The 57671-nt window shown below is 40.3% G+C and carries 48 protein-coding genes, 1 tRNA gene and 2 pseudogenes (2 of these 51 cut by a window edge); 25 read left to right on the forward strand and 26 right to left on the reverse strand.

Translation table 11 applies throughout. The features are described 5' to 3' along the window. A protein-coding gene (murQ, locus tag ACSQ6I_RS11745; RefSeq protein WP_438890517.1) for an N-acetylmuramic acid 6-phosphate etherase crosses the window boundary here: on the forward strand, positions 1 to 699 show its 3' portion. Its footprint begins 222 nt before the window's first position; the window shows 699 of its 921 coding nt (coding positions 223-921); its start codon lies off the left edge, out of view; it ends in the stop codon at positions 697 to 699. A 358-nt stretch (positions 700 to 1057) separates the two neighbouring features. On the opposite strand, the gene ACSQ6I_RS11750 is transcribed toward murQ, so the two are convergent. Beyond that, a protein-coding gene (locus ACSQ6I_RS11750) for an IS5 family transposase (RefSeq protein ID WP_438890518.1) occupies positions 1058 to 1886 on the reverse strand; the annotation gives its coding sequence in 2 pieces (ribosomal slippage) (positions 1058 to 1780 and positions 1782 to 1886; 828 coding nt in all). 186 nt (positions 1887 to 2072) lie between these two features. After that, positions 2073 to 2145: transfer RNA gene (locus tag ACSQ6I_RS11755), tRNA-Ile, on the reverse strand. Between the two features lie 322 nt (positions 2146 to 2467). Here ACSQ6I_RS11755 and ACSQ6I_RS11760 point away from each other — a divergent pair. Both ACSQ6I_RS11760 and ACSQ6I_RS11765 read left to right on the forward strand, forming a co-directional pair. After that, positions 2468 to 3169, forward strand: coding sequence for a hypothetical protein (locus ACSQ6I_RS11760; protein WP_438890519.1), 702 nt, complete (start codon positions 2468 to 2470; stop codon positions 3167 to 3169). A gap of 54 nt (positions 3170 to 3223) precedes the next feature. Further along, positions 3224 to 4570, forward strand: a complete 1347-nt coding sequence (locus ACSQ6I_RS11765; RefSeq protein WP_438890520.1) for a hemolysin family protein — start codon at positions 3224 to 3226, stop codon at positions 4568 to 4570. 38 nt (positions 4571 to 4608) lie between these two features. Here the strand turns inward: ACSQ6I_RS11765 and queC are convergent, their stop codons facing one another. Then, positions 4609 to 5289, reverse strand: coding sequence for a 7-cyano-7-deazaguanine synthase QueC (queC, locus tag ACSQ6I_RS11770; RefSeq protein ID WP_438890521.1), 681 nt, complete (start codon positions 5287 to 5289; stop codon positions 4609 to 4611). Between the two features lie 608 nt (positions 5290 to 5897). On the opposite strand from queC, the gene ACSQ6I_RS11775 reads away from it, so the two are divergent. The 4 genes from ACSQ6I_RS11775 (at position 5898) to ACSQ6I_RS11790 (ending at position 9595) form a co-directional block, all read left to right on the forward strand. Next, on the forward strand, positions 5898 to 6980 hold the full coding sequence (locus ACSQ6I_RS11775) for a Gfo/Idh/MocA family oxidoreductase (RefSeq protein ID WP_438890522.1): 1083 nt from the start codon (positions 5898 to 5900) through the stop codon (positions 6978 to 6980). 101 nt (positions 6981 to 7081) lie between these two features. Beyond that, positions 7082 to 7705: a DedA family protein gene (locus ACSQ6I_RS11780; RefSeq protein WP_438890686.1), complete on the forward strand. Its 624-nt coding sequence runs from the start codon at positions 7082 to 7084 to the stop codon at positions 7703 to 7705. A 256-nt stretch (positions 7706 to 7961) separates the two neighbouring features. Further along, on the forward strand, positions 7962 to 9098 hold the full coding sequence (locus ACSQ6I_RS11785) for a ParM/StbA family protein (protein WP_438890523.1): 1137 nt from the start codon (positions 7962 to 7964) through the stop codon (positions 9096 to 9098). Between the two features lie 8 nt (positions 9099 to 9106). Continuing rightward, on the forward strand, positions 9107 to 9595 hold the full coding sequence (locus ACSQ6I_RS11790; RefSeq protein WP_438890524.1) for a plasmid segregation centromere-binding protein ParR: 489 nt from the start codon (positions 9107 to 9109) through the stop codon (positions 9593 to 9595). A 511-nt stretch (positions 9596 to 10106) separates the two neighbouring features. Here ACSQ6I_RS11790 and ACSQ6I_RS11795 read toward each other — a convergent pair. The 4 genes from ACSQ6I_RS11795 to ACSQ6I_RS11810 all read right to left on the reverse strand — a co-directional run bounded on the left by ACSQ6I_RS11795 (position 10107) and on the right by ACSQ6I_RS11810 (position 12508). Then, positions 10107 to 10688 (reverse strand): lysostaphin resistance A-like protein, encoded by a 582-nt coding sequence (locus tag ACSQ6I_RS11795; protein ID WP_438890525.1) that lies wholly within the window; start codon positions 10686 to 10688, stop codon positions 10107 to 10109. A gap of 28 nt (positions 10689 to 10716) precedes the next feature. Next, positions 10717 to 11751, reverse strand: coding sequence for a DUF3326 domain-containing protein (locus ACSQ6I_RS11800; protein ID WP_438890526.1), 1035 nt, complete (start codon positions 11749 to 11751; stop codon positions 10717 to 10719). 46 nt (positions 11752 to 11797) lie between these two features. After that, the gene (locus ACSQ6I_RS11805) at positions 11798 to 11980 is read right to left on the reverse strand and encodes a hypothetical protein (RefSeq protein WP_438890527.1); all 183 of its coding nucleotides are present in this window, start codon (positions 11978 to 11980) and stop codon (positions 11798 to 11800) included. 210 nt (positions 11981 to 12190) lie between these two features. Beyond that, a complete protein-coding gene (locus tag ACSQ6I_RS11810; RefSeq protein WP_438890528.1) occupies positions 12191 to 12508 on the reverse strand; it encodes a 2Fe-2S iron-sulfur cluster-binding protein in 318 nt (105 codons plus the stop codon). Positions 12509 to 12966: 458 nt separating this feature from the next. Here ACSQ6I_RS11810 and ACSQ6I_RS11815 point away from each other — a divergent pair, with 458 nt between their 5' ends. Further along, on the forward strand, positions 12967 to 13863 hold the full coding sequence (locus ACSQ6I_RS11815; protein ID WP_438890529.1) for a bestrophin family protein: 897 nt from the start codon (positions 12967 to 12969) through the stop codon (positions 13861 to 13863). A 104-nt stretch (positions 13864 to 13967) separates the two neighbouring features. Here ACSQ6I_RS11815 and ACSQ6I_RS11820 read toward each other — a convergent pair whose 3' ends face one another. Together ACSQ6I_RS11820 and ACSQ6I_RS11825 are read right to left on the reverse strand one after the other, a co-directional pair. Next, positions 13968 to 15773, reverse strand: coding sequence for a diguanylate cyclase domain-containing protein (locus tag ACSQ6I_RS11820; RefSeq protein ID WP_438890530.1), 1806 nt, complete (start codon positions 15771 to 15773; stop codon positions 13968 to 13970). 199 nt (positions 15774 to 15972) lie between these two features. Then, positions 15973 to 16821, reverse strand: a complete 849-nt coding sequence (locus ACSQ6I_RS11825) for a M28 family peptidase (protein WP_438890531.1) — start codon at positions 16819 to 16821, stop codon at positions 15973 to 15975. Positions 16822 to 17073: 252 nt separating this feature from the next. Between ACSQ6I_RS11825 and dnaK the strand changes: the two genes are divergently transcribed. Then, positions 17074 to 19152: a molecular chaperone DnaK gene (gene dnaK, locus ACSQ6I_RS11830; protein WP_438890532.1), complete on the forward strand. Its 2079-nt coding sequence runs from the start codon at positions 17074 to 17076 to the stop codon at positions 19150 to 19152. Between the two features lie 326 nt (positions 19153 to 19478). Beyond that, a complete protein-coding gene (locus ACSQ6I_RS11835; protein WP_438890533.1) occupies positions 19479 to 20477 on the forward strand; it encodes a DnaJ C-terminal domain-containing protein in 999 nt (332 codons plus the stop codon). A gap of 220 nt (positions 20478 to 20697) precedes the next feature. On the opposite strand, the gene ACSQ6I_RS11840 is transcribed toward ACSQ6I_RS11835, so the two are convergent. The 4 genes and pseudogenes from ACSQ6I_RS11840 to ACSQ6I_RS11855 all read right to left on the reverse strand — a co-directional run. After that, positions 20698 to 21753 (reverse strand): ABC transporter ATP-binding protein, encoded by a 1056-nt coding sequence (locus tag ACSQ6I_RS11840; protein ID WP_438890534.1) that lies wholly within the window; start codon positions 21751 to 21753, stop codon positions 20698 to 20700. A gap of 167 nt (positions 21754 to 21920) precedes the next feature. Then, positions 21921 to 23537: an ABC transporter permease gene (locus ACSQ6I_RS11845; protein WP_438890535.1), complete on the reverse strand. Its 1617-nt coding sequence runs from the start codon at positions 23535 to 23537 to the stop codon at positions 21921 to 21923. Between the two features lie 3 nt (positions 23538 to 23540). Continuing rightward, a complete protein-coding gene (locus ACSQ6I_RS11850; RefSeq protein WP_438890536.1) occupies positions 23541 to 24551 on the reverse strand; it encodes an iron ABC transporter substrate-binding protein in 1011 nt (336 codons plus the stop codon). A gap of 821 nt (positions 24552 to 25372) precedes the next feature. Next, a pseudogene (locus ACSQ6I_RS11855) lies at positions 25373 to 25676 on the reverse strand (transposase); the annotation flags it as partial. A gap of 159 nt (positions 25677 to 25835) precedes the next feature. On the opposite strand from ACSQ6I_RS11855, the gene hemC reads away from it, so the two are divergent. Together hemC and glgA are read left to right on the forward strand one after the other, a co-directional pair. After that, a complete protein-coding gene (gene hemC / locus ACSQ6I_RS11860) occupies positions 25836 to 26804 on the forward strand; it encodes a hydroxymethylbilane synthase (RefSeq protein WP_438890537.1) in 969 nt (322 codons plus the stop codon). A gap of 117 nt (positions 26805 to 26921) precedes the next feature. Further along, the gene (glgA, locus tag ACSQ6I_RS11865; RefSeq protein ID WP_438890538.1) at positions 26922 to 28358 is read left to right on the forward strand and encodes a glycogen synthase GlgA; all 1437 of its coding nucleotides are present in this window, start codon (positions 26922 to 26924) and stop codon (positions 28356 to 28358) included. 167 nt (positions 28359 to 28525) lie between these two features. Here glgA and ACSQ6I_RS11870 read toward each other — a convergent pair whose 3' ends face one another. Beyond that, positions 28526 to 29299 (reverse strand): hypothetical protein, encoded by a 774-nt coding sequence (locus ACSQ6I_RS11870; RefSeq protein ID WP_438890539.1) that lies wholly within the window; start codon positions 29297 to 29299, stop codon positions 28526 to 28528. Positions 29300 to 30399: 1100 nt separating this feature from the next. On the opposite strand from ACSQ6I_RS11870, the gene ACSQ6I_RS11875 reads away from it, so the two are divergent. Further along, positions 30400 to 33879, forward strand: a complete 3480-nt coding sequence (locus ACSQ6I_RS11875) for a DUF4114 domain-containing protein (protein WP_438890540.1) — start codon at positions 30400 to 30402, stop codon at positions 33877 to 33879. A 177-nt stretch (positions 33880 to 34056) separates the two neighbouring features. Here ACSQ6I_RS11875 and ACSQ6I_RS11880 read toward each other — a convergent pair whose 3' ends face one another. Further along, the gene (locus ACSQ6I_RS11880) at positions 34057 to 35976 is read right to left on the reverse strand and encodes a lipoxygenase family protein (protein WP_438890541.1); all 1920 of its coding nucleotides are present in this window, start codon (positions 35974 to 35976) and stop codon (positions 34057 to 34059) included. A 56-nt stretch (positions 35977 to 36032) separates the two neighbouring features. Here ACSQ6I_RS11880 and ACSQ6I_RS11885 point away from each other — a divergent pair, with 56 nt between their 5' ends. Continuing rightward, the gene (locus ACSQ6I_RS11885) at positions 36033 to 36872 is read left to right on the forward strand and encodes an FAD-binding domain-containing protein (protein ID WP_438890542.1); all 840 of its coding nucleotides are present in this window, start codon (positions 36033 to 36035) and stop codon (positions 36870 to 36872) included. A gap of 219 nt (positions 36873 to 37091) precedes the next feature. On the opposite strand, the gene hemE is transcribed toward ACSQ6I_RS11885, so the two are convergent. From hemE to ACSQ6I_RS11920, 7 genes and pseudogenes are all read right to left on the reverse strand, one after another. Then, the gene (gene hemE, locus ACSQ6I_RS11890) at positions 37092 to 38144 is read right to left on the reverse strand and encodes a uroporphyrinogen decarboxylase (protein WP_438890543.1); all 1053 of its coding nucleotides are present in this window, start codon (positions 38142 to 38144) and stop codon (positions 37092 to 37094) included. Positions 38145 to 38211: 67 nt separating this feature from the next. Next, positions 38212 to 38367: a hypothetical protein gene (locus ACSQ6I_RS11895; RefSeq protein WP_438890544.1), complete on the reverse strand. Its 156-nt coding sequence runs from the start codon at positions 38365 to 38367 to the stop codon at positions 38212 to 38214. Between the two features lie 143 nt (positions 38368 to 38510). Continuing rightward, positions 38511 to 38879 carry a type II toxin-antitoxin system VapC family toxin gene (locus ACSQ6I_RS11900; RefSeq protein WP_438890545.1) on the reverse strand — a complete coding sequence of 123 codons (369 nt, stop codon included), beginning with the start codon at positions 38877 to 38879 and terminating at the stop codon, positions 38511 to 38513. A gap of 314 nt (positions 38880 to 39193) precedes the next feature. Continuing rightward, positions 39194 to 39655 (reverse strand): hypothetical protein, encoded by a 462-nt coding sequence (locus ACSQ6I_RS11905; RefSeq protein WP_438890546.1) that lies wholly within the window; start codon positions 39653 to 39655, stop codon positions 39194 to 39196. A 185-nt stretch (positions 39656 to 39840) separates the two neighbouring features. Further along, a pseudogene (locus ACSQ6I_RS11910) lies at positions 39841 to 40215 on the reverse strand (DUF5615 family PIN-like protein). Continuing rightward, on the reverse strand, positions 40212 to 40445 hold the full coding sequence (locus tag ACSQ6I_RS11915) for a DUF433 domain-containing protein (protein WP_438890547.1): 234 nt from the start codon (positions 40443 to 40445) through the stop codon (positions 40212 to 40214). The pseudogene ACSQ6I_RS11910 and the gene ACSQ6I_RS11915 overlap by 4 nt, the downstream one beginning before the upstream one ends. 77 nt (positions 40446 to 40522) lie before the next feature. Further along, positions 40523 to 40840 carry an RNA-binding protein gene (locus ACSQ6I_RS11920; RefSeq protein ID WP_438890548.1) on the reverse strand — a complete coding sequence of 106 codons (318 nt, stop codon included), beginning with the start codon at positions 40838 to 40840 and terminating at the stop codon, positions 40523 to 40525. 233 nt (positions 40841 to 41073) lie between these two features. On the opposite strand from ACSQ6I_RS11920, the gene ACSQ6I_RS11925 reads away from it, so the two are divergent. The 5 genes from ACSQ6I_RS11925 (at position 41074) to ACSQ6I_RS11945 (ending at position 47435) form a co-directional block, all read left to right on the forward strand. Then, positions 41074 to 42660 carry a B12-binding domain-containing radical SAM protein gene (locus tag ACSQ6I_RS11925; RefSeq protein ID WP_438890549.1) on the forward strand — a complete coding sequence of 529 codons (1587 nt, stop codon included), beginning with the start codon at positions 41074 to 41076 and terminating at the stop codon, positions 42658 to 42660. 159 nt (positions 42661 to 42819) lie between these two features. Continuing rightward, a complete protein-coding gene (locus tag ACSQ6I_RS11930; protein ID WP_438890550.1) occupies positions 42820 to 44139 on the forward strand; it encodes a DUF3326 domain-containing protein in 1320 nt (439 codons plus the stop codon). A 475-nt stretch (positions 44140 to 44614) separates the two neighbouring features. After that, complete coding sequence (locus tag ACSQ6I_RS11935; protein WP_438890551.1) at positions 44615 to 45964, forward strand: aminotransferase class I/II-fold pyridoxal phosphate-dependent enzyme; 1350 nt, start codon at positions 44615 to 44617, stop codon at positions 45962 to 45964. A gap of 25 nt (positions 45965 to 45989) precedes the next feature. After that, positions 45990 to 46508: an SET domain-containing protein-lysine N-methyltransferase gene (locus ACSQ6I_RS11940; protein ID WP_438890552.1), complete on the forward strand. Its 519-nt coding sequence runs from the start codon at positions 45990 to 45992 to the stop codon at positions 46506 to 46508. Between the two features lie 165 nt (positions 46509 to 46673). Further along, positions 46674 to 47435 carry a hypothetical protein gene (locus tag ACSQ6I_RS11945; RefSeq protein ID WP_438890553.1) on the forward strand — a complete coding sequence of 254 codons (762 nt, stop codon included), beginning with the start codon at positions 46674 to 46676 and terminating at the stop codon, positions 47433 to 47435. On the opposite strand, the gene ACSQ6I_RS11950 is transcribed toward ACSQ6I_RS11945, so the two are convergent. From ACSQ6I_RS11950 to ACSQ6I_RS11960, 3 genes are all read right to left on the reverse strand, one after another. Beyond that, entirely contained in the window at positions 47432 to 48856 is a 1425-nt protein-coding gene (locus ACSQ6I_RS11950) for an MATE family efflux transporter (protein WP_438890554.1), read from the reverse strand. The two genes, ACSQ6I_RS11945 and ACSQ6I_RS11950, sit on opposite strands and share 4 nt — an antisense overlap. Before the next feature lie 666 nt (positions 48857 to 49522). Continuing rightward, a complete protein-coding gene (locus ACSQ6I_RS11955) occupies positions 49523 to 50749 on the reverse strand; it encodes a molybdopterin molybdotransferase MoeA (RefSeq protein ID WP_438890555.1) in 1227 nt (408 codons plus the stop codon). 38 nt (positions 50750 to 50787) lie between these two features. Then, complete coding sequence (locus ACSQ6I_RS11960) at positions 50788 to 51027, reverse strand: hypothetical protein (protein ID WP_438890556.1); 240 nt, start codon at positions 51025 to 51027, stop codon at positions 50788 to 50790. Positions 51028 to 51222: 195 nt separating this feature from the next. Here ACSQ6I_RS11960 and ACSQ6I_RS11965 point away from each other — a divergent pair, with 195 nt between their 5' ends. The 5 genes from ACSQ6I_RS11965 to radC all read left to right on the forward strand — a co-directional run bounded on the left by ACSQ6I_RS11965 (position 51223) and on the right by radC (position 55547). After that, on the forward strand, positions 51223 to 51780 hold the full coding sequence (locus ACSQ6I_RS11965) for an RDD family protein (RefSeq protein WP_438890557.1): 558 nt from the start codon (positions 51223 to 51225) through the stop codon (positions 51778 to 51780). A gap of 43 nt (positions 51781 to 51823) precedes the next feature. Continuing rightward, positions 51824 to 52018 carry a 50S ribosomal protein L33 gene (gene rpmG / locus ACSQ6I_RS11970; protein ID WP_015217160.1) on the forward strand — a complete coding sequence of 65 codons (195 nt, stop codon included), beginning with the start codon at positions 51824 to 51826 and terminating at the stop codon, positions 52016 to 52018. 2 nt (positions 52019 to 52020) lie between these two features. Next, a complete protein-coding gene (gene rpsR, locus ACSQ6I_RS11975) occupies positions 52021 to 52236 on the forward strand; it encodes a 30S ribosomal protein S18 (protein ID WP_015217159.1) in 216 nt (71 codons plus the stop codon). Positions 52237 to 52556: 320 nt separating this feature from the next. Next, positions 52557 to 54614: a ribonuclease catalytic domain-containing protein gene (locus ACSQ6I_RS11980; protein WP_438890558.1), complete on the forward strand. Its 2058-nt coding sequence runs from the start codon at positions 52557 to 52559 to the stop codon at positions 54612 to 54614. Positions 54615 to 54815: 201 nt separating this feature from the next. Further along, positions 54816 to 55547 carry a RadC family protein gene (radC, locus tag ACSQ6I_RS11985; protein WP_438890559.1) on the forward strand — a complete coding sequence of 244 codons (732 nt, stop codon included), beginning with the start codon at positions 54816 to 54818 and terminating at the stop codon, positions 55545 to 55547. Positions 55548 to 55885: 338 nt separating this feature from the next. Here radC and ACSQ6I_RS11990 read toward each other — a convergent pair whose 3' ends face one another. Beyond that, positions 55886 to 56074: a hypothetical protein gene (locus ACSQ6I_RS11990; RefSeq protein WP_438890560.1), complete on the reverse strand. Its 189-nt coding sequence runs from the start codon at positions 56072 to 56074 to the stop codon at positions 55886 to 55888. Positions 56075 to 56330: 256 nt separating this feature from the next. On the opposite strand from ACSQ6I_RS11990, the gene ACSQ6I_RS11995 reads away from it, so the two are divergent. Further along, positions 56331 to 57671 carry the 5' portion of an endonuclease MutS2 gene (locus ACSQ6I_RS11995; RefSeq protein ID WP_438890561.1) on the forward strand. 1101 nt of this gene lie beyond the right edge of the window, so only the first 1341 of its 2442 coding nucleotides appear in the window; it begins with the start codon at positions 56331 to 56333; the stop codon falls past the right edge of the window.

Here is a 57671-nt window from a genome sequence, read left to right on the forward strand (position 1 = left end):
GGTACTAGTGGGCGATTAGGGGTGTTGGATGCGGCTGAGTGTCCACCTACTTTCTGCACACCTCCAGAGTTGGTACAGGGCATTATTGCTGGTGGTGCTGGGGCGCTATTGCGTAGTTCTGAGGGTTTAGAAGACCTGGCTGAAGACGGAGAAAGTGCGATCGCACAACGTCAAATTACTCAACTCGATGTAGTCGTCGGTATCACCGCTGGGGGAACGACTCCCTATGTTCAAGGTGCTTTAAAAGCTGCTCGTCAACGGGGGGCTATGACTGTTTTTATTGCCTGTGTTCCTGCTGAACAAGTTTATTTTGATGCTGATATTGACATTCGCTTGTTAACAGGCCCAGAAATCTTAGCCGGTTCAACTCGTTTGAAAGCTGGGACTGCTACTAAACTGGCTTTAAATATGCTTTCTACCGGGGTGATGGTGAAATTGGGTAAAGTATATGGCAATCGCATGGTTGATGTTGCGGTTACAAATCAAAAATTACGCGATCGCGCTTTAAGAATTTTACAAGACCTCACCGGTTTAAGTCGAGAAGCAGCAGGTTTTTTACTAGAACGCAGTGGCACAAAAGTTAAACTTGCTTTATTAATGCAGTGGACTGGTTTAGATAAAATTGCCGGTGAACAACTTTTAGCTGCACATCAGGGTAATTTGCGTGCTGCTGTGGATAGTTATAAGAAAAAGAACTAGAGATACATCAGGGTTAGCGCATCTCAAATCCTATTGACAAGGGAATTTAGTTGATATAAGTAATTGGACAAAATTAATTACACAAAAATCTGGTCTGAAATCATTTACTGGCAAAGAATTGGTAAATAACCAATATGTAATTAATTCTGTCGTGGTACTTATGAGAGGATGTTCAAGTTACACAACTCAATGTAAGTTAATATATAACCCATTTAGCCGTTGTATCTAAGTAATGTCAACAGGATTTAAGAAGAAGTGCAAAACCAGAACATCTGTTACACCCAGTCTAGACAAGTAGACCTCTTGCAGAAAAGTTTTGTGGTAAGTTAAAGGGTTAAACAAATGGTCAAAAAGTTAACTAGCATGGCTGAATGTCATAGTTATAAATGCCCGCAATTAAGTGACAATGCAATTCAAAACGTTTTCTGCGATTGCGGTATCGCTGGCTAAAAATCCGAAAGATTTTGAATCGGCGGTTAACGTGTTCAACAGCAACTCGGCGGCGTGCTAAATCACGATTAAACTGTTTATCTTCCTGAGTCAATTTACCGTTTCTTGGTTTCTTTCTTGGTAAATGGCTATTGGCATGAAATTTAGCAATTCCTTGGTAGCCACTATCTTCTAGACTCTCAGTATCGGGATGAAAACGGACTTTGCTGTGAATAAATAGCTTGAAATCATGTCTACGACCTGAACCATTCACAACACAAATGATTTGTAACGTTTCCAGGTCAATTACAAATTGAGACTTGAGTGTATGTCGTTTTTGTTTACCGCTAAAAAAACGTTTCTGACCATATTTAGGACGTTCTATCGGACTTTCAGTCACATCCATTGCTACTGTTTTTGGTTTTTGTGTTGGTGTCAATAATGACTTTTTTCCTCCCAGGCGAAACCTCCCGGAAGTGACTAAAACATTTTCTACCCAATGAACAGTACGACAAATCGTTGATTCTGACACTTGCCAATCGCTGGCAATATGGAAATAAGTTCGATATTCACGCCAGTAAGTTAAACAAACCAATGCCTGGTCTTCCAAACACAGCTTTTTAGAACAACAAGAGTATTTTTCTTTGACTTGCAGCATCTCGCAATACATTGACTATTTCATCAAATGTGCGTCGTTGTACCCCAACCAGACGTTTAAATTCTCGATTGGACAGTCGCTTTGTTTGTTCGTATTCCATTGGCGGGGCAAATTCAGGTCAAAACGCCTCATTCTAGCATAAAATAATTTTGCAAGAGGTCTATTATATGGCTTTGAGAGAAGTCTAAGTAAATCGCCAATTTTGGATATTGCAAATAAATATTTACACAGGTTTTAGCAATGCTAAACCCCTAATAATAAACTTATTTAATTTATGAGTTTTCAATGCGCCCTGCTGGAATCGAACCAGCCTGAGGACGAATTATGAGTTCGTTGCCTCCCCAATCGGCCAAGGGCGCTCGTTGTGTTAGATTTTAGTTTTGTCTACTTAAGCTTTAATGCTAACTCTTTGTTATTATTTGAGCTTGAGTCAATTATTTTTGACTTTTAGACAAATGCACGTCTATTAGTATAGCATGATTTTACAAACTTTGCAAAATGTTTAAAATTTTCTCAGGTTCTAGGGTATGAACATAAAACATTACTCTAATCACAAAGTTATAAAAAATGGCGATTTTAAACTTTTTACGAGAATAATGATGAAGTTACTCTCAAAGATTTAGCTTCAACGCTTTAACACTTGTAAATAAATTATATTTCTTCTGGAATAGCTTGTCAGAGATGAAAATAAATTCCACTGTAGTTTTGACGTTGATTTTGTTAACCCTAATGTTGGGTGCAGGTTCTGTGAGTGCATTTTTGGGGTTTACTATGGGAAGTTCTGCTCTTAAAGGTGTGACTACACCAGATGGTCGTCCCGCAACTAAATTTGCCAGCAGTAAGACCAATAATGCTCAACAGGTGGGAATAAGCCTTTTAAAAGAGGATGAGATTCTTAAAGGTGTTCAATCACGGATTCAGGGGAATACGAGTGCGAGCAAAGCAAAAAAGCTAGATGAAGATGAAGATGAGACAAAAACCAAGAAGCCTGAAGTCCAGGAAACGCCCCAAGAAGTGACCGAAGAAAAACTGCAACCAGGATTTCCAGTTGTTGCTGAAAGTGAGGGTGTCACGTTGTCTGTTCAATCGGCTCGCTACTCTGGTGGTGATTTATTACTAAAAGTAAAAATGCAGAACCAGGGTGCTGATTCTGTAAGGTTCCTGTATAGTTTTTTAGATGTCACTGATGATAAAGGCAGAACACTAAGCGCTATTACAGAAGGATTGCCCGCAGAATTGCCTACTAAGGGTCCAACATTTACAGGTACAATTAGCATTCCCACAGCTTTACTGGATGATGTGAGCAAAATCTCGCTGGCACTGACAGATTATCCTGCTCAAAAACTAAAATTACAAGTGTCAGATATTCCTGTAGAAAAATAGAAATGCTATTGTTAGCGTTTTAGTATCGGCGTAAGTTTTACACGAGCTTTAACCGTGAGTGGTTTTCCTCAGTTAATTTGGACAGATGTAGGGTTGAGGTTGTTGTCAGTGCTACTGCTGATAGCGATTAATGCTTTTTTTGTCATGGCGGAATTTTCGATGGTGACTGTACGGCGCACACGTATTCACCAATTAGTTCAGGCTGGGGATATTCCAGCGATCGCTGTCGAAATGCTACAACGTAGTATTGACAGGCTTTTATCTACGGCTCAGGTAGGTATTACCCTCTCTAGTTTGGCGCTAGGTTGGATTGGAGAAAGCACGATTGTTGTACTGATGGAGATATGGTTAAAATCCTGGCCTTTACCCATCAATTTGAGTAACTTCCTGGCTCATTCTTTATCAGTTCCAATTACCTTCTTTTTAATTGCCTATTTGCAAATTGTTTTCGGGGAATTATTTCCCAAATCGGTGGCTATGCTGTATTCAGAAAGGCTGGCCAGGTTTTTGGGGTCTTCAGTCAAAGCGATAGTACGTTTTTTCAGCCCTGTAATTTGGATTCTCAACCAATCAACCCGCTATCTGTTGCGATTATTCGGCATTCAATATACAGGACAAAGCTGGAGACCACCAGTTACTCCTGAAGAATTGCAATTAATTATATCAACAGAACGAGAATCAACTGGTTTAGAGCTATCAGAGCGAGAATTGCTCAATAATGTTTTTGAGTTTGGGGAAATCACAGCTGAAGATGTGATGATTCCCCGTACCAATCTTATAGCCTTAGCAGAAGACGCAACTTTTCACACCCTACTTCAGGAAATGATATCTAGTGGTCATTGCCGCTTTCCCATTATTGGCGAATCTCTAGATGACATTCGCGGTATTGTTTATTTTCAAGATTTAGCAAAACCATTAGCGACTGGAAAGCTGGCTTTAGATACACAAATTCTACCTTGGATGCGATCGCCCCGCTTTGTCCCAGAACAAACTTTGTTGAGCGAACTACTGCCCATGATGCAGCAAGAAAAACCAGCTATGGTAATTGTTGTCAATGAGTTTGGCGGTACTGTAGGACTGGTGACAATTCAAGATGTCATTGCAGAAATTATTGGTAATGCAGGTGAACCGGAAAGTAACGATTACCTGTTAGTTCAAATGTCAGATCCGCAGACATTTTTAGTGCAAGCCCAGATCAATCTAGAAGAACTTAACGAAGTATTACATCTCAATTTACCCTTAACACGAGAATATCAGACCTTGGGCGGCTTTCTGCTCTATCAACTGCAAAAAATCCCAGATAAAGGCGAAACCCTCTTTTATGAAAATCTTGAATTCACCATCATGTCAGTTATCGGACCACGCCTCAACCAAATTCAAATCCGACTTTTAGCGGTTTAATACTCAATACTCAATACTCGGTACTCAATACTCGGTACTCAATACTTTGCATAGGGAACTAAATCTTTTAATCCCAATTCAGCGAAGGCTGCTAAACGCAAACGGCAGGAGTCACAGACACCACAAGCAACATCACCACCAGCATAGCAAGACCAAGTTAGCTCCCAAGGAACTCCCAACTGGTTGCCTAGTTGGATAATTTCGGTTTTTTTCAAGTTAATTAATGGTGCCACAATATTAATTGGTTGTCCTTCGAGTCCTTGTTTGGTTCCCAAGCGGAAGACTTCTTGCATAGCTTGGATATAATCAGGACGGCAATCAGGATAACCAGAGTAATCTAAAGCATTCACGCCAATATATACCCGTTGCGCGGCGATCGCTTCAGCATAGGCCAAAGCAAAGCTTAAAAAGATGGTATTACGGGCAGGGACGTAGGTTACAGGGATATTTTGTGACATCTCATCTAGAGAACGTTCCTCAGGGAGAGCGATCGCATGATCCGTTAGCGCCGAACCACCCCATTGCCTTAAATCAAAATTTACCACCTGATGTTTTACAACCCCAACCGCTTCAGCAATCAGTAAAGCTGACTCTAGCTCTCGTTGGTGTCGTTGCTGGTAATCAAAGGAAATAGCATAACATTCACAACCATCAGCCCTTGCTTGGTAGAGAACTGTAGAAGAATCTAATCCCCCAGACAACAAAATTACAGCTTTCATCTCAGTTCACAATTTAAGTTTACCCATTGTTTGTTAAATTACATCCAAACCAGATGCCACCAATCAACGAACTCAGAACTCAGGACTCAGAACTTAGAAAATCACTAACACCAATTTCTTCCAAAAGGTGAGACAATCAACAAAATGCAACAAACCTAAAAAAATAAATATGAAAAAAAATTAATTTCCCTTAGTCTGACGCAACAACCTTGCTGAAGATTATACTTGCAGCGTTAGTTATTTAATTGTTTGTAATTTGACTAGCAATACGCGTGATTAATTTGCTACGGATAAAATTAAGTACTTATTCCAGTAATTGATTGCCTAACCGTCACCTGTGAATTTTTACTTAGGTCTGACGGAGCTTGTAAAGTCAACAAAACAACACATAGTTTTTTGAGTCTATTCTATAAAGAATGGCGCAATTAATAACTATCTATCCAAAAGGTAGCCAAATAGTGGGAACCGATCACAAACTTTGAAATTCTTCATAAATAGAACCACTATGTTACCATCTGGATGGTTTTAGACGGATCGCACCTGGCGCTTAAGTATAAAGGCCAACGACCGTAGCGTCTTTAAATTTGGTGGTTGAGGAGAAAATAATAGTGCAAAATAGCATGTCAGTGGCAGAACCAAATCTATATTCACAGCGCAACCAGCCACGAGCAATCCGCATAGGCGTGATTGGAGTGGGTAACATGGGACAACATCACACCCGCGTACTGAGTTCAATGAAAGATGTTGAACTGATAGGCGTTTCCGATATTAATGTTGAGCGAGGCTTAGAAACCGCCAGCAAATACAAAGTCCGTTTTTTTGAAGATTACTGCGATTTGCTACCCCATATAGATGCAGTTTGTATTGCTGTACCCACTCGCTTACATTATGCTGTTGGCATCAACTGCCTGTTAGCTGGAATTCATGTTTTGATTGAGAAACCAATCGCTGCAAGTATTTCTGAAGCAGAATCTCTCGTCAACGCTGCTGCTGAATCTCAATGTATTTTGCAAGTAGGTCACATTGAGCGTTTCAATCCAGCATTTAGGGAACTCAGCCAAGTCTTGAAAACTGAGGAAGTACTAGCGTTAGAAGCTCACCGGATGAGTCCTTATTCAGCTAGAGCAAATGATGTGTCAGTAGTACTGGATTTAATGATTCATGACATTGACCTGCTTTTAGAATTAGCTGGTTCTCCCGTGGTGAAATTAACAGCCAATGGTACTCGCTCTTTAGATTCTGGTTATTTAGATTATGTGACTGCTACCTTGGGTTTTGCTAATGGTGTCGTCGCTACTCTGACAGCTAGTAAAGTTACTCACCGCAAAATTCGCCGCATTGTCGCCCATTGCAAAAACTCATTTACCGAAGCAGATTTCCTCAAGAACGAAATTTTGATTCATCGCCAAACTAATATCAACCCTCTCACCGACCATCGGCAAGTACTTTACAAGCAAGATGGTTTAATAGAAAAAGTCTATACCAGTAACGTTCAACCTCTAAGCGCAGAGTTAGAACATTTTGTCAACTGTGTGCATGGCGGTAATCAGCCTTCAGTGGGTGGTGAACAAGCTCTCAAAGCTTTAAGATTAGCCAGTTTAATCGAGCAGATGGCTTTAGAAGAACGGGTTTGGAACCCATTAGACTGGCAATCTGAATCAAGAGTACAATCATTAACCCCAACTGCCTAGAAAATGGGAGAGCAGGTGATAGGGTGCGGGGAATAACTGCCCCATCACCTATCACCTATCGCCTATTTTACCCATTACCTAATACTGATTACCCATTCTCTATGCTCGAATGGATCACTAACACGATCAACTCCCTCGGATATTTGGGAATTGCTTTCCTAATGTTCCTAGAGAACCTTTTTCCCCCCATACCTTCTGAATTGATTATGCCACTGGCAGGATTTACAGCCAGTCCCTATCAACCAGGAGGAGCAAAACTAAATATATTAGGCGTATTTTTATCAGGACTTTTGGGTTCTGTACTTGGCGCACTGATCTGGTACTATCCAGGTAAGTTTTTGGGAGAACGACGCTTGAAAACTTTAGCTAACAAGTACGGTAAATGGCTGGCTATATCTAGCGAAGATATTGATAAGGCTAAAAGCTGGTTCAACAAACAAGGTAATAAAGCAGTATTAATAGGTCGTCTTGTGCCGGGAATCCGTACCTTAATTTCCGTTCCCGCAGGTATGAGCAATATGCCTTTGCCTTCCTTCTTATTTTACACAACTCTTGGTAGTGCTGCCTGGGTAGGCTTGCTCACATATTCAGGATATTTTTTAGGTAGTCAATATGAACTTGTAGACAAGTACCTCGCGCCTGTATCTAAAATTGTTTTAGGGGGTCTGGTGCTGGTATTCTTCGTTTGGATATTCAAGCGCCAGGGCAAAAGTACTAGAAGATAAACCTGTGTAAGTATTGGGGTGAAAGTAGAAGTTAAAAATGTGCAAATTTCTCTTACACTATAATGCCAAAATAATGCTAAATTCGCATTGGCGTTCGCGTAGCGTAACCTAGGAAAGCCCACCGCAGGTATCACGTACAATTATTTTGACGTATTTCTAGCTACACTTGACCCAAGTAGGAATTTTTTCCGACTTCGCCTTTTTGTAAGATGGGCATGATAATTTTTTACAGTTAAGTAACCACATAGGAGCTTCCATGACAGACCAACCTCCCGTAGCTAACCCGATGAATGCCGCTGCTATACCAATGAATAGAGTAGCTGCAACCCCTATAAATAATACTAATAAGCCAATCAGTATTTCGGGGAAAAACATTCTCAGTGTTGATTTAGGTAGAACCTCTACCAAAACTTGTGTGAGCCGCGAACCAGAAAATGTGGCTTTTATCCCTGCCAATGTCAAGCAGATGTCAATAGAACAAATACGAGGTGGGGTATTTGAGTCTAAAGCAACAGATCCTTTGATGGATTTATGGCTGGAATATCAAGGTAATGGATATGCTGTTGGTCAAATAGCAGCAGACTTTGGAGCCAATTTAGGAGTTGGCCAATCTAAGGTCGAGGATGCAATGGCTAAAGTTCTGGCTGCTGCTGGTTACTTTAAGCTTAAAGACGATATTTCTGTGATTGTTGGTTTGCCTTTCCTTTCTCTAGAGCAATTTGAACGGGAAAAAGCTCAATTAACAAGTTTGATTAGCGGACCCCATATCATGAATTTTCGTGGGGAAACTGTTCAGCTGAACGTCACTAAAGTTTGGGTGATGCCAGAAGGCTATGGTAGCCTGCTGTGGTCTGAAGGGCAACCAAATAAAGGAACTTCGATTCCTGATTTGACAAAGGTATCAGTGGGGATAGTTGATATTGGACATCAAACTATTGACTTGCTAATGGTGGATAACTTCCGCTTTGCTAGAGGTGCTTCTAAGAGTGAAGACTTCGGAATGAGCAAGTTCTATGAAATGGTGGCTAAAGAAATAGAAGGGGCTGATAGTCAATCCCTAGCGCTGATTTCTGCTGTTAACAAACCAAAGGGCGATCGCTTTTACCGTCCCAAAGGTGCCAGCAAACCTACCAATTTAGACGATTTTCTCCCTAACCTTACAGAGCAGTTCTCACGGGAAATTTGCTCTCGCGTATTAGCCTGGTTGCCAGAACGAGTAACTGATGTGATTATCACAGGTGGTGGTGGTGAGTTCTTCTGGGAAGATGTACAACGTCTGCTCAAAGAAGCCAAAATTAGCGCCCATTTAGCTGCACCCTCCCGCCAAGCTAATGCTTTAGGGCAGTTTATTTATGGAGAAGCACAGTTATCTGCTGTTCGCGCTGCTAGGTAATAAAACTGATGTTCCAATGGTCAAAAAAGGTAGTTAAATCGGTAACATTCAATCCAGAAATTGCTGATGAGAGCTTGTTAGCACAGGTGGAAAGTTACTTGGAGGCACAGCCCGAAAAGACTTTCAGCGACCTCTGCAAAGAAGCACTATGGCAAGCTTTATGTGTACCGGAATCTGTACGACCTGCTCCGAATACAGCAGCACTGCCGATGGAACAACAAATCGGTGAGTTGCAACGTCAATTAGCTGGCCTTGAGGAACGTTTTTTTGCTAAGGAGTCCAATCGTTTGGAGGCGATGGAAAGCCAGATATTACAACTTACTCAACAAGTTGCACAACTGGCTATTATCCTTAGTCAAGGAGCATCTACTCAACCTCCAACTTCATCAGTACCAACGGTAGAAGTAGTTAACAATTCTGCTTCTACTCCCGATACCGCTCCGCAAGAGATTGACCCTGTGATTAGTCGCTTGAGCCAATATCTTGACGATTTCTAAGAAAAAAGCAAGTTTATAAGCGTTTTACAAACTAGATCGGGAAGTGTGAGCAGTTTATTGGTTAAATCCAGAACCTGAAAACAAGTTCTGGGTTTAATTTTTTTGTTAGTACTTAGGGTTTGCTGATAGCGTAGCGTATAACTCCTACGTCGTCACGCAAGCTATAGCCATATAAATCAAAACCTTAATTGACACTCCCCGGTCTAAGTTTTCGAGCATATTTTTGTCTTGCTTTTCGTCTTTGGTTTTTACCTTTCTCTATATTGCTCAACAGAGAGAATAGTTAAGTAATTGGACAAAAATATTTACAGTCATTGCGAGCGAAGCGAAGCAATCCCAGCCCCTGCGATTGCGTCATTCCACTTCGTTCCATTCGCAATGACATTGTGTAATTAATTCTGTCCAGGTACTTAAAATGACTGAGGCGTAAACGCTTCAACTGGCTGTCCTCCCTTGCCTAAAGGACGGTTAAGTGTAAAAACTTAACTTCAAGGTTTTTCAGCCTTTTTTCTTATAAATTACGCATTTTCCACATATAGCTAGATAGCAAATTTGTCAGTATATGCGCCACAATTGGTACTAACAAATTACCGCTGAATAGGGCGCTATACCCCAAAATAATCCCGATAATCGTTGCCCAAATCACATAAGGCCATTGTTCGGAACCACTTAGGTGTAAAACTCCAAAACAAAGACTGGAGACGATGACGGCTACATGATTAGCGCCTAAAGCTGGTAGCATGACACCGCGAAATAATAATTCTTCACTTAAACCTGGTAATAACCCTAGCCAGATCAAATCTGGTAAAGCTAAAGGCTTGAGTACGAGTTTCAGGTAATAATCTGCACTTTTACGGTAGGGAGGAGAAAAGCGATAAGCTAAACTACTTAAAACAGTTATAATTAAACTTAACCCTATTCCCAAAAATAAATCTCTTGGATGCCAGTACAACTTAAATAGGGGAATGTTGCCAAAGCGCAACCACAGCTTGGCGACTATCCACAAAATAATGGCAGTCGCGCCCATAGCTACAAGTACTTGGGTACGTGTGAGGTAGGAAATTTCTGGCTCTTGGTTTTTTTGTTCAACCACAGGTATTTAGGTAATTGGTAATGGGTTTCTAATAACTGATAGCAGATGGATTGATACCAGCTTTGTGAGCGACTAATACACCTACTGCCTCTAAATATGAGTTTACCCTGATAGATTTGATTCCCAAGATTGAGGCAGGAACTTGGATCAAAGTTTTATTTTCTGCAATGGTAATTATTTGGCATTGTTTTTGGCTTAAGCTCAGTAGAGCGCTGCCACCGCAAGCATTCGCAGGTACTATAACAGCATCAACTTGATCTGCCCAAATATCTGCTGGTAAAGAATTAATAACTTCTCTTTTGACGATAAATTGGGGAGCGCTACTTAAACCGACAAGGACGCAAGGTAGAAAGGTATAACCTAATTCTTCAGCAGCGGAACGGGGGGATAAATTGGGGTCTGGAGAGGCTGGTGCAAGGGCGGGAGCATGGGCGCAGGGAATTTGAAAGGTGCGGACTAATAAATGGCTAATTACTGCTTCTGCGCCGGCTAGAGGGTCTACACCATGACCATGTCGATAGTTTTGGGCTGCTTCTTCATCTATGTTATCGGGAAAACGGGCAACAACTGCGATCGCATCTGCTCGTTCTTTTTTAATCAATATCTCCGCTGCCCGCAGTAAGCTGTCTGGGTTGCCAATTGTTCCCCAGCTTGCACCAGAAGCAGAAGTACGTAATTCTACATTTAATGGTGCATCTGTAATTACATGATTTGTAATAGTTAACCCCAAGGTGGCTCTAGCTGCATCTGCGGCTTGCAAGTGTCTCAGCATTAATTCAGGTTCAATGCCTTGGTCTAAAAGTAAACCTACTCTGTTACGGTGAACAGGACGCAAACCCCATTCCCCAGCAGCAAATTTATCTAGTCCATAACCTTCAACATAGAAAGCGTTGGGAATATTCCAGTATAAACTAGCGCCATTCATGACATTGGGATGAGTTATCAAGCGATCGCACACCTGTGATATAACTTTAGCTACTGGTAATGCGTCACCAGCATAGCCGCCAATCGCTGCCCCAATGCCTGTGGGTATAATTAAAATTGCTGTATATGGACGTTGCATAATTATTAGATCAGGCGATTATAAATCGCCACAATCATCTAACTTATTACTTATTACTACCTGTAGTCACAACAGCTTCCACAGTAGCTTTTTGCTGTTCTTCATTTACAGAAGTAATAGCCCAACGTAAGGGTTCACCTTGTTTTTTCAATTCGGCTTCAATGACTTGTTGCAATTCTGTAGGAGTTTCTTGGAGGTCGATTTCGGCAGTAATAAAATGGGTAGTCATGATGGGAAAACCTATGTATTTGTTATTTCTAGAATAGAGCTATTTTTTGCTAACTTGGTAATCAGTGATTGCGGAAAAGAAAAAGCTATGACTCATTATCCATTATCAACTACCCAGTTTACTAGTACACAATGGGGTAAATCAACCATTAAAAATTACTGAAAAGCTTGTTTAATTTGCTTTTTTAATTTTTAATTCTGCCCTGCCGTACTAGTCTTTACCAAATTGCTTTTGATAAACTATATCTTCTTTTTCTGTCTCAATTTTTAAATCAGAAAGAGGTTTAGCCACACAAAGCAGTGCATAACCTTGTTTTTGCAATTCTAGACTCACACCCATCCCGTCAGCTTGATCTACACTTCCTTGCGTAATCAAAGCAGCGCAAGTTGTGCAAACCCCTGCACCACAAGAAGTCGGCAAGTCCAAACCAGTAGCTGAAGCTGCCGATAGGATAGTTTCATTTTCAGGAACTTGCAAAGTATGTATTTTGCCTTGGTGGTTAATTTCTACGGTGTAGGTTTTGGACATATATAACAGCAGAGTGTGCAAACGGACAAATAGCTTATCATATCTGATAATATAGATGCACGGCTAACTTTTGCAATGCCAACAAAAGAATTATTTGCAAATAATATGGCAATCAGGCACTGTACAAATTGATTTACAGGCGCATATGGTAAAAAATCAAGCTCGTGAAGGCTTAATTTTTAGGCATTATGAATATATCCTTGATCAAGCTAATAATTACTTAAACTCATAGATACTAAACTTATCATAAGTAAATATACCTTGAAATTGAACTATTGTAATACTCGATTTAGAATTTAGCGCTCAAACTTGCACTAATGTAGTTTGTTATATATATTATTTTCATGATATATACTAGTCATGCTTAAATTTTTATACGTCAAATAAGGTTAATATCTATACTTAGATAGTTTAAATTGTAGATTTACCAAACATCTGAATTTATTGAGGAAAACTACATGGCAAACAAAAGATTGCAATGGTTTAAAATTGCTTTACAGATTAAAGGTTCTGTAATTACATCAGTTTATCTACGAGTTATTGGGTGCGGGATATTTGGTGTTTCAGTATCGGTACTTCACTATTTTAAAGTACCAGTTTCTCAACCTATTTTAGGGAGTGTAGTTCCCAGCATTGTTTTAGGTTTATTACTAGTTTTTCGTACAAATACAGCTTATGAAAGGTTTTGGGAAGGCAGAAAACTCTGGGGTTCTATAGTCAATACAGTCCGAAATTTAGCACGGCAAATTTGGGTATCTGTTGATGAAATTTCGGTAGAAGATAAAGATCATAAAATTGACACTTTAAATTTATTAGTAGCTTTTGCCGTATCGACTAAATTGCATTTACGAAGCGAACCTATAGATAATGAACTAGAAGAATTAATGCCAACATCTCGATATATCAAGCTGAAACTAATGAATAATCCTCCTCTAGAAATAGCTTTCTGGATTAGCGATTACTTACAACAGCAATATAACCGAAATTGCTTAAATAGCTACCAATTAAACTCTCTGCAACAACTATTAAATATCTTAGTTGATAATTTAGGTTCTTGTGAACGCATTTTAAAAACGCCAATTCCCCTAGCCTATGCTATTCATCTCAAGCAATTATTATTAATATATTGCCTGTTATTACCATTTCAAATAGTAGAGAGTCTTGGTTGGTGGACAGGGTTTATTTCTGCTTTAGTTAGTTTTACTTTATTGGGTATTGAAGCCATAGGGTTAGAAATAGAAAATCCCTTTGGTTATGATGCCAATGATTTACCTTTGGATAATATTTGTACGACAATGAAACGTAACATTTATGATTTAACGAGTTTAAAACCTAGTACAGCATGGCAAAAATAACTATCCAATGAGAAAAGTTAAAAATCTCATCAATCAAGCTTTATTCCCTTTTGTCTCCTGACTGTACACAAACGATAGATTAAAATAGATTAAAAATAAATTTTTCAACTGGCGATAAATTTACCCACAGCAGGAGTTGCTCGATTTCGTCCCTCTCTTTTTGCTGTATAAAGTGCCTCATCTGCATAAGCAATTAAACTCTCTGGAGTGGTTTCTACATTAGGAATCATACTAGCTACACCTAAACTTAAAGTAACATAATTGCTCACTTCTGACTTAGGATGAGTGATAGCCAGGGAAGCGATCGCATTTTTGATAGCCTCTGCAATTATCAACCCCCCTTCTATGTTAGTATTGGGCAAAATTGCTGCAAACTCCTCACCACCATAACGCGCAACTAAGTCTATAGATCGTTGTGGAATTAGAGCAATGGCTTGTGCCACTTGGATCAAACATTCATCTCCCCCTTGATGTCCATAGTAGTCGTTATAGCGTTTAAAATAGTCAATATCAATAAAAATCAAAGTCATAAATTGTTGTTCTCGCAGGTGTCGTTGCCACTCTATAGCCAGATATTCATCAAAGCGACGACGATTGGCAATTTTAGTTAAAGAATCTATATTACTCAATTGTTCTAAACTAGAATTAGCTTTTTCTAAAGACTGATTGATATCAGCCAATTTTTTAGCTTGAATTTTAGTACTTTCTAATAGTTCTGAGTGTTGTAAAGCTACACTAAATTGAGTCGCTAACTGTTTGATAAATTGAACTTCTACATCTGTCCAAGAGCGTGCTGCACTACATTGATGAACACATAAAAGTCCCCAGAGTTCATCTCCTTTAGTCAGAGGGAATATAATTTGAGCTTTGATTTGAAATTGTTCTAGTATTTGCAAATGACATTCTTCTAATTCAATTTCATAAATATTGGGGACAACTCGATAACGTCCTTGTTGATAAAGTATGGCATAGTTATTACTAAAACAATGATCTTCGATTTTTACAGCAATTGCAGAATCGTACATAGGTAAAACATTTTCAGAAATAAATTCTCCAGAATAGTAGTTAGATTCTGGATCAAATTTAAAAATACCAACACGATCTACTTGCAGGACTTTACGAATTTCACGCACTGTTGTTTTGAATAAAACTTCCATATCTAGCGATTCACGTATTTTGACAACTAAATCAAATAAAATTTGTTGTCTTTGATTAGCTTGATTTAATTCGATAATTTTTTGCTCCATTGCTATCAACATTTCTGCTTGCTGAACAGCAAAACCTAGTTGTGAAGCAACTTGAGCTAAAAACTGAATATCTGATTTTTTCCAATTATAATATTGAGAATGCTGATATGCTGATAGTACTCCCCACAATTGTTGACGAACAAAAATTGGTGCAGTAGCATAGTCTCGAATCTGAAACTGCTCTAAAATTTCTATATGACATTGGGATAAATTCGCTGTGTATATATCGGCGACATAAATAGTTTCATTATTACGATATCTGCCACCTTGATGTTGTTGAAGATAGGAATCATTCCAAACAGTATTTTCCCCTATCATTTGAATAGTATCAATCCCTGGTTCAACAAACTCAAAATCATTCACAAATTCTCCACCCCAATCTTCATGAAAGCGATAAACTGCAATCCTTTCTACTCCAAGTAATTTACAGGTTTCTTTGGTAGTGGTTCTAAAAATTGATTCTATATCTAAAGATGCACGAATTTTATTGATGACTCTATATAGTGCTTTCTCTTTTTCTTCTTTTTTTTGTATTTCTAACTTCTGTTGTTGAAGTTGTGCTTGTAATTGCCTAATAGTAGGTAAGTTGAAAATAATACAAACTAAATCAATGAATTTTGTAGCAATGAGTTGTAAAATAGATTTGAATTTATCAGAGAGCATGAGATTTATGTTATTTAAATTAACTATGGTAAGGTAAGTGATAATGAATAAAAGTGGTTATTAAATGCATATAAAAAGGAATAAAGAAGAAATAGATAGATAATCTTATCCTGAAAAGAGAGTATTAATCCCATTTAATGCTTGAAATTCCCGACTTTTTGCAAGAGTCGGATATTCTTATTTGAGATATTAAAAAACTTTACAACCGCCTAATACCCATTTCTAAACCCTCACATACACCAGTGAGAAAATCTAAATCTAGACTAGCAATAATATCACTTGGTTTGTGATAATTTGGATTTCGCATAAATGCAGTATCTGTCACCATCATTGCTGGATAACCCTGATCCCAAAAAGGGGCATGATCACTAAGTCGAGTTTGAGGAACCATTAAACCGCGATTCGGTGCTGGTAGCCATTGACTAGGGACACCCGTTTGGCGAATACTGCGACTTAAATTCATTAAATCCGCCAAAGTCCGCCAATTACCAATTAACCCAATAAAATCACCACGATTGGGGTAAATCAGTCCTAAAGGAGATGGGTAGCTTTGGGAACCAGGGGTAGAATCTCGATACCCTAACATTTCCAAAGACATCATCAAGCGTAAACTTTGCCCTTGTTCGCGCAACAAAGCTGCATAATCAGCACTTCCCAGTAATCCATATTCTTCCATATCAAAAGCCACTAGCCGCAACGGATATTTAATAGGTTCAGCGGCAAAATTTCTAGCAAATTCTAATAAAACAGCCACACCTGTAGCGTTATCATCAGCAGCTACTGTACCAGGTACACCATCATAGTGAGCGCCGATTAAAATGGGTGGTAAATCTAACTTTTGCTTTTTTGCTGAAGCGGGTAAATTTAAAATCAAGTTTTTGCAGCTTTTAGTCCCTACTTGAAAGGTGTGGATTTCCACACTTCCCCATTGGGCAAATTGTTGGCGAATGTATTCTTGAACAAAAAAATGTCCCGCAGTTGCCATATAGGGATCGCGTTCTCGTGCTATCTCTTGTAAATGATTTTCTAATCGCTGTTTTAATGTCAAATTAAAGATTGGTGATTGGTGGTTAGTAAAATTCTGACCTATTTTCTGTTCCCTATTCCTGATTCCCTGTTGCCCCACTGCAAATGCTATCCTAGTGCAAGCAAGTAGCGCCTCCAGCTAAAATTTTTCCAATTCTTGATTTAATGGTGATAATTATACCATTGGGCGGTTTTCATCATTGAGCGCCAAGCAAGAGGAAGTCTCGCCTAATCATAATAAATGTATAAGAAACGCTTAGGAGAAGAGTAACGCATGGGCAAGGTAGTCGGCATCGACTTGGGTACAACCAACTCAGTAGTCGCCGTGATGGAGGGTGGCAAGCCGGTGGTGATTGCCAATGCAGAAGGAATGCGAACAACCCCCTCAGTCGTTGGCTTCAGCAAAGAAGGGGAAAGGGTAGTTGGGCAGATGGCAAGACGGCAAACCGTTCTGAATCCTCAAAATACCTTTTTTGCAGTTAAACGCTTTATTGGGCGGAAATATGGTGAACTTAACCCAGATTCCAAGCGTGTGCCATACACTATCCGCAAAGATGAAATGGGCAATATTAAAGTTGCTTGTCCTCGGTTAAATAAGGAATTTGCCCCAGAGGAAATTTCAGCTATGGTGCTGAAGAAATTGGCAGATGATGCTAGTCGCTATTTGGGAGAGGCTGTGACTGGGGCTGTAATTACTGTTCCTGCTTATTTTAATGATTCCCAACGCCAAGCTACCCGTGACGCGGGCAGAATAGCTGGTTTAGATGTGCTGCGAATTCTCAATGAACCAACTGCGGCATCTTTGGCTTACGGATTAGATCGGGGAGAAACGGAAACCATCTTAGTTTTTGATTTGGGTGGTGGTACGTTTGATGTGTCGATTTTGGAAGTAGGTGATGGCATATTTGAAGTTAAAGCCACTAGTGGAGATACCCAATTAGGTGGTAATGATTTTGATAGAAAAATAGTTGATTGGTTGGCAGAGCAATTTTTAGAAGTAGAAGGTGTAGACTTAAGACGCGATCGCCAAGCTTTGCAAAGATTAATGGAAGCAGCAGAAAAAGCGAAAATAGAACTTTCTGCCGTCAGCGTCACCGATATTAACTTACCCTTCATCACTGCCACAGAAGATGGCCCCAAGCATTTAGAAACTCGACTGACGCGATCGCAATTTGAAGAACTGTGTGGCGACTTAATCACCAGAGTGCGAACCCCTGTTAAACGGGCGCTAAAAGATGCCGGACTTTCATCTAGAGATATTGAAGAAGTTGTACTAGTGGGCGGTTCCACAAGGATACCGATGGTAAAACAGCTAGTTCGGGATTTAATTGGCATCGAACCTAACGAAAACGTCAACCCTGATGAAGTTGTGGCCGTTGGTGCTGCTATTCAAGCAGGTATTCTCGCAGGTGAACTCAAAGATGTGTTGCTGTTAGATGTCACACCCCTATCTTTGGGATTAGAAACCATTGGCGGCGTGATGAAAAAACTGATTCCCCGCAACACAACTATACCAGTACGACGCTCTGACATTTTTTCCACCTCTGAAAATAACCAAAACAGTGTAGAAATCCACGCTGTCCAAGGTGAAAGAGAAATGGCAACAGATAATAAGTCTTTAGGACGGTTTAAGCTGTATGGCATCCCACCAGCCCCCAGAGGCATACCCCAAGTTCAAGTATCATTTGATATTGATGCCAACGGTATTTTACAGGTAACTGCTTTAGATCGGACTACGGGCAGAGAGCAAAGTATCACAATTCAAGGCGCTTCTACTTTAAGTGAGTCAGAAGTGAATCGGATGATTCAAGATGCCGAAAAATACGCCGACATCGACCGGGAAAGGAAAGAACGGGTAGAAAAACGCACTCGTTCCGAGGCATTGATTTTGCAAGCAGAACGGCAATTGAGGGAAGTAGCCTTAGAAATGGGGATGCAATTTGCCCGTAACCGTCGCCAACGCATTGACAATATTTGCCGAGAATTGCGTGAAAGTTTAAAAGATAATGACGATCGCGGTATTGACCAAGCCTACGCTGACCTGCAAGATGCTCTGTATGAGCTAAATAGGGAAGTGCGAGAGTATTATGCTGATGATGAAGATGAAGACTTGTTTGGCGCTATCCGTGACATTTTCACCGGCGATAAAGAAAAAGAACGAGAACGGGATTATCCCAGAGATACCTATCGAGAACGTGATTCTTACAGCCGGGACTATGGCAGAGATAATACCAAAGACTATGGCAAAGACTATGGTCGAGAAAATCGTTCTTCGTCCTATGATAGTCCTCCCCCACGCAGAAGCCGTCCCAGCTATCAGGATAATTGGGATGATGACGATGATTGGCTCTAAGGTAATTTTAGATTTTGGACTTTAAATTTTAGATAGGGGATTAACTGTATGAAGTCTAAAATCTAAGTTCCAATATTTGCTCCCGTCAGTGATAAGTAGAAGCACAACTGACAACTGACAACTAACCACTGACCGAAAAATTTTAGATTTTGGATTTTAGATTTTGGATTGGGAATTTTCGGTACAAGCCCTGCCCCTTCAAGGCGGAATTAATCCAAAATAGCCAATCTAAAATCCTCAAACTACACACTTTAGGGTGGAGTCAATCCAAAATCCAAAATCGTAAATCCAAAATTGATTGACATCTAAATTTAAATAACTGAACTATGCAAAATTTGCAGAATTTTCGGGATTATTACGAGATTTTGGGAGTAACGAAAGAAGCCTCTAGCGAAGAAATAAAAAAAGTTTATCGCAGGTTAGCAAGGCAATATCACCCTGATCTTAATCCAGGTAACAAGGAAGCAGAAGAAAAATTTAAGACTATTGGTGAGGCTTATGAAATCCTTTCCGACCCCAGTAGGCGATCGCAATACGACCAGTTTAGCCGCTACTGGAAACAAAAAGGCTTTGCTGGTGCTAAACAACAAACACAAAAACCCAAAGCTTGGGGAGATAATCGTGCCAACGGTCGCAGTAATCAGGAAGTAGACCCCAGCGAGTTTCCTGATTTTGAAAGTTTTATTAATACGGTAATTGGTGTCAGCAGTCGCCAAGATAATAAAAATACGGCAGCTGATACCACTCCTAGCGACCCGTTTCGGACTCCCAGAACCAAAGTTTCATATACAGTTAACACCCCACCCCGCACCACCCGCAGGGATATAGAAGCTCGATTAACCTTACCCCTAGAAAAGGCTTATCAAGGTGGTAACGAACGCATTCGTTTAGAAGATGGGCGATCGCTAGAAGTAACTATGCCTCCAGGTATGGTAACAGGTCAAACCATCCGTCTGCGAACTCAAGGCATTGGCGGCGGCGATTTATACTTAAAAATTACCGTAGACCCCCATCCATTATTTAAACTAGAAGGTTCTAACATTTTCTGTCAAGTTCCTGTAACTCCCAGTGAAGCAGTCTTAGGAGGACAAGTAGAAGCACCAACCCTAGACGGGCCAGTAAAAATGACCATTCCCCCCGCTGTGAGATCAGGTCAAAGATTTCGGTTAGCTAATAAAGGCTATCCTGGTGATAACGGTAAACGCGGCGATCAATTAGTAGAAGTTCAAATCGTCACACCCAAAAATATTACAGATGAAGAAAGACAGCTTTACGAAAAATTGCGGGAAATTGAAACCTTTAAACCCCGTGCTGATTTAATTTAATTGTCTGATAGCGTAGCGTGGCGTAGCCATATCAGGATGTCCAGGATTTAAGGATTAACAGGATGAAAAAGAGGATTTGACAATTAATAGATATCTCCAGAAATTACAGCAGTTTTCATGTAATTAGACCACCTCTTAATTCCTCTTTGCGCCTCTGCGTCTCTGCGTGCAATAAAAAAAATGTGGTTAATTTGCCCGAATACCTGAAAATATCTGTACTTTAGCCACCCTTATTTGATGCAGGAAAAATGTGTACACCATTACCTGTTGTAGATAACTCTACCTTCGTACCTACAGGTATAGCTTTACTCGCCATGAGTCGCGCATGAATCTCTTTTCCCGAAAGAGTTTTTAAACAGTATTGATATTCCCGTCCTAAAAAGCGGCGGGTAGTAATAATAACAGGTGCATCCGTAGCTGGTTTTAAAAGCAAGTCTTCTTGGCGGATCATAATTTCGCCAGTATCACAGTTAAAATCAGTTGGGATGCTAAAACTACCAACTTCGGTTTCCCAGACATTACCTTGACGACGAGCAGGAATGAAGTTAGCTTGAGTGACAAATTCGGCCACAAACCGGGATGATGGATGGGTATAAATTTCTTCTGGTGTGCCTAGTTGTTCTAAATTTCCTTGCTGCATAACTCCAACCACATCAGATATAGCTAGTGCTTCTTCTTGATCATGGGTGACAAAAATAGCTGAAGTCCCTGCGGCTTTGAGAATATCTCGAATTTCTTCCCGCAATCTTAATCTAACTTGAATATCCAGATTACTTAATGGTTCATCTAATAGCATAATCTGGGGTTTTGGTGCTAAAGCCCTAGCTAAAGCTACTCGTTGCTGTTGTCCCCCAGAAAGTTCGTAGGGGTAGCGTTTTTCTAAACCTTGGAGTCTAACTAATTCTATAACTTCAGCGACGCGCTTTTGTTTTTGCTCTTTACTAAATTGTTTTAAGCCAAAGGCGACATTTTCTAAAATATTAAGATGGGGAAATAGGGCATAGTCTTGAAAGACAACGCCGATATCACGCTGTTCGGGTGGTATGTTGATTGCATTATTACTAACTACCTGTCCAGCGATTTCAATTGTTCCTACTTGCAGACGTTCAAAGCCAGCAATTAATCGCAACAGTGTAGTTTTACCACAACCAGATGGGCCAAGTAATGCCAGTATGTCTCCTTGTTGCAATGTTAAAGATACATTATTTACTGCCGGAAAAACACTTTGAGCAAATTGCTTAGTGACATTCTGTAAATTAAGAATTGCTTGTTGCATGGCTAAATTATATCAATTCAAGAAATAGGGAACAGGGAACTGGAAGTATTCCGTGTAAGGGCGAAGCATTCGGAAAATAAACTTGGGAAAAACCGATAAATTATCGCCCGAATGCTTCGCCCCTACTACTTCCGGGGTATCAATCCAAAATCTAAAATCGCATGACATTAAAACTTGGTTTGGATTTCTGGTTTAATATTAATTTTCTCTTTTTTAATATTTTCTTGAGATAACACTAATAAAGTTGCACCTGTAGAAACTAATAACATAGCTAATGAACCAGCAGCGGCATCAGCAAAGTCCACATTTTCTGTAGCTTGCCAAATTTGCACGGCTAAGGTATTGAAACCGATGGGTGCTAATAACATAGTCGCGGGTAGTTCTTTAATAGCTGTCAAAAACACCAACACTGCACCACTTAATATCCCCGGTTGCACTAGAGGTAAGGTGACATCTTTTAAACTTTGCCAAGCTGTTCTCCCTAGACTTCGGGCTGATTCTTCTAGTTGGGGATTGACTTGTAAAAGGGAGGTGCGGACTGTTCCTACTGTTTGCGGTAAAAATAACACTAAATAGGCAAACACTAGCATTGGTAGGGTTTGGTATAAAAATGGTAGATAGTTAGCCCCAAAAAATACTAGAGATAAGGCGACTACAATTCCCGGTACACCAAATCCTAAGTAAGAACAGCGTTCAATCATGGCTGTAATTTTACTGGGGAAGCGAACTGATAAAATTGCCACTGGTAGGGCAAAGATGATGATAGCTAAAGCTGCTAGTGCCGCAGCCAAAATTGAATTAAGGGCAGATGGTAGTAAGTTAGGAAAGTTGTAGCCGCTGTTAAATCCCCTCATTAACCAAAATAAGGTGATACCTACTGGTAACACTACACCTAAGCTAGTAATGAGTAGACAAAAGGCAAAGGCCGGCCATTTCCAAATGCCTAATTTGCTAATTTTGGGTGGACGTAGGGAAGCTGAACCACGACTATAATAAGCTGCGCGCGATCGCACTCGATACTCTAACCATAAAATTAACAGTACCAATATCACCAACATTAATGATAAAGCCGCTGCTGAATTCCGGTTAAAACTAGCTTTGTATTGCAGAAAAATTACCCGTGTAAAGGTATCAAACCGCATCAAAGAAGGTGTCCCAAAGTCCCGCAAAGCATACAAAGCTACCAATAACCCCCCGGCAATCATTGATGGTTTCAATTGGGGTAAAACCACCTTAAAGAAGGTTTCTCGATTGCTATAACCCAAACTCTGGGCAGCTTCTTCTAAGGAAGGATCTATCCCTTGCAGTCCAGAACGGACGCTTAATAGCAGATATGGAAAGGTAAATAGAGTAATGGCTAAAACTGTTCCCGGAAAACCATAGATAGAAGGTAATTCTTCCACCCCTAAAGGTGCTAATAACAACTGCAAAAAGCTACCCTTGGGTGCTAAAGTTGCAATCAAGGCAAAACTACCTACATAGCTGGGAACTGCCAGGGGTAATGTTGTCGCTATTAGCCAAAACCTCCTGCCGGGTAAGTCTGTTCGCACGGTTAAAAATGCTAACGGCACGGCAATCAGTGTAGAAAATACAGTCACTGTTGCTGCCATTGCCGCACTATTAAAGAATACGGAGATATTGCGCGGACGAGATATCAATTTCCATAACTCATCCCCACCAATACCTATAGTGCGGATGACTAAGTAAACTAACGGTAGAGCAATGGATATTGCCACTACTCCAGCCGCTAATGTGAGAAATAATGGAGGACGAACCGATTTCAATTTCTACAAAACTCCTGCGTCTTGTAATAATTCTAATGTTCCTGGCAAATCATTCAAGTTTGTCAGGTTGAGATTTGGTCGATTAATCTGGCTGAGTGGTACTTGGTTGGCTGGGCCTGCTACTCCTTTAACCAAGGGATATTCGTTAGTTTCTTTGGCAAAGTATGTTTGTGAACTCGGTTTGAGCAAGTAGCCAATAAATCTTTCTGCTTCGGCTTTTTGCTTGGTGGAGTTCATAATTGCCACTCCGGCGATGTTAATCATCGATCCTGCGTCTTTTTTGGTGTAGTGAGTAGCTACAGGAACATTAGGGTTAGTTTTTTTGAAGTTAGCTAGGTAATAGTTGTTTACTAAACCGATTTGAGTTTCACCGCGTCCTAGTGCTTCGACAATTGCTGTGTTGTTGCGGTAATCTTTGACTCCGTTGGCTTTCATTGCTTTAAGCCATTGCAGAGTTTTTGGCTCTCCCTCTAGTACGCGCATCGCTGTCACAAATGACTGAAATGAGCCATTAGTTGGGGCCCACGCTACTTTACCACGCCATTGTGGTTTGGTTAAGTCCGAAATGGAATTTGGCAGTTGGTTCTTTTTGACTAGCTTGGTGTTGTAGTTAAGGACACGAGCGCGTCCAGAAATACCCATCCAATGTCCTTTGGGAGAGCGAGAGCCAGCATCTACTTGATTCAACAAGTTAGAGGAAATAGGCAGTGTGCGCTTTTGTCTTTCTAGTGTACCTAAAGCACCTGCGTCTTGAGCAAAGAATATATCTGCACGGCTATTTTTGCCTTCTTCCAAAAGTGCGATCGCTAATTCGGCTGTATCACCATAACGCACTTGAATATTCAAGTTTAAATCTTTTTTCGCTTGTTCGAGCAATGGCTTAATCAGTTTTTCCCCTCTCCCAGAATAGATAGTTAGGGTTTTTGTCTGCGCGTTTACACCCAGTCCTATTCCCGAACTGAGCATAAAAGCTAAAGCTCCAACTGAAGCTTTGATTAAAGTTGAATTTTTCAATGCTCTAGCCTCCAATACATTTAACAGGAAGTTTTAGTAATAATTTCACAGTCTCAAGTAATACCACGAGTTAGTGTAGTAAATCAATAAGAATTCTCAAAAATTTTATATTTTATTTCATCCTAAATGAAAAAATATCCTGTTAGAACCATCAACTTATCTCTGAAAAATCCATAAAATTGTGAATTAAAGCACTAAATATCAGGTTAATATCGTTTTAGAGTCACGCCATAATTTTTTTGTGTGTTGAGAAACTATACTAACTAAGTTCCAATAAATACTTGATAATACTTTTCATTAAATTAACGATATAGCTCAAATGCAATAGCTAACAAATGAAAAATATTATCATATAGTCCTTGGTGTGGGGTATCAAAATGTTTTCAAACAAAATTTCCTTATGGATGTTGGCAGCTACAACCCTGACATCCCAAGCTTTTTATGCACAATTGGCAACCGCTTCTGAGCAACCTTAATACCCACATTCCGCAGATATTGAAGCAGATTAAATAATTATGAATTGTAAAAATACAAAGCCTGAAATGGTTATCTGGTAATCATTTCAGGCTATTTTTTTGTAAAATAATAAGCGTCAAAGCTTCTACAGCCGTTGAACCCTCGTAATTTGGCTAAGGTATTGTACTAAAAACGGGTTAAAAGTGTCATTCTGATAGCGCAGCGTGGCGTTAGCCATACGAAGTGAAGAATCTCCGAGATACTTCTCTACGAGACGCTCCGCGAACGCTGCACTACGTTACGCTCAGTATGACATAAGTCCAGATTTTACCCTTTTGCAGTATAAAAACTAGTTGACAAGCATCTATCAAGCTGAAACCCCTACTGATTCTGGTCTGACTACACTTGTTCATTACGTCCAAGCGTCTTTCATTCACTTTTGTTGCCGACCAAGATGCTTCTGTCAAAAAGTGATGAAGGGAGGTGGTAAGTTACACCTACAGCGTTTTCTGCCATCTGAAACAGGTTTTTTCGCTCGCTTTCTCCTAATAACCCCCCTAAATATTGTCTAAACTCCCTTTTTTGTGCTTTATGATTAAATAAATCATCAAACCTTTGACACCATTTTTCAAAGCATGGGGGCATGGCTGTGGGTGTTGTCTCTTTCATGAGGTTAGTTTGATGTGAAAGCTATGCTATCTCTGCATTATAACCTCTTTTGCTCTCTTTTTTTGCCTAAGTCCCGTTAGCCCGATCCAATCCAGTGCGTCACTCCCTGCGGTAGTCTAGATAGATGTGAATTTATCGCCTGGTTTGACATATAGTTTTATGACTTCAGTTTCTAGTCCTCCCCGCACTATTCGTATTGGTTCACGTAAAAGCCAACTTGCTCTGGTCCAAACACACTGGGTAAGAGAGCAACTTCAGAAAAGCTTTCCTGATATCACTTTTGAAGTCCATACCATGTCTACTCAAGGTGACAAAATCCTGGATGTAGCATTAGCCAAAATTGGTGATAAAGGTTTATTTACCAAAGAACTGGAATTGGGAATGATCAATCAGGAGATTGATTTTGCAGTTCATTCCCTTAAGGATCTGCCAACGAAGTTACCAGAAGGGTTAACATTGGCAACAATTACCGAACGTGAAAATCCAGCAGATGCGCTGGTACTGCATGAAAAATATAAAGGACAGACAATCGACACTTTACCTAAAGGTGCGGTAATTGGGACATCTTCCTTGCGACGGCTGGCACAGTTACGCAATAAATTTCCCCATTTTACATTTAAAGATGTGCGGGGAAACTTAATTACACGCATGGAGAAACTGGATAAAGGTGATTATGATGCTTTGATTTTAGCGGTAGCTGGGTTAGAAAGATTGGGAATGAGCGATCGCATTCACCAAGTTTTACCCCCAGAAATTTCTCTCCATGCCGTCGGACAAGGCGCTCTGGGCATAGAATGTCGTGCAGATGACAGCGAAGTCATTTCCATCCTCAAAGCCATTGAACACCCCCAAACACGCGATCGCTGTCTAGCTGAACGAGCCTTTCTCCGTTCCTTAGAAGGTGGTTGTCAAGTACCCATTGGTGTAAATACAGAAATAGTTGATGGTAATTTAACGCTAACAGGTATTGTTGCCAGCGTTGATGGTCAAAAACTGGTACAAGATACTGTTACTGGACTAGCCAAAGATGCGGAAAAGCTAGGTACAGAACTAGCAAATATTTTACGCCAACAAGGCGCTACGGAAATTTTAGAAACAATCTTCACCGAAATTCAACGCGGATCATAAGTGGACTAGAGACTGGGAAGATGAGGGAGATGGTGAAGATAATAATGTATTAATTTACTTCTGACTCCTGACTCCTGACTCCTGACTCCTGCCTTTTACCAATTACCAATAAATACCATGCGGATTTTATTTGTTGCAGCTGAAGCTGCTCCCATTGCCAAAGTAGGCGGAATGGGTGATGTTGTGGGTGCATTACCGAAAGTCTTAAGAGAAATGGGGCATGATGTGCGAATATTCTTGCCTTACTATGGCTTTCTTCCAGACAAAATGGAGATTCCGAAAGAACCTGTATGGACTGGAAATGCCATGTTCCAGGACTTTTCCGTTTATGAAAGCGTTCTGCCTGGAACTGATGTCCCATTGTATTTATTTCAACATTCTTCCTTCAATACCCGCCGTATTTATGGCGGAGAAGATGAAGATTGGCGGTTTACCTTTTTCTCCAATGGTGCAGCGGAATTCTGCTGGAATTACTGGAAGCCAGAAATCGTTCACTGTCACGATTGGCATACAGGAATGTTACCAGTTTGGTTGAACCAATCCCCAGATATCACCACTGTATTTACCATTCATAACCTAGCTTATCAAGGTCCGTGGCGTTGGTATTTAGAGAAAATTACTTGGTGTCCCTGGTATATGCAAGGACATAACACCATGGCCGCAGCAGTTCAGTTTGCCAATAAGGTAAACACAGTTTCTCCCACCTATGCAGATCAAATCAAGACCCCTGCTTACGGTGAACAAATCGAGGGTTTGCTGTCTTTTATTAGTGGGAAACTATCAGGGATTATCAACGGCATAGATACAGAAGTTTATAATCCTGCCAATGATAAATACATCACCCAAACTTTCACCACCGATACCTTAGACAAACGCAAAGCCAACAAAATTTCTTTGCAAGAAGAAGTAGGGTTAGAAGTCAATTCTAATGCCTTTCTCATTGGCATGGTGACAAGGTTAGTGGAACAAAAGGGTCTGGATTTAGTCATGCAAATTCTAGACCGCTTCATGGCTTATACAGATGCTCAATTTGTTTTGCTGGGAACAGGCGATCGCTATTATGAAACCCAAATGTGGCAATTAGCATCTCGCTATCCCGGACGCATGGCAACTTACTTACTCTATAACGATGCTCTTTCTCGTCGCATTTACGCTGGTACTGATGCTTTCCTCATGCCTAGCCGTTTTGAACCCTGCGGTATTAGCCAAATGATGGCTTTGCGTTACGGTTCTGTCCCCATTGTCCGTCGCACAGGTGGATTAGTTGACACCGTATCACATTACGACCCAGTCAATGAAGCCGGTACTGGCTACTGCTTCGATCGCTATGAACCATTAGACCTGTTCACCTGCATGATTCGCGCTTGGGAAGGTTTCCGTTTCAAACCCCAATGGCAAGAATTACAAAAACGCGGTATGAGTCAAAACTTCAGTTGGTATGAATCTGCCAAGCAGTACGATAAGCTGTACAAATCAATGTACGGTTTGCCAGAAGAAGAACCCACACCAGAAGAACCAAAGTTAATTTTAACCGAGTCTAATGGTAAGACCTGATTAGTAATATAGAGCGAATAACGGGGGCTTCCCATCCCCTGTTATATGTTTTTCAAGATAAGCAATAAAAGATGAAATTTTTAACTTGTCTGCCTCGGTAATTATTCAATCTCCTGACTTCTGACTCCTGACTCCTAAATTCTTACTTGTGATCATTTAATTTATATTCACGCTGATTTAAAAAATCTAATAATTTCACGGACATGATCAAGAAATTGCCCATCAGTGGAAAGTTGTGCGATCGCATTTCTGGCTTCTCTAGACAGACGCTCATGTTCAGATTGGTTTGTAGCGCGTACTTCCTCTAAACTAGCAACAATCCGCGCTAATTCTCGGCGTGTTTCTTCCGAAAACCGTTGATTATTTGCTACTAAAGAATAAGGCTGTTCTGGGTTAAGTTGCTCCTCTAAAGATTGCACTTTTTGCTCTATTTCATAAAAACGGTTACGCAGTTCCACAATATCTTCCCGTGGATAGGTAAATGCTTGACGAATCATTCTCAACCGAGCATATAAATACTCGTAGGCGCTGATAGCTGGACGCAATAAAGTTAATAATAAAGCTGCACCAGAACTAATATATCCAACGGTACTAATACCTGTAACAGCCAGGATATACAAAGCAAAGGCTGAAACTAAGTGTAACCCAATAGCAATCAAGAGCGATCGCTTGGCTAAAACTTTTACATACTTAACTTGTTTCTCATCTACGGAAATGTTTTTTTCTATAGATTCTGCTGCTTCAGCTAAAACTTCTTTAGCCTGAAAATGGACATTCCACGGAACTGTCACAATTACCAATAACCACCAAAAACTCGCCCCACCAATTACCCAATCGAGAAAGCTACCAGCAGATACATGAAACCACTGCAAAACACCAAAAGCCAGTAATACTGTGACAATAATTCCCACAATCGAACTTATAAAAAAGTTGAAATACATCTTTTTATGTCTCCAATAAAACTCCTACTTCTATCTTGACTACAAGTTAACGGATATACCGAGAATGTTGTGATGGTTTTTCTACTAGCACATCATAATTAAAATAAATCAAATGTCAAAAAATATCATCTTTTTTTTGCCACAATCTTGACAAACATACCCTATATGTGGGAATCAACAACTATAGTCATTAAAAGCAAACTCAGCGTTTTAAGTATTCTTTGTCTAAACTTTATGGAAACTTGACAATTAATAGTACAGGATATAGGATATGTTTATCTTGGGCGTTTAATGAAAACCTTATCCATCAATAGAAAATTAAACCCCTAAAAGATAAGTAAAAACTTCAGCATCTTGGTAGGTTCGTTTTAGTAGGGTCGTTCGGGTGTCATCGGAAAAACCCCAGGTCTAGATAGACATGGATTTTCATAGTGTGCGATCGCAAAGCTGACCTTTGGCGTTCGCGTAGCGTCTCGTTAGAGTAGCCTCTTGTAGAGAAGGTATCGCAAAGCTGACCGTCAAAGTAGCATACTTTAGGTATAGTTATCGCTAACAGCTACTGCTGCCAGCAGATCGTAGTTTGGGTAATTGAATTAAAATCTAGGTTTTATTTTGCATAGAGTTTAACCCGGATTTCCCTCATACCCATTGCTATAAATATTAAGCTCTGACTGCTTTACCACGGTACAGAGAGCAAGCTTAACGCAGATTAACAGTGGGATTAACTCCTATTCCTGACTGCTTGCTATCCATAGCAACTTTGACTACTTCACCGAAGTAGTGCTGAGTAACGAGTGCTGAGTAAAAAAGTCTAATTAATTGTACGCTGCTCAACGCCCAGCTACCGCTTTAAGTGTAGCTATGTAGGGCTGACAGCACAAGAGGTTTAAAACCCCTACATTCAAGTAAGGAATTTCCTCATGCAGATTAATCGCAGAGTGAACTCCTTCCTATCCTCTACTCCAATTCATATCAACTCTGGCTACTCAACTACAGCACAGAGAAATTTTTTCACGCAGATTAACAGCAAAGACGAGCCGATTACAAAGCAGTAACGGCAATTTATCAAAACTTGAAAAAGCCAAAAATACTACAGAATTATGACTGAAAAAGTAGATATCTCCACACTTAATGGCACAAACGGTTTTATCATCATCAATGGCGACACAAACGATGACAACTTAGGCTACTCAGTTAGCAATGCGGGAGATATTAACGGTGACGGTGTTGATGACATAATTATCGGCGCTCCCCAAGCCGACCCTCAAGCAAAAGGTAATGCTGGAGCCAGCTACGTAGTATTTGGCAGCAAAAACGGCTTTGCTCCTACCATTGACATCTCCACCCTAAATGGGATCAACGGTTTTACTATCCTCGGTGCTACTGAAAGTGAGGCAGCAGGTCGTTCTGTTAGTGCAGCAGGAGATGTGAATGGCGACGGCATCGACGACATAATTATCGGCGCTCCCTTTGCTGACACCAATAACAACAATAACATTGGCAGCAGCTATGTAGTATTTGGCAAAAATAGTTTCAGTTCCAATTCCACCATTGACCTCTCCAACCTTGGTAACAACGGCTTAGTCATCAACGGTCTGAATGCAGAAGACGAATTAGGCTACTCAGTCAGCAGTGCCGGAGATATCAACAATGACGGCATTGACGATCTAATTATCGGCGCTCCCAATGCCTATACCACCTCCAACGGCAAGCCTGGACAGACTTACATAGTATTTGGTGCGAGTAACTTTGATTCCAGTTTCGACCTCAACACCCTTAATGGCAGCAACGGTTTTGTCATCAACGGACAGAGCATAGAAGACTACTCAGGCTTATCCGTCAGCAGTGCTGGAGACATCAACAACGACGGCATTGATGACCTAATTATCGGCGCTCCCCAAGCTATTCCCAATGGTACAAATTCCGGGCAAGCTTACATAGTATTTGGCAAAAATGGCAGCTTTGATGCCAGTTTCGACCTCAACAGCCTTGATGGCAGCAACGGCTTTATTATCAATGGCCAAGAAGGTGACAAATTAGGCTTCTCCGTCAGCAGCGCTGGAGATATTAACAACGACGGCATTGATGACCTAATTATCGGCGCACATGATGCCGACCCCAATAGCATCACAAATGCTGGTCAAAGCTATGTAGTATTTGGCAAAAATGGTAACTTTGATCCCATCTTTGACCTCTCCACCCTCAATGGTACTAACGGTTTTAGCATCAACGGCATTACCGAATTTGACAACTCAGGCTGGTCTGTCAGTGGTGTGGGAGATATAAGCGGAGATGGCATCGACGATTTAATTGTTAGCGCCAACAATGCAGATCCCAATGGTGAAAGTTCTGGTCAAAGCTATGTAGTATTTGGCAAAAATGGCAGCTTTGCTTCTGCCATCAACCTTACCGATATTGATGGTACTAACGGCTTTATCATCGACGGCATTGCCGAATTTGACAACTTAGGTAATTCAGTTAGTGGTGCAGGAGATGTAAATGGTGACGGCATCGCTGACCTAATTCTCAGCGCCCCCTTTGCCTCCTCCCAATCTGGGGAAGGCTACATAATTTTTGGCATCAATAGCGCCCCTACAGATTTGCTCTTAAGCAACAATAGTATTAATGAAAATGTTGCCTCTGAAACCGTAATTGGTACATTTACTACCACTGATCCCAACATCAAAGTTCAAACTTTCTCCTATAGCCTAGTTGCTGGAGATGGAGATGCTGATAATGATGCTTTTAGCATTGATGGTGAAAGTCTGAAAATCAACCAATCTCCAGACTTTGAAAGCAAGGTAATTTACAACATCCGCGTCAAAACAACAGACCAAGGTGGACTCTCCTATGAGAAGGAGTTGACTATCAATGTTAATGACCTTGACGACGCAGGGAATAATACAGCACCCACAGATTTAGCATTAACTGCAATCACTATTGATGAAAATGTTGCCTCTGAAACAGTAATTGGCACATTTATCACCACTGACTCAGATTCAGGTGATACCTTCACATACAGCTTAGTTGATGATGATAACTATCCTGACAATAGTGTTTTCAGTATTGATGGTGAAAGTCTGACAATCAACCAATCTCCAGATTTTGAAACCAAGTCAAGTTATCTAATTAAAGTTAAAACTACAGACCAAGATGGACTTTCCTATGAGAAAGAATTGACTATCAATGTTAATGACATCAATGAAACAGGTACAAATGTAGCGCCTACAGATTTAGCATTAACTGCAATCACTATTGATGAAAATGTTGCCTCTGAAACAGTAATTGGCACATTTATTACCACTGACTCAGATGCAGGTGATACTTTTACATACAGCTTAGTTGATGATGATAACTATCCTGATAATAGTGTTTTCAGTATTGATGGTGAAAGTCTGAAAATCAACCAATCTCCAGATTTTGAGACCAAGTCAAGTTATCTAATCCGAGTTAAAACTACAGATCAAGATGGACTTTTCTATGAGAAAGAATTAACTATCAATGTTAATGACATCAATGAAGAACCTACAAATGGTGGTTCCTCAACTACTAAGTTAGTCAAAATTAGTGATGATGTCTTTCAAATCCAAACCAACAATAGTAAAGCCACACTTGAAGTTACACTCACCGGACTTAGTTCTAGCCTTGTCAATGAATTAGGTGCATTTACTGTTGATGATGCAGCTGGCACAATTAATGGTATTGCCCCTGGAGAAGCTGGATATGCTGAGGCAGCATTGGCGAACAGTAAGGTAATTTTCTCGGCTATTTCCAAAAATCCTCAGCAGTTTGATACAAATAATATCAATAAGTTATTAGGATTTGATCCCAATGATAACTTAAGATTTTATGTGGTCAAAAATGGCTCGACTGATTCCGTAAAAGCTGGAATCACGTCTATTTCCAACATAATTTTTCCTAGTTCTTCAACTCTCCAAAGTACAGACTTAGGTAATAATAATTTCTCTCTCGCTTGGGAAGATGGTTCTGGTAATCCTCAAGGATTCGAGGATTTGGTTGTCAAGATTAAGGCTACAGATAATCCTTTACCTCTGGGTACAGGTTTGCAAGACCGTTCACAGGGAGAAAACATTGATTTACGAGATGTTCCTGGTTTGGTGAATGCTGAGTTTACAGTCTATCGAGAAGCAGCCTTCGATAACTATGTTGGTTTCTATAAAGTGACTGATGAAAATGGTGGAATTGATATTAATGGTGATGGTACTGCTGATATCTTACCTGGGCAAGCTGGCTATACTCAAGCAGCGGTTAATCAACATTTAAGTAATCTTGGTTTGAGTGTTAGTAATGGACAAACAGCAAATTTTAGTGGCACTTTAGAAGGTGGTGCTATCTATGTGCCATTTCTAATTGTAAATAGTAGACCTGATGCTGTTCTTGATAACAATTCAAATAATGATCCAGCCGTTTACTTTACTTTCTTAGGTGCTAATTCAGATCAAACAGATCATGTCCGTCTTTTAGGTGATAACACCTTTGGCTTTGAAGATTTAGTGAATGGTGGTGATGAAGATTTTAACGATATCGTTGTCAAATTTGAGTTACAAGCGATCGCATAGAAATCTTTGAGGATGTTTGAAAAGTCTACGGTTGTGTCGAGATTTCCCCTTTAAAAAGGGAATAAGCTTCTCAAAGCCCTCCTGACCATTAAGGGCGGGAAAACCCCGCCCCTACAGGCTTTGCATTGAAAACTGTACTTCACTAATCTGACAACTGCTACAGGTGTTTTGATTTACTCAAATATTGATACTATTGGGAATGCGAGAAGGCAAAAGATAGGAATATTCAATGCCGTTTTCTGTTAAACGCTGCTGATTTCGGGCTTTGATTTTGGCTTCAATCTCTAATAAGTCATTTTGAAATTGAGCGAGTATTTGTCTATCAATTTTATCTGCAAATTGAATTAAATCAGAACTTCCCAAATTACCCCAAAAAATTCCGCATTGAGTGGAAGTTAACCGCATCTGCTGTAAATCTTTATCTGTTGAGGGTAAAAATTCCTCTAAACTGGTTGGTGTATCTGGTCGGTTGTAGTTTGCAAAGGGTGCATTGGGGACGTAGCCAAAGTAATCGAATTGGCTAAAGTTTATGGCTGCGTGTTGGGGGCCACAGGTAAAGATGGTGATAGTGGCTATGTCGATTAGTTGTTGCAAACTACCAATTTTTGTAAACCCAGGTACACGGGGATATGAAGGTAATTCTTGGGGTTCTATTCCTGATTCTGTGACTAATTCTTTGGGGAACCATGCAGGTGCTTGGGGAAAGTCTGATTTGGGACGGGTGTTTAAAGGTGCGCTTAATTCATCAGCCCAAGCTTGTAAATAGGGGTCTTGTTGTACTGCTTTGTCGTCTGGGTAGTAACGCTGTAAATAACGAGTGGTATATTTAGCGATCGCTTCCCATAATAACAAAGCATCGTCTCGGTAAGGAAAATCTGGTAATAACTTCGGCTCAATTCCCCGCACTTCGATGTCATTCAACAGGGAATAATACCAAAAAGACTTCTCTCGATAAGCCTGATTCATCAATTTAGAAGATGCTTCCAGGGTGGGAGCCATTAAATTCTCAATTGCTGATCCTGCTGCTAAAAGTACGTTATTAACCCGATTATTAATGGCAATTAAAAACTGAAAATGGGGAGATAATAATTGATAAACTGGGTGATTACTTGGTAACTGTCTGGGGGTAGCAATGGCTAATGCTTCCATTGCCAAATGAGTATAACTTAAATGAGCAATCAATTCATGATGGGTAGCATCCGCAGTTTGAAAGTATAATTTTGCTTTCATCCAATCATCCGCTGCTTCTCCAGTAATTCCTGGAGTTACAACTCTGCCTTTTTGCACTTCAATTAATATAGGTTCTAAACCTTTATCTGTACGGTGAAATAAAGCTGTTGGACTACCCACATATTTACCAGGTTGTAAATCTGTAACTTTCAAGTTTCTCAGCAGTGGATAGTCAGCGATAAATAGACGGTTTTCACTGGCAGACTTAATTAAATCTATTGTCCCATTATTCGCTAATTTATAAGGTTGAGTAGCCAAAGCTTGGAGAAAACCTTGGTCATTTGTTTGCACTCGTCGTAGCACTGTGGGGTTTGCACCAGCTACCCTTTGACGAACAAATTCGCGATCGCTCAAACCGCCATCTCGCTCATGAATCATACTCACGATAGGAGGCTTAACACCATAGTTTGCTAAAGCTTGAAAAAATAGCTTTCTTTGTTCTGCATTTCTTTTGAGTGGAGGTAGATTTTTATCTACCGCTTCGACTGCTTTATTGGCAGCTAAAAGCCTTTCTATTAACTTTTTTCTTTCCCGGATATAACTATTATTAAATTGTTCATTGGGCGGTAAATCAAAATTAAACCATCCTGATTGAAAAACTTTACAGTCCACCAACAAAGTTGAGATATTTACCCAACTTTCATCTAAATCTGCAATTTTATTTTCTAGCTGGGTCAACAATAAAGTCCAAGGTTGTGAAAGTTTTCCTTGTTCTAAAAGATTTTGATACAATTTAGTTAAAATGTAGCGTATAGCGCCATCTTCCCCAACATAGGGAAATAACCGTGCATATCCTTTTTGTTCTAACCCATTGGGGTGATAGCGATAGTAGCCTTTTTGTTCGGCTAAAGATGTATATTTTGTCATAATTTACTCCTAAAGGAATCATTGGTTACTAAAATTAAGTCTAAATCAATAAAACTATGTTGCGTGATTTTACTAATCGAGAAGAATTAATAGCTTACCTCCGCGAACAATTCCCCACAGCCACAGAACGAGATGATCACGTTAGTATTACTGTAGGAGGAAGGAAAGCAGCCGAACAAGTATTACATAAAGTTAATCCAGATGCTTACGGAAAAACACGTAATTTTCTAACAGGCGATGTCACTAAACTATCACCTTACATTCGTTATGGCGTTTTGAGTTTGCGAGAAATTCGAGATTATATCCTTGATAAGGTCCAGAATTTAGATGAAGCGACTAAATTAATTACCGAGTTAGGTTGGCGTGACTATTGGCAAAGGTTATATGTAAAGCTGGGGGATGGTATTTGGCAGAATCAAGAAGAATACAAAACTGGATACAAACTAGCAAACTACGCAGCAGAATTACCTCTAGACATCACGGAAGGTACAACAGGACTAGTTTGTATTGATAGCTTTAGCCGAGAATTGCGAGAAACTGGCTATCTGCACAACCATATCCGAATGTGGTTAGCAGCTTATGTTGTCCATTGGCGACATATTCAATGGCAAGCAGGCGCAAAATGGTTTTTGCAACACTTGCTTGATGGCGACCCAGCCAGTAATAATATGTCATGGCAGTGGGTAGCGAGTACCTTTAGCCACAAACCTTATTTTTTCAACCGCGAAAATTTAGAACGTTATACAAAAAGCGTTTATTGTCGTCAATGTCCACTGTATGGAAGTTGTGATTTTGAAGGTAGTTATGAAGAATTAGAACAGCGACTTTTTCCTGATGGAGAGTTTAGTAAAAAGCCGAATAGTCAAAGTTGGCAGAAAGGAAAAAAGCGAGGTTGAAGTGCTGTGTTAATTAATTAGGGAACACCAGAAAATAAATTATCCAATCTTGTGGGATGGGCATCCTGCCCGTCCTTGATAATTTGCGGGCAAGACTTCGACAGGTCTTACAGTGAGCTTGTCGAACTGCTCAGTCCGAGGATGCCCGCAGCACAAGAAATTTTTGTACATTTTTTTATTTGGAAGTCCCTTAGGTGGGCAAATGCCCACCCAAAAGAATTACACCAAAGCATTCAGGTTTTTTGCAGTTTCAAAGAAGAAAGCGACGTTTTCTTCTGGTGTGGCTGGTAGTACACCATGACCAAGATTGAGGATGTGTCCCCAGTTCCCGGCTTTGCGAACGGTGTCTAGAATGCGATCGCGGATGAACTCTTTTGAACCAAATAACACACCAGGATCAAGGTTTCCTTGAACTTTGACGTGTTTACCTAATCTAGCCCGTGCATCTGCCATATCCACAGCCCAATCGACAGTGACGATATCCGCCCCCGATTGTGCCATGCGTTCGAGAATACCTGCGCTACCACTAACTAACAAAATTAAGGGTGTATCCGGGTGAGTTGCTTTGACTTTCTCGAACACCATTTTTTGATAAGGTAGGGCAAAGGTGTCATAATCTTGGGGGCTGAGTTGTCCTGCCCAAGAATCGAACATTTGCACAACTTGAGCGCCGCAGTCAATTTGGTAGCGGACATAGATTGCGATCGCATCAGCCAATTTTTCCAAAAACTGATGTAGCATCGTTGGGTCGCTAAATGCCATGTTTTTAATGATGGAATAGGTTTTAGAACCTTTGCCTTCCACCACATAAGCGGCTAATGTCCAAGGTGCGCCCACAAAGCCTAACACCGTTGATTGATTGCCTACTTCCTGCCGTAATGCCTGCAAAATCGTTTTGATAAATGGCAGGGATATTTCTGGTTCTAGAGGACGCAGTTGATCAACTTGTTGTTGAGTGCGAATGGGCGAGTGAATAATTGGGCCTTTACCTTCCGCAATATCCATTTCAATCCCCATTCCTGGGAGGGGAGTGACAATATCGGAAAATAAAATAACTCCATCGGGTTGGAAAGCTCTCCAAGGTTGGAGGGAAACTTCAATCGCTACTTCTGGAATTTCTGAGCGATCGCGGAATGAAGGATATTTTTCTCGCAAATCCCGATATGCTTTCATATAGCGCCCCGCTTGTCGCATCATCCATACGGGGGGACGATCTACTACTTCACCACGTGCAGCCCGGAGGAGGAGAGGAGCCGTTGAGGAAACACCCATTTAACACTTCATCCTAAGTCACTTTTTTATGTCACTGTTTAGCTTATCATTCTCAGAATACCCTTGATCAGTATGGGTCAAAAGCAGCGCCCACAGCTTTACCTAACTTAATATACTCAGCCAGAAGTTTAATAATCAGCCAGAAGTTTAATAAACTGACTATGGAAATGCGATCGCTCTCAGGGAAGTAAATATGCTGGGTTAATGAGGTGTAAGTTTGCAAGAGATGCGATCGTACTGCGCCACGTTTGTATTGAAATTTGAAAAAGATTTAATTCGCCAATTTTTAAGGGAAGAATGATTATTGGTATGTGCGATCGCATCCCTCATCGCAGGCATCGCTCTCATTTTATTTAGTTTAACTACTTACCAATGCTCCAATACCAACCCATCCACATAGTCAAAATCCGTATCATCTGTAACTAATATCCACCCTTTTTCCAAGCACTGAGCAGCAATCCAAATATCATTCATTGGAATTGGTCTGCCTTTCCGCTGTAGCATTAAACGAGTTCGAGCATAGATAGAAGTTGTTTCTCTTCCCAAGGGTACAACGGTACAAGTTGAAATAAACTCTAGATAACGCGATGAATTTTCCGCACCAAACAACAATTCTCCTGCTACCACTAAAGGTAAAATAATTTCTGGCAACGCTAACACTCTTTCAATAATTACTGCGTCACCATTTAAGAAACGAACTGCAACAGAAGTATCTAAAGCAATTTCACCACTCATTTTTATCCACCTGCCGACATTCCGCAATTGATTGTTTTATCTCTGCGGCTTCTGCATCGCTTAAAATTCCTGCAAATTTGGCTCAGGGATGATCTTTGCGTGTAGCTTTCACACGATGCAAAAAATCTAGCAACATTTGCACAATATCATCAGGAGTTTCTTCGAGTTCTTGGATTAATTGCTCACGGTTGGTCATACATCTAAACCTCCAAAGGATAATAAATGGAAATCTCACTCCTCTAGTTTAACTCATGCGATCGCACTGCCATTCCAATAAAGTGAAGGTGAGTTACTTTGTTAACGCACCTTGTAATTTAACTTTGTTTCTTTCGTTGCGATCTATACCAATTGTGAGCTTTATTAACTTGCCCTGCCCAGAATTTTAAGACAGTATCTTCTTTTGTGTCGGGTAGTACATTTAGCCACTCCATCCAATCGAAAAAAATCTTACTTGGCTTATACTCAGCACGATTTACTACCAGTGAGTTTGCCATAAAGCCATGCTCACAATAACTGCGACATGAAATTTGTCCCAAAAAATCACCAATAATATGTCTATCTAATCCTGTCCATCCAGAGATATTCATGTAATGGATATCTCCTTCACCAACGCTAGGTAAATGAAATTCTATACCTTTGACCAAATCAGAATATGTTATCAGGCTTAAATTTTTGCCTGCTACTGCGATTCGTTTTTCTAGTTCTGCGTATGCAATAGGATCTTGTGGAGCGTAAGTCCATTGCCATGCCGCCATTTTTTCAGCAATTTCATCCATCTTTTACCTCCCTTTTGCTTACTATTTTCTTTAGTAGTAAAAGTGTCATATTTCCTTTAATTATACCATACTACTTAGATAGTATCTATAAATTTTCTCAATATATCAATATTCAAGCATCACACGGAATTTTGCAGCATATCTACCTAAATCTCTACGCAATTACAAGTATTATCTTCAAATTGTCAACGAATTGGCAGCTTACGAATACGTACAGAATTATCATCAATTGTCAGGGCTGAACCTTGAGTAAGTTCTTCCTCTAACTGAGGTAAAACTTCCAACAATCTTTGTGTAATCACATCAGGTTTTGCAGAAGATAACCGCAATGTAACCAAACTTGGTTGGTTATACTTGCCAACAGCTATCAACATAGAAAAATCTAAATCTTGGGTAATTACAATTCAACCTTCAACCCTTGCAAGTTCCAAAATATCTATATCAGGAGCAGTGTTAGAAAGCAAATCTGTACAACGCAAAATGTCATAACCCTTCAATTTTAGTGCTGCAACTGTTAGAGGGGAAATATGCACATCAGCAATAAAGCGAAGGTGATTCATGCTGAAGGAATACCTACAATTTTATCTGAAACTGTCCAAGCAGCGTAGTTAAGCGCCTGTCGGATATCTTCAGCCTCTAATTCTGGATAAGCTGCTAAAACCTCCTGAACCGAAAGGTTACTAGCCAGCAATTTCAGGACAAAGCTCACAGTGATACGCATTCCCCGAATTGTTGGTTGTCCGAGGCAAACGTTAGGATTAACAGTAATGCGATCTAATTGAGCCAGCACTGTGGGACTCCTGAACTATAAAAATTCTTTACCTATTCTCACATACAGCAGACAAATTTAGAAAAAGTCAATTAGTTCTAACCAGCTAAAGCAGGAATTTTCAAAGGTACAAGTGCTTTATGCAGTACACTGGGTTTAGAACTTAAATATACTTCCCGACAATCACTATCATTGTATCCAACCACAACCGCGCCTATAGTTGTACCAATTTCAGGATACATTTCTGAACTCATCCCCCCTTCATCTAAAAAATCTGGAATTTTGATTAATCCCTTAACTAAAGACTCATCAATATTGACAAAAACGCCAAAGGGTGTATGAAATTCTACTTTTCCCAGAACAAACTGACCTGGCTGATACTTAGATTTAATATTTTCCCAACTTGTACTATCCATAAAAAATTATCTTAACCCAAGTTGCTAATGATCTAGTCGAGGCTGGTAATAGGTAATTACTGATACGTAATTATTGATGAAATTCCATCTTCATCCTGTAAATCCTTAAATCCTTGTCATCCTGATTCTGACAGTTGCCCCATTCTCACATACAGCAGGCAACTTATAAAAAAGTCAATTAGTCTTAATTTTGGTTACAGTTAGATCACAAATAAATCGTGAGGGGTGATACTATGCGCGTTTTGCTAGTTTATCCAATATTTCCCAAAACCTTTTGGTCTTATGAGAAAATTCTAGCGTTAGTTGATCGCAAGGTACTGTTACCACCTTTGGGTTTAGTGACAGTAGCGGCGATTTTGCCCCAAGAATGGGAATTTAAACTTGTAGATCGTAACATCCGCGCCGCCACAGAAGAAGAATGGGCATGGGCAGATATTGTGATTTTCTCGGCCATGATTGTTCAAAAACAAGATTTACTGGATCAAATTCGGGAAGCAAAACAGCGTGGTAAGCTGGTGGCGCTAGGTGGCCCCTATCCCACATCTACACCCCATGAAGTCGAAGCAGCAGGGGCAGATTTCCTGATTCTCGATGAAGGGGAACTCACCTTACCCATGTTTGTGGAAGCAGTGCAGAAAGGTGAAAAATCTGGAGTTTTCCGGGCTACAGAAAAACCTGATGTCACTGGTACACCTATTCCCCGGTTTGATTTATTAGAATTTAATGCCTATGATATGATGTCTGTGCAGTTTTCGCGGGGTTGTCCCTTTCAGTGCGAATTTTGCGACATTATCGTACTTTATGGACGCAAACCACGTACCAAAGCACCCGCACAACTTTTAGCAGAGTTAGATTATCTCTATGAGTTGGGTTGGAGACGCGGTGTGTTCATGGTAGATGATAACTTTATTGGCAACAAACGCAATGTGAAATTGTTGCTGAAAGAGTTAAAAGTCTGGATGGAAGAACATCAATATCCTTTCAATTTTGATACAGAAGCTTCTATCGACTTGGCACAAGACCAAGAAATGATGGAGTTGATGGTTGATTGTGGATTTAAAGCTGTATTTTTGGGTATTGAAACCCCAGATGAAGATAGCTTACAACTAACTAAGAAATTCCAAAATACTCGCAGTTCTTTAACTGAGTCAGTAGAAACAATCATTAGAACTGGACTGCGGCCAATGGCTGGGTTTATTATTGGTTTTGATGGTGAAAAAGCCGGTGCAGGCGATCGCATTGTCAGATTTGCAGAACTAGCCGCCATACCTTCTACAACCTTTGCTATGCTGCAAGCACTACCCAATACGGCGCTATGGCATCGTCTCACAAAAGAAGGTAGACTGCGGGAAAATAAAGACGGGAATATCAACCAAACCACGTTGATGAATTTCATTCCTACCCGTCCCCTGGAAGAACTTGCTAGGGAATATGTCGAAGCTTTCTGTGCCTTATATGATCCTGTAGCCTATTTAGATCGCACCTATCGTTGTTTCTTGATATTGGGTTCTCCCAAATGGACAGCACCAGCGAAAACCCCAGAATGGGTAGTTATCAGGGCATTGCTAATTGTGATTTGGCGACAAGGTTTTAAAAGAGAAACCCGCTGGAAATTCTGGCATCACTTCTTTAGCATTCTCAAACATAACCCCAAAGTGATCGAACAGTACGTTTCTACCTGCGCTCACATCGAGCATTTTATGGAATATCGGCAAATTGTGCGCGATGAAATAGAAAGCCAATTAGCCGCATATTTAGCCCAAGGTGCAGAAAAACCTTATGTACCAGTGAAGGCAAAAGCAGAAGCAGTAGTTAGCTAATTGAAAATCCCCTGCCTAGTTGATACTTTGGCAGGGAATTTTTGTTTTATGTAAATTACGTAATTATGTAAACTTACTGCCATAAAAATACTTAAAATTTTTTGGATCTTTGTTATAAATGCTCAATTTCGTGTATAAGTGGAGTCTGGAGCTAGTAATGTGGTTGAAACTGTGTCCCAAGTTATTACCAAAGATTTTGAAATCGAATGTTCTCCTCAGCAACTAACTTGGAGTGAAATTGCTAATCGAATTGGAGAACTAGGACTACCAGGAACACCAATCCGGCTGATATTAACGGCAGTCCGAGAAAATAAGTTAGTATTTGAAAGCAGTTTTTTGGAAACAGATAGAAAACCTGTCTGGCCTTCCTTATTAAATATTCGTCCTCGTCAAATATCTTCAGCTAAACCTTTTGTCGCTGTCAGCATTATCCCCACAGGAGTTCGTGCGGAAATAGGAGGTTTTGCTGGTGATGCTACCCCAAGCGTTAATCTTTTAGCCAAAGCTTGTGATTATTTAGTTGTTAATCCCAATTCGGTTACAGCTTCTGACCTCTATTACGCTAGTGACAATGTTCTTTACCTAGAAGGAAATTTAATTTGCCATCTTTTGTTGGGACATACTACTCTAATTCCAGAAACTCGCACCAAAATTGGTGTGATTATTGAGAAAACCCAAGAGAAATTTTTGAACAATATCCTTAATGCTCTCAATGCTTTGAGAACTGTTGGCGGAATCAATATTGATCCTGTAGTGGTGACAGGTGGACAAGTAAGCACCAAATGCACTTATTCCCCCTACGGTCATGCCTCTGGAGAATTTGAGGGTATTGATGAGTTGATGAAGGCATTAGATATTGTTGCTCAGACAGACACCAATGCTGTTGCTTTTTCCACCACTCTCTTAGTTGAGGATGAAGTTCGACAGCAGTATTACAACAAAGAATCGATACCAAATCCCTGGGGAGGAGCAGAGGCAATTCTTACCCACATGACAACGAATTTTTATCCTTTTACTGCTGCCCATTCACCATTACTTCTAGATGAAGCTCATACCATGTTTGGGACTCTAGGAGACCCACGAGATGGTGCCGAGTTAATCTCTAGTTCATTTCTCTGTTCGACTTTGAAAGGATTAACCCGCTCTCCACGTCTAGCACAATTCGATACTCCATTGCCATCAGGATGCCAGGGAATTTCTGTAGAAAATGTCTCAGCAGTGGTGATGCCAGAGAGTTCGGTAGGCAATATTCCCTTCTTTGCCTCTCTTGAGCAAAATATTCCAGTTATTCTGGTTCGGGATAATTACACTCAGTATGAAGTAACTCCTTCTATTCTGGGAATTGACCATGAACAGAGAAAAATTTACTATGTGAATAGTTACATGGAAGCTTCTGGGTTACTCCTCGCTTTACGACATGGAATTGCCCCTGAAGCCACAACACGTCCTATGCCCCCAATAGAGCCAATTTTTCTTTAATATCGAATTTTTTCAGTTAGATACTTCCAAGAGTAAGCCACAAAATAAATGATCCTGTTTTGTCATGCTGAGTGTAGCAAAGCGAAACGAAGCATCTCGGAGGATTCTTCACTACACTTCGTTTCGTATGGCTAACGCCACACTTCGTGAACAGAATGACATTGGGCATTTCTTTTTGTGGAGTTCTCCAAATAAAATAATATCCCAAAATTTCTTGTGGTGCAGGCAAGATGTCTGATAAATAATACAAGGATGGGCATCCTGCCCGTCCCACAAGATTGGATCATCTTTTTTGTGAAGTTCTCTTACTGCTCACACTTGTCAGCAAAACTCAAAACCAAGGGAGGAGAGCATTCCATTTGGGTAAATTTATTTCTGTGGAGAATAGCAAAGTCAGACTAGCTTGACTAAACAAGATGTTTATAGTTTTGGGATGCTCTTAAACTGAGTAAATTAAAGGTCAAAAAGCAGGCTTATGGAACCTAAAGCGAGCGACATGGATGCCAAATTGTCTACTTATCAGATGATTACATCTCATTACCCAGATATAAAAGTTCGACTCCACACTCCTGCACACCAAGGAGTTCGAGGAGTATCTGAATATTTTGATGATCGCATCTACGCTTATGATTTGCCTTTCTTTAACCGTGACAAGTTTGACAATGTAGAAAAGTATATTTCTGGATTATATAAAACTAAGCGTACCTTTTTTCTGACGGGAGGAGCCACCCAAGGGATTTTAATTGCTTGTGCAATTCTAGCCAGAAGACACCAAAAAATTGCCATTGGTCTCAATAGTCATCTGTCCATCATTAATGGATTTGTCCTCTCTGGAACAGAACCATTCTTCATTCCATCGCGTTCGTTAATGCCAACAGATGAAGAAGTTATTCAAGCTTTAGAAACAACCGCAGGAGAAGTTACTGCACTTTTTTTAACACATCCCAGCTATGATGGCATCACGACTGACTTGGGGAAGATTGCAAAATACTGTCGTAGTCAAAATATTGAGTTCATAATTGACGAAGCGCATGGGACTCATTTTCCGTTTTTAGAGGAGGAGAAGTTATCAGCGCTGTCTCAAGAATCTGACTTGGTTGTGCATAGCCTTCACAAATTTGTGGGTAGTCTTGTGCAAACAGCATTACTTCATTTACCTGAAACCTCAACAATCACGGAAGCAGAAGTAATTACAGCCCTGTCGCTGTTTGAGACAACATCTCGAAGTAACCTGTTGCTATTGAGCATAGAAGAAGCTATTCGGCTCGCTTTTGGAGATGAAAGAAAATCTATTTTCCAAAAGGCTGCCCGCAATTGTGATAACTTACGATGTCTGCTGGATAGTTGGGGAAATGCCTTAACCTATGATGCCCAGGTTAGCGATCCTCTGAAAATATTTCTTTATAGCGATCGCACTACGGGTGAAGAAATTGGTAAACTTTTGTTTGAACGTAGCGTTGACTATGAATACTTAAATCAAAAAGGGGTATTACTAATTTTCTCATTTCAAAATACTGATGATGATTTTGTCTATGTTGCCCAAGTCCTTGAAGACATTTACAAAACTCTTGCTGCTAAAGAACAAGGACAGTTTTTTGATGATCGTCTTTTGGTTCGCACTCCGGTTATGGGTTGTTTACCAAGAGAGGCTTTTTTGGCACAGCAAAGAAAGACACTTTATCTAGAAGAAGCAAAGGGAATGGTTAGCTGCAACAGCATCAAAATAATTCCTCCATGCGTTCCTGTCTTAATACCCGGTGAAGAAATATCTGACTGGCATCTGAAGATGCTAAAACCAGATACTTTAGTTGAGGTAATGATTTAGATAAGTTAATCAAGGAGAATAAGCTGTGTTATGCATTAAAACACAAGTTAAAAAATCTAATATTCCCAATGCAGGAAAAGGATTATTTAGCTTAGATTTTGCTCCCAAAGGAAGTGTGATTTTCCTTCCCATAACTGGTTCTACCATCGACAGAGTTATTCTGGAAGAACCGTATCGAGAAGAGTTGACAAAAAGTGATAACTTCCCTCTAAATGCTGGAATGAGATGGGGTGGTCATTACTTTTTATGCTGTAGTCAAAACCCAGACAAAGCAGATTATATTAATCATGCCAATAATCCTAACCTTTTGTCATGTCTTGGTTTCTTTTTTGCCCTGCATGATATCCATTGTGGAGATGAATTAACCTTAGATTACAAGTACTTGGAATTAGCAAAAGAAGCATCACTGCAAATTAATGAGCAAGAGAAAATTATTGGTTTATCTGCGAAGGAAGCCTTATTTCAGTCAGCTAAAGAATTAATCAATCTTTTAAATGAAGTTGAAGATATTCATTGTTTTGATTTACCTGGCAAACCGGATTAAATCTTGAAGCTGAAATCTGGGTATTTTGATTATTTGTAAGAGATAATATTTATATTTAGATATTTTTGCAACTCTAATTATCAAATATAATTACAATATTTCAGATATATTTAAGGTGATGAAACTTTAACTGTAAACTTAAAGAAACTAATGGAATTTACTTATATGTCTAATACTAATATGACAGAAAAATTTCCAAATTTTACGGCTTACCCCCAAACAGAGAAAGCTTGCCAAGATGAACTTAGTCTGGCCACTCTTGACATTGATTCATTTCAGCAGCATCGTCAGCATTGTTCCTTGTCTAGCTGTCATGGGATGTGTTGTTATAATGGAGTTAATGTCAATCAAGAAACTGCTGAAGTTATTCAAAGAGTTGTTGAAGAAGAAGCAGATTTTTTTAAAGCTATCGGTCTTAATTTACCAGCAGAAGTAATTATTGATGATGAAGAGTATGAAAAATTTACAGTTGAGAATAAGGAATGGGAAGGTATATGTTCGATTAAGAAAACAGCAGTAAAAGAGAAACCTTTTTCACATCTTATTAAAGATTATCCCCAGCATTTCAAAAATACAGTCTGTGTTTTTACTGTTGATGATGGACGCTGTGGATTGCAATTGTTAGCAGAAGCAAAAGGGTTACATCGCTGGTATTATAAACCCTTCACTTGTTGGATTTTTCCAATTCTGATTGCTCCAGGGGAGAATCAACCAGAAATACTTTTACCCAGTTCTGAAACTGAACCGTGGTCTTTGCCGGATTTTGATGGTTACTTCACAAAAGCGTTTTGTGGCAAACCTGCTGATTGTGGACAGCTAGGCTATATTCTGTTGCAAGAAGAACTGAAGTTTTTGGCAGAGATTGTTGGTCGCAACTTTGCTCAAGAAATCCAAGATGCAGTTGCTACCTCTGCTAAAAACGATTAAGAAACTGATTGCAATACAGGAGTTTGATCATCATCTGCGGATTTACACTCTTCCTCATCTTCTTGAGATTGGATAATCTCAGAAGTCAAAAGGTAAAAACGATAGATTAAAAACACTGTGGCTAGTGTAGTTCCTATTGTTAATCCTGACCATAAGCCGATACCTCCCCAATTGAGATAGAAGCACAGTAGGTAGCCGCTTGTTATGCCAACACACCACTGAAATAGTATGTTAATTAATAAAGGGAAGCGGATATCTTGGATTCCCTGCAACAATCCCATAGCAATGAGATTAAGTCCATAAGCTATTAAAAAAAGTGCGGCAATTCTCAGTAGGGGGATTGCAGATTTAATTGCTATGGCGTTATCTGGATGACTTGCATCTAAATATATCCCGGCAATTTGCTCTGGAAATAGCCATAAAGCAATGGTGATAATGCTCATTGTGGCAATACCAATAGTAATAGCTGCAAATCCTGACCTTTTTGCACCAGTAAAGTCATTTTGACCAAGCATCTGTCCGACTCGCGTCATGGCAGCGTAGGAAGTCGCTATTGGTAGAATTAGGGAGACTTCTATAGTTTGCACGACAATTTCATTCGCTGCCAGCAGTGTTGTTCCCATATAGCCACTTAACAAGGCAATCAGGGTAAATAGCAACATGGAGGCTGCAAATTGCAAACCAATAGGCCAGCCGTTTTCCCAAAGTTTAGCAAACAGTTCTCTATCGAATTTTAGGGAGCTAAACAGTTTGTATTCTCTAAACCAAGGATGGAAACCAAGTATGGCTGCTGCTGCTAGGCAATTTACCCACAAGACAAAGGTGCTGGCCCAACCAATTCCTGCTAAACCTAGAGCTGGCAAGCCTAGCTTACCAAAAAGTAAAAGGTAGTTGATGGTAATATTTAGGGGAATGCTAGTCAGAGCGATCGCACTAATTAGTTGGGGGCGATTGAGAGCAGTAGCTACCTCCTTGAAGATGAAGAACCCCAAGACTGCCGGAAAACCCCAAACAATGGCTCTTAAATAATGACTAGCTAGGGCTACTGTATTTTCTTGTTGACCCGATAGCATCAAAATATAGTCTAGATGCCAAGTTAGCAACATCATTGGTAAAGAGAGGGCAAGTACCAGCCAAAGTCCTTGAGCTAAGAGTTGGCAAATGCGCTTTGTGTTGCCAGCACCAAAGGCTTCCGCTGCTAGGGGACTGGCTCCTTCTAAAACCCCCATACACATGAATGTTATGGTATAGAAGGTAATGACACCTAAAGCGCCAGCGGCAAGGGATTGAATGCCCAAAAATCCCATCATGACGGTATTTACAAAACCAACAGCCGACTCTGCAAGCTGAATGCCTCCTAAAGGAATTGCTAATTGTAGGGTAGCAAAAACTTCTGATAGAATTTTTGATGGCGATCGCATTAAATCAACTACTCTTGGTTTATCTTAGAGAAATGTAAAGAATCTTGTATTTAAGTATATCAGGATATTGAAAATTCCCAAATGAGTTGTTGTCAAAGGACTCATGATCCAGAAAAGAATGTAGAGACGAGAATCCCTCCCCAGGTCATATCATGTCCGGTCGTTCGCGTAGCGTCTCGTCAGAGATATACTTATCATTAAGGCAGCAGGGAGCAGGCTTGCCCTGAGCGTAGTCGAAGGGGAGCAGGGGGAAAGAGAATTTTTGGATTTCTGCACAAACAATTTATATTGCAAGTGATTAGGTGGACATGATATCACTTCTCTACAAGGGTTCCAGGAAACGCATATTTAATTTTCGGAGATGTCTATTGATGCTGCATCCACTATTAACGTAAGTTGCTACTTAGACACATTGTCTGAATCAGGATGTCCAGGATTAAAGGATGAACAGGATGAAAACAGAAGTTTTATTACCAATTACCAATTACCAGCCTCAACTAGATAACTAGCAACTTGAGTTATTACGTAAGTATTCAGGATAGAGAATACAAAAGTCAGGAGAATAAAGCTTTTTTAGTCAACTTTGATGATTTTGATAAAATCTCTCTTCTCTCTATTCTTCATTTCATAAGCATTCTGACTCCTGAATTCTTACGTTATTACTAATTATCTCACCTGCAAAACTAGCACTTCTTCCCGTGGATAAACTAAGGTTTTCCCGACTGGTAAAATAGCTAAAGCATTAGTTTGGGCTAAATTAATTAAATTACCAGAACTATTATTACCTCCGGCTTTATGAAATTCATAAACACCATTGACTAAATGTAACTTACCCCAAATATAAGTTTCCATCTTGCCATTAGATTGTAGTTCGGAATTTGATTTCACTTTCAAATATTTTCCTTCCCAACCTGTAGCCATTCCCGAAAGTTTTTTAATTGTCGGTTGCACAAATCTCCAGCAAGTCACCAACGCAGACACAGGATTTCCGGGTAAACCAAAGTATAGAGTATTGGGGAAAGTTGCAAAAGTCAGAGGTTTACCCGGACGCATTTGCACAGACCGAAAATGGATTTTTGCACCAAGTGATTGTAAAATCTTTTCTATATAGTCATAATCGCCTACAGACACGCCACCAGAAGAAATAACGATATCAGAATTAGCGATCGCATACTCGATAATTTCTTTTAACGCAGTAGGATCATCCTTAACAATTCCTAATACTAACACTTCTGCCCCCAGTTCCCTGACCAAAGTTGCCAAAGCGAACTGATTAGAATCTACTATTTGCCCTGATTGCAGCGCTTCTCCCGGCATCACCAACTCATTACCACTAGAAAAAATTGCCACACGAGGACGACGAAAAACACTGATTTGATCACGCCCAGCCGCAGCTAAAACCGCAATCTCTGGAGCAGTTAGGCGGATACCTGCTGGTAAAAGTTCGCTTCCTGCTTTGTAAAAATCTCCCTTGCGTCTCACAAACTCTTGCGGTTGAGGTGCAGCAAAGATAAAAACGCGGTTTTCCTGTCGGTGTGTTTTTTCCTGCATAACTACAGTATCCGCACCATCTGGCATCACCGCACCCGTAAAAATTCGTGCCGCTTGCCCTGGTTTAATAGTAATTTGGGGTTTATATCCAGCGGAAATTTCTTCCACAACTTCTAAAACAGTTGGTTTTTCAGCCGTCGCTTTCAGCACATCTGCATAACGCACCGCAAAACCATCCATTTCGGAATTATCCCAATGAGGAAAATCCAGATAACTATTTACAGAAGTTGCCAAAATTCGATTATGTGCCGTCAATAAATCGACAAATTCTATATCCTTCTGGCTATCTAACCCTTGCACCAAATTTAAAATAGTAGCTTCTGCATCTCTGACTGAAAGCATGGCCAATAACTCCTACATAATGATTTTAATCTACATCTTTAAATATTCACAAAACCCTCACTGCACCACGCTTGTAACAGCCATTTTTTAGATTGCTGATCAAGTGCTGGTAAAAGCCGGAAATTAAAAACATCTTGCCATACTTCAACGCTATGTTGATCAACAAAGGTTTTTTCCAATTCTTTAAACTGTAGATAATCACGATTATCAATCGCAATCAGCATGGGAATTACTGCGCTGACTGGAATTTGAGTAGCAGCTGTTCCTATAGATGTCATTGTGGGTAATCCTCAAAAATACAAAAAAATGGTAAAGACACCTGTTTAGTATTGATGATTGTAACCAACCGCTTATCTTTGCTTATATCCAATGGAAAATAGACTGATGCAACAATTACTTAAATTATTACCTTAATATTTAAAGATAAAGGCAATGATTATTTCCCTACACCTAAACATAAACACTTATTGTGTATGACTATCGTTAAAGTACCCCAAAAACACTACCCCAAGGCAGAAATAATCCGTCGAGGCATGGCACTGGGGATAGATATTCTTGGTGTCTGGCTAGTTAGTTCCCTGCTGGGAAGCAATAATTTTGGGATTCAATTTGTCCAAATTTGCGTCTTTATCCTCTCTTGGCTGGTTTTGCGGGTAATAGTCGTGTACAACAATCGTGGACAAAGTTTAGGGCGTTGGGCTTTTGATTTAAAAGTCTTAGAAGTCGAAGGTGAAAGAATAGTTGGCAGAATCCCCCAATTGCAGGCATTATTGAAGCGAGAAGGGATTATTTGCTTTAATGCCTTGCTAACATCCATAGCTTTGACAAATATAATAGCTAATCCCACTGCTATACTGCTATTACTTCCTTTAGGAATTGACTGTGGTGCCGCCTTATCAGATACTCAGATGCGGCAGGCTCTGCACGACCGCTATGCTGGAACTATCATCGTTTCATCACGACGTGGCTATTCGCTGGACTTAAAAGTTAAACGATTAGTTGAAAAATTGCAGCGAAATGTGAGAAGATAGTCATTTGTGTTAATTCTCTCCAGGCTTTACTGTTTGTAAGATTATGGCTAAGAGTAAAGGTGCCCGCATAATAGTGACACTAGAATGCACCGAGTGTCGTACTAACCCTGACAAACGTTCTGCTGGCGTTTCTCGCTACACCAGCACCAAGAACCGTCGGAACACCACTGGTCGCTTAGAACTGAAAAAGTTCTGCACCCACTGCAACAAACACACTGTTCATAAGGAAATCAAGTAAATATGAGCTACTACCGTCGTCGCCTGTCGCCAATCAAGCCAGGAGAACCAATCGATTATAAAGATGTTGATTTATTACGGAAATTTATCACAGAGCGTGGTAAGATTCTACCCCGGCGGATTAGCGGTCTGACCTGTAAACAACAGCGCGAATTAACATTAGCGATTAAACGCTCTCGGATTGTGGCTTTGTTGCCATTCATCAACGCAGAAGGCTAAGAAGATTTTGGATTTTGGATTTTGGATTTTAGATAATGATCCAAAAAAAAGTAACGTTGGTAATAGAAATTAAACGTTCACTTTCAGTCCAAAATCTAAAATTTGATCAACACCAAGGGAATGTACAATAATGACATTCCAAATTTAAAATCAACAGATTTGGAGTTAGGTTATGGGGAACAAAAAACAGGAAACAGGTAAGGATTTTACTTTTTTCCTAATCACCAGCCTAAACTAGATAACTAGGAACTTGGTTTACTAGTCATTTAATCCAAAATCTAAAATCTAAAATCTAAAAATTACTATAAAGTGCGAGAGTTGTGGACAAGGGGACGCTAGTTGAATTTAGGGTTCAAGGCGATCGCCGTTTGGGCGTAGTAGATCGTCCAGACGGCAAGACCCGTTGGTTTGTGGTAGATGAACGAGGTCAATCCCACAGCCTCGCGCCTCGACAACTAACTTACATAGTTGATGGGCAAACTTATCAGCCCTCAGAAATTGCCAACTTTTTAGAGCAAGTCAATCCTTACTTAGATCCATCTAGTTTGGAAGTGGCTTGGGAAATATTAGTAGAAGATGGGGAAACTATCACCCCTGGAAAAATGGCGAATTTGCTATTTTCCGAATCAGAAGCAGTTCATTGTTATGCAGCTCATTGCTTGTTATCAGAAGACAAACTCTATTTCAAGCAAAAAGGAGAAGCTTATGAACCGCGCAGTGCGGCACAAATAGCAGAACGTAAACATCAGATTGAAGTAGAGTCGCAAAAAGCCAAGGGACAGCAGGAATTTTTAGCTCGTGTAGAACAGGCACTCAATGGTGAAAGTGTAGAATGGCAACGACTGGATCGCCAGCGCTTAGAAACACTGGAAAAATACGCAGCCCTAATGGCGGACATCGTGCGGTTGGGAGTAAATTTTGACTCTTTAGCTCGTGCATATCCGCCTCCAGCCCCAGTATTAGAAACCATGAATATGCTGGGACGTTCTGCTACTCCCCAAGCTGCCTTTCAACTATTGATCGACTTGGGTTGGTGGAGTTCCCATGAAAACCTGTTCCTGCGTCGTTCTTCAATTCCCGTTCAGTTCCCCAATAAGGTATTAGAAGTGGCGCAACAACGCTTAGATTTTCCACCAACAGACTTGGATGTAAATCGCCTGGATCTAACTCATCTGAAGGTATACACCATTGATGATGAAAGTACTACAGAAATAGATGATGGTCTGAGTTGGGAATTACTACCAGATGGACAGGAACGGCTGTGGGTGCATATTGCTGACCCCACCCGGTGGTTAATACCAGAAGATGAGTTGGATTTAGAAGCCAGAAAGCGGGGTAGTACTGTTTATTTGCCCACGGGGATGATTCCCATGTTCCCAGAGGTATTAGCAACCGGCCCGATGAGTTTAGTACAGGGGAAAATTTGTTGCGCCCTCAGTTTTGGGATAGTTTTAAATCAAACGGGATCTGTAGAAGATTATTGTATTCATCCCACCTTGATGAAGCCTACTTATCGCCTCACCTATGAAGATGTAGATGAGATGTTGGAATTAGGGGTAGAAGCAGAACCAGAAATTGCTGCGATCGCTAATTTAGCAAAACGGCGTAAAACTTGGCGATATAACCAAGGAGCCATCAGCATCAATATGCCAGAAGCGATGATCAAAGTCAAAGATGATGACATCAGCATTGACATTTTAGATGATTCCTCATCTCGGCAATTGGTAGCAGAAATGATGATTCTCGCTGGGGAAGTAGCCGCACGTTATGGACAAACACATAACATCCCCCTGCCTTTTCGTGGTCAACCCCAACCAGAACTGCCACCAGAAGAAGAATTACTGCAACTTCCTCCTGGTTTTGTCCGTTCCTGTGCCATGCGTCGTTGTATGCCCAAAAGTGAAATGAGCATCACACCTGTACGTCATGCTGGTTTGGGCTTAGATACATACACCCAAGCAACTTCTCCCATTCGTCGTTACAGTGACCTCCTCACCCACTTCCAACTCAAAGCTCATTTGCGTGGTGAAGTTTTGCCCTTCTCCCCTGAACAGCTCAAAGAAGTAATGATGACTGTCACCAGTACCACCCAAGAAGTAACAATGGTGGAACGACAAACAAACAGATATTATGCTCTAGAATATTTACGCCGTCATCCCGAACAAGTATGGCAAATCACAGTTTTGATGTGGCTACGGGAAGATAGCAATTTAGCATTAATTCTGTTAGAAGATTTAGGCTTGCAATTACCAATGGCCTTTAGGCGTTCTGTTAATTTGGGTGAACAGTTGTCCGTTAAAGTTAGTCTCGCTGATCCGCAAAAAGATATGATCCAATTTCAAGAAATAATTTATCAAGAATCTCAATTAGCAAATTAGATGAAAGATATGAGTAACGGGATTTCTCTGAAAAGACCCTACCCATAGCTTGCTTCCCTAGCATAGCTATAAGGCAAAACTTGGGAAACCCTATGTAAGTTTCCAAAATTAAAGATTTTTACCAATAGAGATGATTTTTAGCTTAAAAAAGGGATAAATAGAAATAGTTCCATCTGTGGTGCATATTCCCCTTATTTTTATATGACATATTGCCTCAGAATCGCCGACTTACCAGAAAATGAGCGTCCCCGTGAGCGATTAATGACCCATGGCCCAAAAATATTAGCTACTGCTGAGTTAATTGCCATTCTGCTGGCTACTGGACAAGGGCCGGGTAAACTCTCCGCAGTCGGTTTGGGGCAACATATATTACATGAATTAAGCAAACATCAACGTGATCCTTTGGCAGCTTTAAGGGAAATTACTCCGGCTGAGTTGATGGCAATTCCCGGAATTGGCCCTGCAAAAGCCACAACTATTCTCGCAGCCATTGAATTAGGCAAACGTGCTTTTTTATGCCGTCCTTCAGATGGCACAGTCATAGATAGCCCACTGGCTGCGGCTGCCACGCTTAGTCAAGATTTGATGTGGCAGAGTCAAGAACGTTTTGCAGTACTACTTTTAGATGTGAAAAATAAGTTTTTGGGAACTAAGGTGATTACTATTGGGACTGCGACTGAAACCTTAGCTTCTCCCCGTGATATTTTTCGGGAAGTGATTCGTCATGGTGCAACGCGGGTAATAGTTGCCCATAATCACCCTTCTGGTAATCTAGAACCGAGTGAAGCAGATATAGAATTAACACGACAATTATTAGCAGGGGCAGAACTTTTAAGTATTCCGTTATTAGACCATTTAATTTTAGGTAATGGCACTCATCAGAGTTTACGCGAAACTACAACTTTGTGGGATGATTTACCCCAAGTAGATTGAATTAACTACCGCTATCAAATGTATATTGTTTTCCTGTGGTAATGGTGAGGGTAACGGTAGATGGCATTTTTTTATAGTTGATTATTTAAGGTTTCTATAAATATTATAAGTGGGGTTGTGATTTTTTTAGCTCACCCAGAGGCGCAGAGTCACAGAGAGTATATAAGTTATTGATATGGGATAATGATGTCAGGATTTTGGCAATGTAGGGATTTTTTAGATATTAATTTAATAATTTATGTTTAATTATTTATCTTCATGTATTAGATTCATTTTCTACTCTAGTTCTTAACCATTGTAATTTTTTGCTTTTCTCTTACCCGTAATCTCCTTGTACTTCAAATTGAAGTGCGGAATGTGGGTTCTATGGTTTGTGCCACCCTTGTGCTATCGGAATTCGAGCTAATGACAAAATTAGCATCCTGATTTGGTTGGGGGACTGTAAAGCCTGATTGTAATGGTAGAGCCTGTATAAAAAAGACAGTCATACCTGTGATGCTTGCTGTCAAATATGGTTTTGTGTTCATTTGTGAACGGGGGATAGACTAAGGTAGCGATGCCTACGGCGTGCAAAGCAATCGCACTGTATTCAAAGGATTATGCAGGAAATACGCAAAAATAAAGCCCGTGTTACTATTTTTGTAACAATAATCAAGAGCTAAGAAAGCTCTGGAATGAACATAACTATTTGCCTCACTGACACCAGAAAATTTTTTATCTTGGAAAATTTAGTCTTCTAGCAGCTAAAATTGTTACGATAATTTCAGATTAGACGTTGAAGCCTTGATCCAATCTGAAACCCTAGAACTATTAGAATGGCAACGCCTTTGCCAGCACCTTTCCACCTTTGCTGCGACCAAGTTAGGGGCAATAGTTGCGCGTAACTTGCCTATCCCAGAAACCCAGATAGAAAGCCAAAAGTTGTTAGCTCAAACCAAAGAAGTCTATCAACTGGAAAGTCATCTTTCCCCTGGTTTGTCTTTTGAGGGTATTCAAGATATTGGTGATGCCCTAGAACGAGCCGAACTACAAGGAATTTTATCAGGTGAGGAACTGTTAGCGATCGCAACCACCCTCTCTGGTACGAGAAATTTACGGCGTGTAATTGATAACCAGGACAATTTACCCATCCTGACTGAGTTAGTTTCCGAATTGCGAACTTACCCAGAATTAGAGCAGGAAATTCACCGCTGTATTGATGAACGCGCTCAAGTCACTGATCGCGCTAGTCAGAAAATGGGGGAGATTCGCATTGATTTGCGGCGGATACGCAGTCAAATTACCCAAAAACTGCAAAACATCATTCAAGCCAAATCGGGAGCAGTTCAGGAGCAACTGATTACTCAAAGGGGCGATCGCTATGTGATCCCAGTCAAAGCACCGCAAAAAGACGCAATTCCCGGTATTGTTCACGACACCTCAACCAGTGGCGCAACTTTATATATCGAACCTCACAGCGTCGTCCCCATGGGGAACCAACTCCGGCAAACTCTCAGAAAAGAACAAACAGAAGCAGAAGCTATTCTCCGCACCTTAACGGAACAAGTAGCCGCAGTTAAGCCCGATTTAGAAAGGTTATTAGCCATTGTCACAACCTTAGATTTGGCAACAGCTAAATCTCGTTACAGTTTCTGGATAGGTGCTAATCCTCCCCGCTTCATTAATCGGGAAGACAATGAAATTATCACCTTGCGGCAACTGCGTCACCCGTTGTTAGTTTGGCAACAGCAGCACGAACAAGGAAGCCCCGTTGTTCCCGTCGATTTGCTCATCAGTCCCAATATTCGGGTAGTGACAATCACAGGACCGAATACTGGCGGGAAAACGGTAACTTTAAAAACCTTGGGATTAGCGGCATTAATGGCCAAGGTGGGTTTATTTGTCCCCGCCCGCGAACCAGTGGAAATGCCTTGGTTTGACAAAGTTTTAGCTGATATTGGTGATGAACAATCTTTACAACAAAGTTTATCCACATTCTCAGGACATATTCGCCGTATTAGTCGGATTTTAAATGCTTTGGGGAGTCAGGAGTCAGGAGTCAGGAGTCAGGAAAAAGAGGAAGAAGAAGGAATAAAACTACCAATTACCAATTACCAATCCCTCGTTTTACTGGATGAAGTTGGT

It is taken from the genome of Anabaena sp. WFMT, assembly GCF_051781005.1.
Classification (GTDB): domain Bacteria; phylum Cyanobacteriota; class Cyanobacteriia; order Cyanobacteriales; family Nostocaceae; genus Anabaena.

Bases quoted from the DNA above. Each gene is read 5' to 3' on its own strand.
- ACSQ6I_RS11760 (WP_438890519.1), top strand. From the start codon at position 2,468: ATGAAAATAAATTCCACTGTAGTTTTGACGTTGATTTTGTTAACCCTA.
- queC (WP_438890521.1), bottom strand. From the start codon at position 5,289: ATGAAAGCTGTAATTTTGTTGTCTGGGGGATTAGATTCTTCTACAGTT.
- ACSQ6I_RS11780 (WP_438890686.1), top strand. From the start codon at position 7,082: ATGCTCGAATGGATCACTAACACGATCAACTCCCTCGGATATTTGGGA.
- ACSQ6I_RS11785 (WP_438890523.1), top strand. From the start codon at position 7,962: ATGACAGACCAACCTCCCGTAGCTAACCCGATGAATGCCGCTGCTATA.
- ACSQ6I_RS11790 (WP_438890524.1), top strand. From the start codon at position 9,107: ATGTTCCAATGGTCAAAAAAGGTAGTTAAATCGGTAACATTCAATCCA.
- ACSQ6I_RS11800 (WP_438890526.1), bottom strand. From the start codon at position 11,751: ATGCAACGTCCATATACAGCAATTTTAATTATACCCACAGGCATTGGG.
- ACSQ6I_RS11805 (WP_438890527.1), bottom strand. From the start codon at position 11,980: ATGACTACCCATTTTATTACTGCCGAAATCGACCTCCAAGAAACTCCT.
- ACSQ6I_RS11810 (WP_438890528.1), bottom strand. From the start codon at position 12,508: ATGTCCAAAACCTACACCGTAGAAATTAACCACCAAGGCAAAATACAT.
- ACSQ6I_RS11815 (WP_438890529.1), top strand. From the start codon at position 12,967: ATGGCAAACAAAAGATTGCAATGGTTTAAAATTGCTTTACAGATTAAA.
- ACSQ6I_RS11820 (WP_438890530.1), bottom strand. From the start codon at position 15,773: ATGCTCTCTGATAAATTCAAATCTATTTTACAACTCATTGCTACAAAA.
- dnaK (WP_438890532.1), top strand. From the start codon at position 17,074: ATGGGCAAGGTAGTCGGCATCGACTTGGGTACAACCAACTCAGTAGTC.
- ACSQ6I_RS11835 (WP_438890533.1), top strand. From the start codon at position 19,479: ATGCAAAATTTGCAGAATTTTCGGGATTATTACGAGATTTTGGGAGTA.
- ACSQ6I_RS11840 (WP_438890534.1), bottom strand. From the start codon at position 21,753: ATGCAACAAGCAATTCTTAATTTACAGAATGTCACTAAGCAATTTGCT.
- hemC (WP_438890537.1), top strand. From the start codon at position 25,836: ATGACTTCAGTTTCTAGTCCTCCCCGCACTATTCGTATTGGTTCACGT.
- glgA (WP_438890538.1), top strand. From the start codon at position 26,922: ATGCGGATTTTATTTGTTGCAGCTGAAGCTGCTCCCATTGCCAAAGTA.
- ACSQ6I_RS11870 (WP_438890539.1), bottom strand. From the start codon at position 29,299: ATGTATTTCAACTTTTTTATAAGTTCGATTGTGGGAATTATTGTCACA.
- ACSQ6I_RS11875 (WP_438890540.1), top strand. From the start codon at position 30,400: ATGACTGAAAAAGTAGATATCTCCACACTTAATGGCACAAACGGTTTT.
- ACSQ6I_RS11880 (WP_438890541.1), bottom strand. From the start codon at position 35,976: ATGACAAAATATACATCTTTAGCCGAACAAAAAGGCTACTATCGCTAT.
- ACSQ6I_RS11885 (WP_438890542.1), top strand. From the start codon at position 36,033: ATGTTGCGTGATTTTACTAATCGAGAAGAATTAATAGCTTACCTCCGC.
- hemE (WP_438890543.1), bottom strand. From the start codon at position 38,144: ATGGGTGTTTCCTCAACGGCTCCTCTCCTCCTCCGGGCTGCACGTGGT.
- ACSQ6I_RS11900 (WP_438890545.1), bottom strand. From the start codon at position 38,879: ATGAGTGGTGAAATTGCTTTAGATACTTCTGTTGCAGTTCGTTTCTTA.
- ACSQ6I_RS11905 (WP_438890546.1), bottom strand. From the start codon at position 39,655: ATGGATGAAATTGCTGAAAAAATGGCGGCATGGCAATGGACTTACGCT.
- ACSQ6I_RS11920 (WP_438890548.1), bottom strand. From the start codon at position 40,840: ATGGATAGTACAAGTTGGGAAAATATTAAATCTAAGTATCAGCCAGGT.
- ACSQ6I_RS11925 (WP_438890549.1), top strand. From the start codon at position 41,074: ATGCGCGTTTTGCTAGTTTATCCAATATTTCCCAAAACCTTTTGGTCT.
- ACSQ6I_RS11935 (WP_438890551.1), top strand. From the start codon at position 44,615: ATGGAACCTAAAGCGAGCGACATGGATGCCAAATTGTCTACTTATCAG.
- ACSQ6I_RS11945 (WP_438890553.1), top strand. From the start codon at position 46,674: ATGTCTAATACTAATATGACAGAAAAATTTCCAAATTTTACGGCTTAC.
- ACSQ6I_RS11950 (WP_438890554.1), bottom strand. From the start codon at position 48,856: ATGCGATCGCCATCAAAAATTCTATCAGAAGTTTTTGCTACCCTACAA.
- ACSQ6I_RS11955 (WP_438890555.1), bottom strand. From the start codon at position 50,749: ATGCTTTCAGTCAGAGATGCAGAAGCTACTATTTTAAATTTGGTGCAA.
- ACSQ6I_RS11960 (WP_438890556.1), bottom strand. From the start codon at position 51,027: ATGACATCTATAGGAACAGCTGCTACTCAAATTCCAGTCAGCGCAGTA.
- ACSQ6I_RS11965 (WP_438890557.1), top strand. From the start codon at position 51,223: ATGACTATCGTTAAAGTACCCCAAAAACACTACCCCAAGGCAGAAATA.
- rpmG (WP_015217160.1), top strand. From the start codon at position 51,824: ATGGCTAAGAGTAAAGGTGCCCGCATAATAGTGACACTAGAATGCACC.
- rpsR (WP_015217159.1), top strand. From the start codon at position 52,021: ATGAGCTACTACCGTCGTCGCCTGTCGCCAATCAAGCCAGGAGAACCA.
- radC (WP_438890559.1), top strand. From the start codon at position 54,816: ATGACATATTGCCTCAGAATCGCCGACTTACCAGAAAATGAGCGTCCC.
- ACSQ6I_RS11990 (WP_438890560.1), bottom strand. From the start codon at position 56,074: ATGAACACAAAACCATATTTGACAGCAAGCATCACAGGTATGACTGTC.